At 71.2% G+C, this 57,671-nt stretch carries 42 protein-coding genes, 1 tRNA gene and 3 pseudogenes (1 of these 46 running past the window's edge); 19 read left to right on the forward strand and 27 right to left on the reverse strand.

The features are described from left to right. Positions 1–832 (reverse strand): annotated as a pseudogene (locus G448_RS0105890) (hypothetical protein); the annotation flags it as partial. Positions 833–1,051: 219 nt separating this feature from the next. Here G448_RS0105890 and G448_RS18040 point away from each other — a divergent pair. Then, a complete protein-coding gene (locus tag G448_RS18040; protein ID WP_156910937.1) occupies positions 1,052–1,213 on the forward strand; it encodes a hypothetical protein in 162 nt (53 codons plus the stop codon). A 946-nt stretch (positions 1,214–2,159) separates the two neighbouring features. Here the strand turns inward: G448_RS18040 and G448_RS15280 are convergent. The 3 genes from G448_RS15280 to G448_RS0105910 form a co-directional block, all read right to left on the reverse strand. Continuing rightward, on the reverse strand, positions 2,160–2,645 hold the full coding sequence (locus G448_RS15280) for a hypothetical protein (RefSeq protein ID WP_245572219.1): 486 nt from the start codon (positions 2,643–2,645) through the stop codon (positions 2,160–2,162). Positions 2,646–2,741: 96 nt separating this feature from the next. Beyond that, positions 2,742–3,266: a hypothetical protein gene (locus tag G448_RS18515; RefSeq protein WP_211227969.1), complete on the reverse strand. Its 525-nt coding sequence runs from the start codon at positions 3,264–3,266 to the stop codon at positions 2,742–2,744. A 42-nt stretch (positions 3,267–3,308) separates the two neighbouring features. After that, a complete protein-coding gene (locus G448_RS0105910; protein ID WP_026407249.1) occupies positions 3,309–4,529 on the reverse strand; it encodes a hypothetical protein in 1,221 nt (406 codons plus the stop codon). A gap of 138 nt (positions 4,530–4,667) precedes the next feature. On the opposite strand from G448_RS0105910, the gene G448_RS0105915 reads away from it, so the two are divergent. The 8 genes from G448_RS0105915 to G448_RS0105950 all read left to right on the forward strand — a co-directional run bounded on the left by G448_RS0105915 (position 4,668) and on the right by G448_RS0105950 (position 13,517). Next, a complete protein-coding gene (locus tag G448_RS0105915) occupies positions 4,668–5,033 on the forward strand; it encodes a hypothetical protein (RefSeq protein ID WP_156910938.1) in 366 nt (121 codons plus the stop codon). Between the two features lie 527 nt (positions 5,034–5,560). After that, on the forward strand, positions 5,561–6,922 hold the full coding sequence (locus G448_RS0105920) for a hypothetical protein (RefSeq protein ID WP_026407251.1): 1,362 nt from the start codon (positions 5,561–5,563) through the stop codon (positions 6,920–6,922). A gap of 258 nt (positions 6,923–7,180) precedes the next feature. Then, entirely contained in the window at positions 7,181–8,032 is an 852-nt protein-coding gene (locus tag G448_RS15290) for a PspA/IM30 family protein (protein ID WP_084436383.1), read from the forward strand. A gap of 177 nt (positions 8,033–8,209) precedes the next feature. Further along, positions 8,210–8,809: an NYN domain-containing protein gene (locus tag G448_RS0105930; protein ID WP_026407252.1), complete on the forward strand. Its 600-nt coding sequence runs from the start codon at positions 8,210–8,212 to the stop codon at positions 8,807–8,809. A gap of 148 nt (positions 8,810–8,957) precedes the next feature. Next, positions 8,958–9,701, forward strand: coding sequence for a response regulator transcription factor (locus tag G448_RS0105935; protein WP_026407253.1), 744 nt, complete (start codon positions 8,958–8,960; stop codon positions 9,699–9,701). 174 nt (positions 9,702–9,875) lie between these two features. Next, entirely contained in the window at positions 9,876–11,465 is a 1,590-nt protein-coding gene (locus G448_RS15295; RefSeq protein ID WP_034494556.1) for a sensor histidine kinase, read from the forward strand. A gap of 186 nt (positions 11,466–11,651) precedes the next feature. Beyond that, the gene (locus tag G448_RS0105945; protein WP_026407254.1) at positions 11,652–12,938 is read left to right on the forward strand and encodes a hypothetical protein; all 1,287 of its coding nucleotides are present in this window, start codon (positions 11,652–11,654) and stop codon (positions 12,936–12,938) included. A gap of 273 nt (positions 12,939–13,211) precedes the next feature. After that, on the forward strand, positions 13,212–13,517 hold the full coding sequence (locus tag G448_RS0105950) for a WXG100 family type VII secretion target (RefSeq protein ID WP_026407255.1): 306 nt from the start codon (positions 13,212–13,214) through the stop codon (positions 13,515–13,517). A 230-nt stretch (positions 13,518–13,747) separates the two neighbouring features. On the opposite strand, the gene groL is transcribed toward G448_RS0105950, so the two are convergent. The 3 genes from groL to G448_RS0105965 form a co-directional block, all read right to left on the reverse strand. Then, positions 13,748–15,370 (reverse strand): chaperonin GroEL, encoded by a 1,623-nt coding sequence (gene groL / locus G448_RS0105955; RefSeq protein ID WP_026407256.1) that lies wholly within the window; start codon positions 15,368–15,370, stop codon positions 13,748–13,750. 253 nt (positions 15,371–15,623) lie between these two features. Beyond that, positions 15,624–16,988 carry a hypothetical protein gene (locus tag G448_RS0105960; protein ID WP_026407257.1) on the reverse strand — a complete coding sequence of 455 codons (1,365 nt, stop codon included), beginning with the start codon at positions 16,986–16,988 and terminating at the stop codon, positions 15,624–15,626. Continuing rightward, a complete protein-coding gene (locus tag G448_RS0105965; protein ID WP_026407258.1) occupies positions 16,985–17,593 on the reverse strand; it encodes a LytR C-terminal domain-containing protein in 609 nt (202 codons plus the stop codon). Before G448_RS0105965 ends, G448_RS0105960 begins: the two co-directional genes overlap by 4 nt. A 134-nt stretch (positions 17,594–17,727) precedes the next feature. Here G448_RS0105965 and G448_RS0105970 point away from each other — a divergent pair, with 134 nt between their 5' ends. Then, positions 17,728–18,405, forward strand: coding sequence for a uracil-DNA glycosylase (locus G448_RS0105970; protein ID WP_026407259.1), 678 nt, complete (start codon positions 17,728–17,730; stop codon positions 18,403–18,405). A gap of 29 nt (positions 18,406–18,434) precedes the next feature. On the opposite strand, the gene G448_RS0105975 is transcribed toward G448_RS0105970, so the two are convergent. Further along, positions 18,435–19,205 carry a Rossmann-like domain-containing protein gene (locus G448_RS0105975; protein WP_026407260.1) on the reverse strand — a complete coding sequence of 257 codons (771 nt, stop codon included), beginning with the start codon at positions 19,203–19,205 and terminating at the stop codon, positions 18,435–18,437. Positions 19,206–20,342: 1,137 nt separating this feature from the next. Here G448_RS0105975 and G448_RS17415 point away from each other — a divergent pair. Beyond that, positions 20,343–20,969, forward strand: a complete 627-nt coding sequence (locus tag G448_RS17415) for an IS110 family transposase (protein ID WP_084436387.1) — start codon at positions 20,343–20,345, stop codon at positions 20,967–20,969. A 103-nt stretch (positions 20,970–21,072) separates the two neighbouring features. Here G448_RS17415 and G448_RS0105985 read toward each other — a convergent pair. The 3 genes from G448_RS0105985 to G448_RS0105995 form a co-directional block, all read right to left on the reverse strand. Next, positions 21,073–21,148: transfer RNA gene (locus G448_RS0105985), tRNA-Thr, on the reverse strand. Positions 21,149–21,287: 139 nt separating this feature from the next. Then, a complete protein-coding gene (locus G448_RS0105990; RefSeq protein WP_026407261.1) occupies positions 21,288–22,112 on the reverse strand; it encodes a DsbA family protein in 825 nt (274 codons plus the stop codon). A gap of 213 nt (positions 22,113–22,325) precedes the next feature. After that, a complete protein-coding gene (locus tag G448_RS0105995) occupies positions 22,326–24,488 on the reverse strand; it encodes a serine/threonine-protein kinase (protein ID WP_026407262.1) in 2,163 nt (720 codons plus the stop codon). Between the two features lie 228 nt (positions 24,489–24,716). On the opposite strand from G448_RS0105995, the gene G448_RS0106000 reads away from it, so the two are divergent. Both G448_RS0106000 and G448_RS0106005 read left to right on the forward strand, forming a co-directional pair. After that, positions 24,717–25,844, forward strand: a complete 1,128-nt coding sequence (locus tag G448_RS0106000; protein WP_026407263.1) for an ABC transporter ATP-binding protein — start codon at positions 24,717–24,719, stop codon at positions 25,842–25,844. Between the two features lie 371 nt (positions 25,845–26,215). Continuing rightward, the gene (locus G448_RS0106005) at positions 26,216–27,595 is read left to right on the forward strand and encodes a DUF4032 domain-containing protein (protein WP_026407264.1); all 1,380 of its coding nucleotides are present in this window, start codon (positions 26,216–26,218) and stop codon (positions 27,593–27,595) included. Positions 27,596–27,682: 87 nt separating this feature from the next. On the opposite strand, the gene G448_RS0106010 is transcribed toward G448_RS0106005, so the two are convergent. The 4 genes from G448_RS0106010 to ispF form a co-directional block, all read right to left on the reverse strand. Then, entirely contained in the window at positions 27,683–28,924 is a 1,242-nt protein-coding gene (locus tag G448_RS0106010) for a hypothetical protein (RefSeq protein ID WP_026407265.1), read from the reverse strand. A 165-nt stretch (positions 28,925–29,089) separates the two neighbouring features. Further along, positions 29,090–30,130 carry a 23S rRNA (guanosine(2251)-2'-O)-methyltransferase RlmB gene (rlmB, locus tag G448_RS0106015; RefSeq protein WP_026407266.1) on the reverse strand — a complete coding sequence of 347 codons (1,041 nt, stop codon included), beginning with the start codon at positions 30,128–30,130 and terminating at the stop codon, positions 29,090–29,092. Positions 30,131–30,151: 21 nt separating this feature from the next. Next, positions 30,152–31,699: a cysteine--tRNA ligase gene (cysS, locus tag G448_RS0106020; protein ID WP_026407267.1), complete on the reverse strand. Its 1,548-nt coding sequence runs from the start codon at positions 31,697–31,699 to the stop codon at positions 30,152–30,154. Between the two features lie 847 nt (positions 31,700–32,546). Continuing rightward, positions 32,547–33,077, reverse strand: coding sequence for a 2-C-methyl-D-erythritol 2,4-cyclodiphosphate synthase (gene ispF / locus G448_RS0106025; RefSeq protein WP_026407268.1), 531 nt, complete (start codon positions 33,075–33,077; stop codon positions 32,547–32,549). 746 nt (positions 33,078–33,823) lie between these two features. On the opposite strand from ispF, the gene G448_RS15305 reads away from it, so the two are divergent. Next, on the forward strand, positions 33,824–35,293 hold the full coding sequence (locus G448_RS15305; protein ID WP_211227970.1) for a methyltransferase domain-containing protein: 1,470 nt from the start codon (positions 33,824–33,826) through the stop codon (positions 35,291–35,293). Here G448_RS15305 and G448_RS0106040 read toward each other — a convergent pair. From G448_RS0106040 to G448_RS0106050, 3 genes and pseudogenes are all read right to left on the reverse strand, one after another. Further along, positions 35,227–36,570: a PAS domain-containing protein gene (locus G448_RS0106040; RefSeq protein ID WP_026407322.1), complete on the reverse strand. Its 1,344-nt coding sequence runs from the start codon at positions 36,568–36,570 to the stop codon at positions 35,227–35,229. The genes G448_RS15305 and G448_RS0106040 overlap by 67 nt on opposite strands. Positions 36,571–36,741: 171 nt before the next feature. Beyond that, positions 36,742–37,410 (reverse strand): annotated as a pseudogene (locus G448_RS15310) (HAD family hydrolase); the annotation flags it as partial. After that, on the reverse strand, positions 37,407–38,216 hold the full coding sequence (locus tag G448_RS0106050; RefSeq protein ID WP_026407270.1) for an HAD-IIB family hydrolase: 810 nt from the start codon (positions 38,214–38,216) through the stop codon (positions 37,407–37,409). The gene G448_RS0106050 and the pseudogene G448_RS15310, both read right to left, overlap by 4 nt. Positions 38,217–38,367: 151 nt before the next feature. Between G448_RS0106050 and G448_RS0106055 the strand changes: the two genes are divergently transcribed. After that, positions 38,368–39,819: a serpin family protein gene (locus G448_RS0106055; RefSeq protein WP_026407271.1), complete on the forward strand. Its 1,452-nt coding sequence runs from the start codon at positions 38,368–38,370 to the stop codon at positions 39,817–39,819. 284 nt (positions 39,820–40,103) lie between these two features. Here G448_RS0106055 and G448_RS0106060 read toward each other — a convergent pair whose 3' ends face one another. The 5 genes from G448_RS0106060 to G448_RS0106080 form a co-directional block, all read right to left on the reverse strand. Continuing rightward, positions 40,104–40,553 (reverse strand): GNAT family N-acetyltransferase, encoded by a 450-nt coding sequence (locus G448_RS0106060; RefSeq protein ID WP_026407272.1) that lies wholly within the window; start codon positions 40,551–40,553, stop codon positions 40,104–40,106. 220 nt (positions 40,554–40,773) lie between these two features. Beyond that, positions 40,774–41,568, reverse strand: a complete 795-nt coding sequence (locus G448_RS0106065) for an HAD family hydrolase (protein WP_026407273.1) — start codon at positions 41,566–41,568, stop codon at positions 40,774–40,776. 126 nt (positions 41,569–41,694) lie between these two features. Further along, a complete protein-coding gene (locus tag G448_RS0106070; protein ID WP_026407274.1) occupies positions 41,695–43,905 on the reverse strand; it encodes an NAD(+) synthase in 2,211 nt (736 codons plus the stop codon). Between the two features lie 550 nt (positions 43,906–44,455). Continuing rightward, positions 44,456–45,166: a TetR/AcrR family transcriptional regulator gene (locus G448_RS0106075; RefSeq protein WP_034494558.1), complete on the reverse strand. Its 711-nt coding sequence runs from the start codon at positions 45,164–45,166 to the stop codon at positions 44,456–44,458. Between the two features lie 586 nt (positions 45,167–45,752). Next, a complete protein-coding gene (locus G448_RS0106080; RefSeq protein WP_026407276.1) occupies positions 45,753–48,476 on the reverse strand; it encodes an ATP-dependent Clp protease ATP-binding subunit in 2,724 nt (907 codons plus the stop codon). A gap of 1,155 nt (positions 48,477–49,631) precedes the next feature. Between G448_RS0106080 and G448_RS0106085 the strand changes: the two genes are divergently transcribed. From G448_RS0106085 to G448_RS19175, 4 genes and pseudogenes are all read left to right on the forward strand, one after another. Continuing rightward, the gene (locus G448_RS0106085; protein ID WP_026407277.1) at positions 49,632–50,345 is read left to right on the forward strand and encodes a hypothetical protein; all 714 of its coding nucleotides are present in this window, start codon (positions 49,632–49,634) and stop codon (positions 50,343–50,345) included. Positions 50,346–50,522: 177 nt separating this feature from the next. Then, the gene (locus G448_RS0106090) at positions 50,523–50,705 is read left to right on the forward strand and encodes an Rv0909 family putative TA system antitoxin (protein ID WP_026407278.1); all 183 of its coding nucleotides are present in this window, start codon (positions 50,523–50,525) and stop codon (positions 50,703–50,705) included. Positions 50,706–51,055: 350 nt separating this feature from the next. Continuing rightward, a complete protein-coding gene (locus G448_RS15315; RefSeq protein ID WP_034494560.1) occupies positions 51,056–53,515 on the forward strand; it encodes a prolyl oligopeptidase family serine peptidase in 2,460 nt (819 codons plus the stop codon). Positions 53,516–53,578: 63 nt separating this feature from the next. Then, positions 53,579–54,049, forward strand: a pseudogene (locus tag G448_RS19175) (DUF2992 family protein); the annotation flags it as partial. A gap of 122 nt (positions 54,050–54,171) precedes the next feature. On the opposite strand, the gene G448_RS0106100 reads toward G448_RS19175, so the two are convergent. The 4 genes in view from G448_RS0106100 to G448_RS0106115 are tightly spaced (each overlapping or abutting the next) and all read right to left on the reverse strand, a layout consistent with a single transcriptional unit that may run on beyond the window. Continuing rightward, the gene (locus G448_RS0106100) at positions 54,172–55,377 is read right to left on the reverse strand and encodes an ABC transporter permease (protein ID WP_034494562.1); all 1,206 of its coding nucleotides are present in this window, start codon (positions 55,375–55,377) and stop codon (positions 54,172–54,174) included. After that, positions 55,374–56,132 (reverse strand): ABC transporter ATP-binding protein, encoded by a 759-nt coding sequence (locus G448_RS15320; RefSeq protein WP_084436391.1) that lies wholly within the window; start codon positions 56,130–56,132, stop codon positions 55,374–55,376. The genes G448_RS0106100 and G448_RS15320 overlap by 4 nt, the downstream gene beginning before the upstream one ends. Further along, the gene (locus tag G448_RS0106110) at positions 56,129–57,313 is read right to left on the reverse strand and encodes an efflux RND transporter periplasmic adaptor subunit (RefSeq protein WP_390882901.1); all 1,185 of its coding nucleotides are present in this window, start codon (positions 57,311–57,313) and stop codon (positions 56,129–56,131) included. Before G448_RS0106110 ends, G448_RS15320 begins: the two co-directional genes overlap by 4 nt. Beyond that, positions 57,310–57,671, reverse strand: the 3' portion of a protein-coding gene (locus G448_RS0106115) for a hypothetical protein (protein ID WP_026407281.1). 124 nt of this gene lie beyond the right edge of the window; the window shows 362 of its 486 coding nt (coding positions 125–486); the start codon falls outside the window, past its right edge; its stop codon occupies positions 57,310–57,312. The genes G448_RS0106110 and G448_RS0106115 overlap by 4 nt, the downstream gene beginning before the upstream one ends.

Here is a 57,671-nt window from a genome sequence, read left to right on the forward strand (position 1 = left end):
GCCTCCACTGTTGCGTCCCCTTGCCCCCGGCCTCCGTCACCACATCCGTCGTCTTGGTGATCCCGCGCAGAGCATGCCTCCCGGCATTCGCCGAGTGGTTGGTGACGTACTTGGTGTACTTGAACGTCCGGGTGACATCCGCGGAGGACGCCCTCAAACCGGCAGCCTCCACCACCGTCGCAATATTCTTGGCGCGACCGATACCCCACTTGGTGACCTTCGCCGCCGCGACCCAGCCACCGCCCTTGGTATCGGGAACGAAGTACCCGCCCACAGTACTCGACACGGTGCTGGTGACGGGGTTGGACCCGATCTTCGCGCAGGCGTCCGAGAAGGCCTGACGCGCCTCGGTCTCCCGAGTACGAATATCGCTCGTCTGCGTCTCCAGGTTCTTGTACAGGGCGGTTCTCGCCGCAGCGCCGCTGTCGCTCTCGCCGCCGGCGCCGCCACTGCCGCTTCCACCGTCGGCGGAGGCCGCCTTGACGGTCGCCGGATCGTGCACGGTCTCCCCGGCGACTATCAGTCCCCCGGCCGTCGCCTGGTCGCGGATCCCCTGCAGATCCGTCTTGATACTGCTCAGAGCGCTCGCCAGGTTGTCCAGAGCCGTCTTGTAGCTCCCCAGGTCCGTCACCAGGTTCTCGCAGTCGGTCACCGACGTGGAGATCGACCCCGAGGCGGCTATGGCCGACGATCCCTCCAGCTCGCACACGCTCTTGCGCGCGCTGATCAGATCATCCTCCGCGCTGTCGACATGCGACTTGACGTTACCGATCGCCGTCGCCGACGCCGTGATATCCGATGGCGTCGCATCCAGATGAGTATCAATCGGCATAACCACTGCCCCCCAGTCCTGCATCAATGTCCATTAATATCCACTTGCTTCTACTTACCGCTCCCAAGAGGATCGGACCCCGTCCGCGGATACGACGGAACCCCCGAACCCGCGTGAGACGTGGAAGAACCCGACTGCGGAATCGAGAACTGCGGCTTCACACCTCCGGAGGCCGGATTCGACGAGGAATTCCCGGAACCAGGAGGAGTGCACGTCCCGATGAGCGGCCCCGAGCTCGTCATCAACGACGGGGGCACCGACGACGAGGACGGAACGCTGCTGGCGACGTGCCCGTCAACCGTCGTCATATTCGTATCGGCGGTCGACAAACTGCTCGACGTCGCCGGAATACGCGACTGCAGACGCGATAACGCCGACTGAAGGTTCGACACCACGGTCGACGCCGCCGACGCCGACCATCCGCAACCCGACGGGGATGTCACCGAATCGCCACTGACATGACTGCTCGCCGAATTCAAACTCGATATGGCCGACGACGCCTGATTATGATCCCACTTCAACTGACCCGGCATCTGACAGCCTCCCACCTAACTGTCGCGCCACCTCTTCGCCGCGACTGGAACGGGCAGACCCTACCACCGGATCTCAAAGCGGTCACGGGGATCCGCTCTCGCCGACGAGGTGGATCGAGGGTCGAAGGCGCCGATGGACGAAGCCGGGCATGAGGACACCACGAGTCGACGCGACCCCGGAGCGCGAGCGACCCCGAATGGAACCCCGTCGCCGACGCGGCACGACCCGGTGCGAACCCGGAGCACGAACGAGATTCTCGACACACCCACGCTCGTCGCGCGCCGCTCAATCTCTCCTGTCGCACCGGTCTCATCGATCACGTGAGACTCATGCTCCGCCTCCGTCCAGGTCGGCCCACACGCCCCGGTCGTCCCGGACTACGGGGGCCGACTGCGCGACCAGGACCCCGAGCTCCGACCCGCGCAGGCCGACGTTCCGACGGACACGATGTCGTGGGCATGGCAGGCGTTCCGCGCTCCGCGCGCGGTCGTACCCGGGCCCGCGCGGTCGTACTTTCTTCCACGTGGTCGTGCCTTAGGGCCTCGCTAAGGTACGACCTGGAGCAGGAGGGTACGACCACGCGGTTCCATGTACGACCGCGAACCGCAAGGTACGACCGTGCGAGGCCCGGGATTCATGGAAGCAGTCGACCTGCTACCGAAGGGCGCGAATAGTCGCATAGCCGCCGCGGCAGTCGGGCTCGCAGTCGCAATCATGAGGAACTGGACGAGAGAGAGAAGAGTGGATCGATCGTCTTGATGAATAGGTTTACCCGAGCGAGGGCGCGTGGGCTTCACGACCATGGCAGCCATCGGCGCTTGCGCTTGTGCCGCCCTGAATAACGACGGGGCGTCTGGTACGGCGAGACCTCCTCCTCGAAACCCTCGGGGACGTCCGGGTCCCCCGTCGGATAGCCCGCGCGCCGCCATACCTCCTCAGCTGCCCCGGCACCCGACCGCGCGTCCCGCCGACGACGCTTCTCCAACTGCCACTCCGGATACATCGGCGCCGGCAAAGGAAACGGAATCAAACCCAACGCCGCCACCAACAAAGACAGCAAAGAAACCGCACCGAAAAACGACATCAAAACACCACCGGTCCCAAAACCAGCCACCCCAACCAACAACAACCCCCCACCGAACAACATAAAACCGCCCACCGCGGGCTCAATGACCGCCACCGTATTACGACCCAGACTGAAACCCCCCCACAACATAGAACGACACCCCTTCCCATAACCACTGTCCGAGAACATCGCGAACCACCAATTCACGAACATCATCCCACCCAAGAACAGGCACCCAACGCCGTTCAACACATCCTTAACCACACCTCACCACCCCAACCCGTACGACAGGCGCGAGGGTGCGCGGGCTCACGACCACGGCAGCCACCGGCGCTTGCGCTTGTGCCGCCCTGAATAACGACGGGGCGTCTGGTACGGCGAGACCTCCTCCTCGAAACCCTCGGGGACGTCCGGGTCCCCCGTCGGATAGCCCGCGCGCCGCCATACCTCCTCAGCTGCCCCGGCACCCGACCGCGCGTCCCGCCGACGACGCTTCTCCAACTGCCACTCCGGATACATCGGCGCCGGCAAAGGAAACGGAATCAAACCCAACGCCGCCACCAACAAGGATAGTAACGCAGCCGGAGCGAAAAACGACATCAAAACACTATCGTTCCCGAAGCCAGCGACCCCAACCAGCATTGCCGCTCCACCGAATAACATAAAACCGCCCACCGCGGGCTCGATGACCGCCACCGTATTACGACCCAGACTGAAATCCCCCCACAACATGGACCGACACCCCTTCCCATAACCACTGTCCGAGAACATCGCGAACCACCAATTCACGAACATCATCCCACCCAAGAACAGGCCGACAACACCGTAGAACACGTCCCTAACCACACCTCACCACCCCAACACAACAATCATCAATCAATGGAACCAACCAAGAGCCTTATCAGCGAGCGCCTTCCCGGCACCAGACCCGACGACCCCGCCGACGATCCCACCGACCGCGGCCCCCACCGGTCCGCCCACGCACGCACCGATCGCCGCACCGGCCTGAGCTCCTGCCCAGCCGCCGGCGGCTGAACCGGCGCCCTTCGTCGCCGCACGCGCCACCTTCTCTCCCTGACCGATGGACGGGTCCTTGGAGTCCTTCTGCCACTGCTCGTAGGCATCGACGCCGAAGCTCACCGCCGTGCCCGCACGACCGGCCCACTTCAGGGGTTTACCGGCCTTGCGCACCGTATCGACGACCTTCGCCCCCGTGGAGCCCTCCGCGGCCTTGGTCGGGCTCCAGTTCGAGAGCTTGCGGTCGCTCAGCGCATGCCTCCACTGTTGCGTCCCCTTGCCCCCGGCCTCCGTCACCACATCCGTCGTCTTGGTGATCCCGCGCAGAGCATGCCTCCCGGCATTCGCCGAGCGGTTGGTGACGTACTTGGTGTACTTGAGCGTCCGGGTGACATCCGCGGAGGACGCCCTCAAACCGGCGGCCTCCACCAGCGATGCGATATCCCTGGTGCGACTGATGCCCCAGGTGCCGGCACGCGCCGCACCCACCCAGCCCCCGGCCCTGGTATCGGGAATGAAGTATCCCTTCACGGCATTCGACGCAGCATGGGCGATGGGGTTGGTCCCGATCTTCGCGCAGGCGTCCGAGAAGGCCTGACGCGCCTCCTTCTCCCGAGTACGGATATCGCTCGTCTGCGTCTCCAGGTTCTTGTACAGGGATATCCTGTCCTGCTCCACACTGTTCTCATAAACCTCCACGGAGTTGTCGGGATTCGCTCCGAGAGGGTAGGAGCTCTTCGGCTCGACCACGGTCTCCCCGTTGAGCGTCAGTCCACCGGCCGTCGCCTGATCACGGATCCCCTGCAGATCCGTGTCGATACTGCTCAGGGCGCTCGCCAGATTATCCAGGGCCGTCTTGTAGTCCCCCAGGTCCGTCACCAGATCCTCGCAACCGTCGACCGCGGTGCTGAGCGAGCTCAGGGCGGCCACGGCCGACGACCCCTCCAGCTCGCACGCGCTCTTGCGCGCGCTGATCAGATCATCCTCCGCGCTATCGACATTCGTCTTGATAGTACCGATCGCCGTCGCCGACGCCGTGATATCCGACGGGGTCGCATCCAGATGAGTATCAATCGCCACAACCACTGCCCTCCAGTTCTACAATCACATCACCCATGTCAACCAAGTCAGTCCACTAGCCGCCTCGCCTACTTGCCACTCCCAAGAGGATCCGACCCCGTCCGCGGATACGACGGAACCCCCGAACCCGCGTGAGACGTGGAAGAGCCCGACTGCGCAGCCGAGAACTGGGGCTTCACACCCCCGGAGGCAGGTCCCGAACTCGACGATGAGCGCCCGGAACTCCCGGGGCTCCCGGATCCGCCGGGCGCGCACGTCCCGATGAGCGGCCCCGAGCTCGTCATCAGTGACGGGGACACCGACGACGAGGACGGAACACTACTGGCGCTCTGCGTATCAGCGGTCGTCATATTCGCATCGGCGATCGATAGGTTATTCGATATCGACGGGATGAGCGACTGCAGACCCGATAACGCCGACTGCAGCCTCGACACCGCTCCCGACGCCGCCGACGCCGACGTCCCGCAGCCCGACGGGGAGCTCACCGAATCGCCGCTGATATGATCGCTCGCCGAGTTGGAACTCGACATGGCCGACGACGCCTGACTATGATCCCATTTCAACTGACCCGACATCTGAAAACCTTCCACGACGTGCCGTCATCATCATCGTTCGTTGCGGACTGGGACGGCGTTGACTCTACTACCGGATCACGGCTGGCCACAGGGGTTTCGGAGATCGATCGTCGCGGAATATTTGTTCCAGCGTGTCACTTTATGACCGTCGTCCAGGGCGGGCACGGCGCGCAGCACGTCCGGGGCGGCCACCGGCCCGGGCGCTCCAGGGCGAAGGCGTGGCGGCGACGAGGGTGGAGCCCGAGCCCGCCACCGGCCCGGGCGCTCCGGGGCGAAGGAGCGGTCCTACACGCCGTGGGCGGCACGGGGGAGGGCCCGCCCGGCGCCCCGGGGCGAAGCCGCCCGTCGGCTCGCCCGGCTCCGGCCCTGCTCTGGCGCTCCGGGCGAAACGGCTTGCCCGACGGCCCGCCCACCAGGGACGATGAGCCCTCCGCACGCATCTTCGAGGAGCCCGACGTGTTCTGGAAACGCAAGCGCGACACCCCCGCCCCGCCGCAGGTAGTCACGGTCGAGGACCTCCGGGTCCGCGCGGGCAGAGCGCTCGTGACCGCCGACGACGCCGTGCGCTCCGCCTCCGAGGAGCTCTCCTACGCCCAGGCCCAGTTCGGGCTGTCGGCCACGGACGCCTTCACCGGAGCGCTGAACACCGCTCGCGGCCACCTCGCCCGCTCCTTCGAGCTGCGCAAGCTCCTCGACGACGACATCCCGGAGACCGAGCCGGTCCAGCGCCAGATGTACGGCGAGATCCTCCAACGGTGCACCGACGCCATCAACGTCATCAGGGAGCAGGAGTCCGCCTTCAACGCCCGGCGCGGCCTGGAGGCGAATCTGCCGACCTCCGTGGCCGAGACCGAGCAGAGGGCCGACGAGACCGAGCAGGCGATCGCCATGGCCAACACCCTGCTGGTCACCCTCCACGCCACCTACCCGGCCGGCTCGCTGACCTCCGTCTCGCAGGCCCCCGAGCGCGCGGAGAGGCTGCTGGCCGCCGGGCGCACGGCCCTGGACCAGGCGCGCGCCTCCATCGAGGCGGATCAGCAGGCCACCGCCGTCGAGCAGGTGCGCATCGCCCAGGGCACGATCGTCCAGGCGGGCGAGCTGGCCGCCCAGGTCACCGGGGCGCGGGAGCGTCTCGAGCGCGCCGCGGCCGACCTGACCGCGGCCGTCGCCTCGATCTCCTCCGACCTCGTCGATGCCGAGCGCCTGGCCTCCCAGGTGCCGGCGGCGTCGCTGAACCCGCTGGTGGCCGACGCCGAGGCCGCCGTCGCCGAGGGGCGGGCCGCCTCCGGCCCCGGGGCGAGCGGGGACCCGCTGGCGGCCCTGGACCACCTGGCCCGGGCGGAGGCCGCGCTCGACGAGGCCCTGGCCCCGGCTCGCGCCCGGGAGGAGAACGACTCCCGGGCACGGGCCTCGCTCGGCTCGCGCCTGGCGCGCCTCAACTCCCAGATCGCGGCGGTCACCTCCTACATCACCACGCACCGCGGAGCCGTGGGCCCCTCGGCGAGGACGGCGCTGTCGGAGGCCTCCAGGCACGCGGCGGCCGCCACCTCGATGCAGGGCGCGGACCCGTCGGCGGCCCTGGCGGAGGTCGCCCAGGGCGAGCCGCTGGTGGCGCAGGCCCAGGCGCTGGCCGAGACGGACGTGCACCGGTCGGGGTCGTGGGACGGCCCGCGGGGCGGGCGGGGCTCGGGCGGCGGGCTCGACGTCGGCTCCCTGGTGCTGGGCGGCCTGCTCCTGGGCGGCCTGACCGGCGGCCACCACGACTACGGCGGCTGGGGAGGCCCGGACATCGATCTGGACTTCGATTTCTTCGACTGACAGCAGCCGCACCGCCCTGGAGGCACCGGGCCTCCCGGAGGAGCCGTCTCATCGGGCTCCCGCCGGGGCCCGTCGACCGGCCCCGCGGGGCTCGCGCCCGATGACGCCCTCCTCGAACGCACTGGGCCGGGCACGGGTTTTCTGGAACGATGTCCCGGACCCCCGCTGACAACACGACAGCACTGACAACAGAGCCGACCACGGACCTGCTCGCGCGTCGCATCCGGCAGCCGGGCACGAAGAAAGGGAATATCGCATATGGCTGAGAAGCAGTCGATCCTGGGGCGCATCGCCCAGCTGACCCGGGCCAACGTCAATGCCCTCCTCGATCGCGCCGAGGACCCGGAGAAGATGCTCAACCAGCTGGTGCGCGACTACACCGCCTCCATCTCGGAGGCGCGCGACGCCGTCGCCCAGACGATCGGCAACCTGCGGCTGGCCGAGAAGGACCACGCCGCGGATCTGGCCGAGGCCAGGGACTGGGGCAACAAGGCCCTGGCGGCCTCCCGGAAGGCCGACCAGATGCGCGCCGGCGGGGACGCGGCCGGCGCCGACAAGTGGGACTCGCTGGCCAAGATCGCCATCACCAAGCAGATCACGGCGGAGAACGAGGCGAAGGCCGCCGAGCCGATGATCGCCTCCCAGCAGCAGGTCGTCGAGCAGCTCAAGACGGGGCTCCAGCAGATGGAGGCCAAGCTCGGCGATCTGCACTCCAAGCGGGACCAGCTCATCGCCCGCAGGAAGACCGCCGAGGCGCAGGTCAAGGTCCAGGGCGCGATCCGCTCGATCAACGTCATGGACCCCACCAGCGAGCTCTCCCGCTACGAGGACCAGGTCCGCCGCGTCGAGGCGCAGGCCGCGGGCCAGATGGAGCTGGCCGGGTCCTCGTTGGAGTCGCAGTTCGCCGAGCTGGAGGCCTCCGGCGCCGAGATGGAGGCCGAGGCGCGCCTGGCGGCCCTGAAGTCGGGCGGCAACAGCGCGCTGCCCGCCGCCCAGTCACCGGCGCAGATCACGGACGGGGACGACGTCGACGCCGCCTTCGCCGCGCTCAAGGCCGAGAGCGCCCGGCCGACCGGCCAGCCGGCGGACCCCGAGGCGTCCTCCTACTGACGCCCACCTGCCGCCTCACGGACCGCCGACCGCCGACGACGGGTCCAGCCGGCCCGGCCACCGGCTCCGCCGGACCGGCTGAGCCGACGTCATCAGCGGTCGGACCCCGCCGACTCGCCGGCCACCGTACATCGATTCCAGCCAGCCGCACGCCCCCGAGGCCGTTAGCATGGCGTCATGAGCATCCCCACCTACCTCCTCGTCGACGGGGAGAACATCGACGCCACACTGGGCATGAGCGTCCTGGGACGCCGGCCCGAGCCGGAGGAGCGTCCGCGTTGGGACCGTGTGCTCTCCTTCTGCGACGAGCTCTCCGACGCCAGCGCCGGAGGGCAGGGAGCCGATACCACTGCGCTCTTCTTCCTCAACGCCACCTCGGGCCATATGCCGATGGGCTTCGTCCAGGCCCTCATGGCGATGGAGTACCGCCCTCTGCCGCTGGCCGGGTCGGGCCATGCCGAGGAGAAGGTCGTCGACGTCGGCATCCAGCGCACGCTGGACGCCCTCGCATCGCGCGTCGAGTCCGGCCAGAGCGCCCAGGTCCTGCTCGGCTCGCACGACGGCGACTACATTCCGCAGGTCGAGCGCCTCCTGGGAGCCGGCGCCTACGTCGGCGTGCTGTGCTTCCGCGAGTTCCTCAACGCGCAACTGGCGGGCCTGGTGGAGTACGGCCTGGTGATCCACGATCTCGAGGAGGACGTGGACGCCTTCACCAGTCCGCTGCCGCGCGTACGGATCATCCCGCTCGACGAATTCGACCCGCTCAAGTTCATCTGACCCGGGCTCGGAGACGACGAATCGGCGCTCCGCCCCCGAGATCGCGCGGTCCAGGGGGCGGATCCGACGTGCGCCTCCCGGCGCATCAGGACTAACACCACATCCGATACTCAGGAACCTTTCAGTGTTCCCGGGCACAGTTGCGTGCATGGACCGCATCCAGGACTCCCACACGACTCACGAGGCTCACCTGCTCGTCGTCGACGACGAGCCCAATATCCGTGATCTGCTCGCCTCCTCGCTGCGGTTCGCCGGTTTCGAAGTGACGACGGCGGCCGACGGCAATGGAGCGCTCCACGGGGTCGATGAGGCCGAACCGGACCTCATCGTGCTCGACGTCATGCTGCCGGACATGGACGGCTTCACCGTGGCACGACGTCTGCGCGAGCGCGATATCACCACCCCCATCCTCTTCCTGACCGCCCGCGATGACATGGCCGACAAGGTTCAGGGCCTGACGGTCGGGGGCGACGACTACGTCACGAAACCCTTCGGCCTGGAGGAGGTGGTCGCCCGTATCCGCGCCATCCTGCGCCGAACGCACAGCGCCGCGGAGGACGACGACGGCGTCGTGCGAGTGGCCGACCTCGTGCTGGACGAGGACGCCCACGAGGTGCACCGCGCCGGGGTGGATGTCGACCTGTCCCCCACCGAGTTCAAGCTCCTCCGCTACCTCATGCTCAACTCCGGCCGGGTGGTGTCCAAGGCCCAGATCCTGGATCACGTCTGGGAGTACGACTGGAACGGGGACGCGGCCATCGTCGAGTCCTACATCTCCTATCTGCGGCGCAAGGTCGACCAGATCGAGGACCGGGACGGGCAGAGCGTCGCGCCCCTCATTCAAACCCGTCGAGGAGTGGGCTACATGCTGCGCGAGCCCAAAGGCGAGTGAGCGGTGCGCACCGCCAGGCGGACCGCTCGCACCGGTCCCTCCGGGGCCCGCCCCGCCCGCCGCCGCAGCACCGCGAAGAACACCTCCCGCCGGGCGCGCACGACCAGTAACCGCCAGCACCGGCCGATCAAGAAGGGCCGTTGGCACCCGTTGACGACGTTGCGGCGCTCCTGGATGGCCCAGCCGCTGCGCAGTCGCCTGGCCCTGATCACCACGGGCCTGCTCACCACGGGCCTGCTCATCGCCACCATGTCGGTCACCTCGCTGCTCAGCACTCACTTGATCCGCCAGATCGACGACCAGCTGCGGGTGACGGCCGAGACCATCGGTCGTCAGGGCCTGAGCCAGATCCGCACCGGCGAGGGGCCCGGCATGCCCTCGACCTACTACGTCGAGGCCCAGTACCTCGACGGCACGTCGGGCAGGATGATCTCCGACGACACGGCGGCCGAGTACGGCACTCCCGTCCTGGGCAAGCTCTCCCTGGAGGAGGCCATCAAGCAGGAGTTCTTCACGGCCGACTCCAACCTCGAGGGGCAGCAGTGGCGCGTCCTCGCCCTGCCGATCAAGTCGGAGGGCGAGTACACCGGGGTGGTCGCGATCGCCCTTCCGCTCAGGGACGCCACGCAGACCGTCGAGAGGACTCGCCTCGTCGTGGCCTCCACCGACATATCGGTGATCATCCTGGGCGCGGTCGCCGCGACCTACCTCGTCCGGCGCTCCTTCCGCCCGCTGCGCCAGATCGAGCGGGTGGCCGGCCGGATCGCCTCGGGAGACCTGTCGGCGCGCGTTCCCAACACCGAGCCGTCCACCACCGAGGTCGGCTCCCTCCAACGAGCGCTGAACACCATGCTCCAGCGCAACGAGCAGGCCTTCGACGTCCAGGTGGTGGCCCAGGAGCGCATGACCCGCTTCGTCTCCGACGCCTCGCACGAGCTGCGCACCCCGCTCGCCGCGATCCGCGGCTACGGAGAGCTCTACCGCATGGGAGGGGTGCCGCCCGAGCGGACGGACGAGGTCATGGGGCGCATCGAGTCCGAGGCCTCGCGCATGGGGCGTCTCGTCGACGACCTGCTTCAGCTCGCCCGCATGGACGAGGGCCGGGAGATGACCATGGAGCAGGTCGATCTGACGGCCATCGCCGCGGGCGCCCTGACCGACATGATGGTCCTCTCCCCCCAGCGCGACTGCGAGCTGATCCCGTTCGACGACGACGCCGCGGCGTCCGGGAAGGAGGCCCCCTCGGTCACTGTCATCGGCGACAAGGACCGGCTCTCCCAGGTCATGACGAACCTGCTGGGCAACGTCGTGCGGCACACCCCCGAGAACTCCTCGGTGGAGGTCGCCGTCGGACTGGGCCCCGAGTCGACGGTGGCGCGCACGCAGCTCGCGGACCGGGCCGTCGGGGGCGGGAGCGCCGCGAGTCGGCGAGCCGGACGCCGGGACGCCCCTGCGGGCTCCGGCGGCTCGACGTCGGCGGCCCCCACCGCGCAGTCCCCCCGAACCGTCGCCATCGTCGAGGTGCGGGACCACGGCCCGGGGGTGTCCGACCAGGACGTGGAGAAGGTGTTCCGACGGTTCTACCGGGCGGACACCTCCCGCAACCGGCAGACGGGCGGATCAGGCCTGGGGCTGGCGATCGTCCTGGCGATCATCGAGCGGCACGGCGGCACGGTGCGCATGGGCCGAACCCCGGGCGGCGGCGCGACGGTCCACATCGAGATACCCGCTCTGCTTCCCGGCATCGCGCCCGCGAACGCCTGATCAATGCACGTGATGCACGTGATATAAGAGGCGCAAGAGACACCTGCGCCCCCGCATCGCTTATGGGTCGCGGCACATTCGAAGGGCGGACGGAAAGGTGGTAGGCCGAACACACCTGTACCTTCACAAATCTCCGCGACCAGCAATACGATGTTTCGTGTCCTGCACCCTATCTCGGAGGCTCGTATGGGCGTCATCGACGCGCCACAGTGGCTCCTTCCCGCCTATGTCCGCAGCGTCAGGGCACTGGGGGCATCCGCCTCCGCTGAGACCATCGGCCAGTCGGGAAAGACCCTCATCGACATGTGGTCGAGCCCGGACCGCCATTTCCACAATCTCAAGCACGCAATTAATATGCTAGCCCGCGTCGACGAGTTGGCGGACGAGTCCCACGATCCCGACGTCATGCGTTTGGCCGCCTGGTATCACGGTTGCGTCTTCTCCTCCGCCTCCGAGCAGACGTACAAGCGCAACGGCGGCGAGGACGAGGTCGCCTCGGCGGCCTACGCGGCGCGCGACCTGCATCGACTCGGCCTGCCCGACGCAACGGTGGATCGCATCTGCGCCCTCATCCTCAACCTCAAGCACCGCAGCCTGCCCCGCAACGACATAGACGCCCTGGCGCTCAACGACGCCGACCTGGGCACGCTGGCGGTCGAGCCCCAGCAGTACAAGCGCTACCGCCAGATGGTGCGCGAGGAGTACGCCCATATCCCGGTCGAGGACTACCTGCGCGCCCGCCTGACGATCATCACCCGTCTCCTGGACCGCGAGATGCTGTTCTCCTCCCCGCTCGGGCAGCGCTGGGAACGGCCCGCCCGTCAGAACCTCCAGGCGGAGAAGCAGCGACTGACCGACGAGCTCGCCCGAATGCGCCCCGTGGATGCGGACGCCGAGGTCGATGCCGGCACCGGGGGCGACGCCCCACCGACGTCCCGCGACGCGGCGCCACCTGTGCAACGCCCGAGCGCAGCGGGACGCAGCGGCCCCGTCGACGCGGGCGACTCGACCACCCCGGGCGGTCGGAGCGGTCAGGAGTCCCGTGGTCGTTCCGCCTCCGGCTCCCCGATCCCATTCCCGGCCTCCGCCCTGCCCAAGAGATCTCCGGCATCGGCCTCCTCACCGCGCACGCCCGCCAACGGCGTCGAGGTCGCCGCCGCCCCGCCCTCCTTCCCGCCTCGGCGCAGGCCCCCCCGACCGGACTCCCGCCGAGGCGATGGCGAGGAGCTGGGCCACACGACGATGGAGACCTGCGTGGCCGACCTGGACCGGCTTCTGTCGAGCCCCCGTCCGCTGACCGGTGATGACGGCCGGGCGGCGGACCGGGCCGCCCTGGTCGAGGCCGAGCGAGCCAAGCTGGCCGAGCGGCTGCGATTGCGGACCGAGGCCGCCAAGGCCCTGCGAGAGACACGGACTGGCGAGATCGCCCCGGTCACCGCGCCCCTCGCCGAGGACGGCGCGGGGGACCTCTGAGCGCCGCGATCGGTGGACGGCCCTCGAATCGAGGAGGGCGAGGCGAGCAGGGGCGAGTCCGACCCGGCTGAGCGCCAGGTCGTCCACGTCGTCCACGGTGCACGGAGCGCACGGGGCTCCACCGGCCAGTCCGTGCGGATGCCGTCCACAGGGGTCGGAGACTCCGCGTGCAGGGGACGCGCGCGCCGCCCTACGGTGGTCCCGCGCCTCGACGTCGAGGCGCACACCATGCATCGCGCAGCGCTCTCCGGCGCCCTCATGAAAGGCCTCGTCATGCCCGTCTTCTCCGTCGATACCCAGGCCGTCGCCGACACGGCCTCCCGCACCCGCACCCGCATCGCCACCATCCAGACCGAGACCGACGGCCTCAAGGGCGACATCTCCCTGCTGCAGTCCTCGTGGACGGGCGGCGCCTCGGACTCCATGGCCACCTGCGCCGCCGACTGGCACGTGACGGCCATCCAGGTCCAGTCGAGTCTGGATCTCATCAGCCAGGCCCTCGACCAGGCGGCCGTGTCCTACGACGACGCCGAGGTCACCAACAAGGGCCGCTTCGGCTGCAACCGCGGCCCGGTGTGAGCTCGGCCCGGACCCGAGCCCGCCCGATTCGAGAGCGCCCGGCCCGAGGGCGCACCGGCCTCGACCTCCCGAGCACGCGACGACGGCGGGTCGCCCGCCCATCGCGCTGGGGGACGACCCGCCGTCGTCGGAGGTCACTCGGAAGCCACGCAGAGGTCGCTGAGACGACTGAGGCAACCAGTGGCGAATCGATCGTCCTGCCCGGGCCGGGCAGGACGATCATGAGGCGATCAGTACATGCCGCCCATCTCGTCGCCACCACCGGCGGCCGGCGGGGCCGGGGGCTCCGGCTTGTCGGCGACGACGGCCTCGGTGGTCAGGAACAGGCCCGCGATGGAAGCGGCGTTCTGGAGAGCGGAACGGGTGACCTTCACCGGGTCGGCAATGCCGGCGGCCAGGAGGTTGACGTACTCGCCGGTGGCGGCGTTCAGGCCCTCGCCGGTGGGCAGGTTGCGGACGCGGTCGACCACGACACCGCCCTCGAAGCCGGCGTTGACGGCGATCTGCTTGAGCGGGGACTCCAGGGCGACCTTGACGATCGCGGCACCGGTGGCCTCGTCGTCGGCGAGCTTCAGGCCGGCCAGGGCCTCGGCGGCCTGGAGAAGGGACGCACCTCCACCGGCGACGATGCCCTCCTCGACGGCGGCCTTGGCATTGCGCACGGCGTCCTCGATGCGGTGCTTGCGCTCCTTGAGCTCCACCTCGGTGGCGGCACCGGACTTCAGGACGGCGACGCCGCCGGCGAGCTTGGCGAGGCGCTCGGAGAGCTTCTCGCGGTCGTACTCGGAGTCGGAGTTCTCGATCTCGCCGCGGATCTGGGACACGCGGGCGTCGATCGCGTCCTTGGAGCCGGCGCCCTCGACGATGGTGGTCTCATCCTTGGTGACGACGACCTTGCGGGCCTGCCCCAGGTCCTCCAGGGTGGCGTTCTCCAGCTTGAGGCCGACGGTCTCGGAGATGACGGTGCCGCCGGTGAGGATGGCCATGTCCTGCAGCATCGCCTTGCGGCGGTCGCCGAAGCCGGGGGCCTTGACGGCCACGGACTTGAAGGTGCCGCGGATGCGGTTGACGACGAGGGTGGCCAGCGCCTCGGCCTCGACGTCCTCGGCGATGATCGCCAGCGGCTTGCCGGACTGCATGACCTTCTCCAGAAGGGGCAGCAGGTCCTTGACGTTGGAGATCTTGGACTCGACCAGCAGGACGTAGGCGTCCTCCAGGACGGCCTCCTGACGGTCGGCGTCGGTGACGAAGTAGGGGGAGATGAAGCCCTTGTCGAAGCGCATGCCCTCGGTGACCTCGAGCTCGAGGCCGAAGGTGTTGGACTCCTCGACGGTGATGACGCCGTCGTGGCCGACCTTCTCGAGGGCCTCGGCGATGAACTCGCCGATCTGCTCGTCGGCGGCGGAGATCGAGGCGGTCGCCGCGATCTCGTCCTGGGTCTCGACGTCCTTGGCGTCGGCCAGGAGGCGCTCGACGACGGCCGCCACGGCCTTGTCGATACCGCGGCGCACGGCGATCGGGTTGGCGCCGGCGGCGACGTTGCGCAGACCCTCGCGCACGAGCGCCTGGGCGAGCACGGTGGCGGTGGTGGTGCCGTCGCCCGCGACGTCGTCGGTCTTCTTGGCGACCTCCTTGACGAGCTCGGCGCCGATTTTCTCGTAGGGGTCCTCGAGCTCGATCTCCTTGGCGATGGTGACGCCGTCGTTGGTGATCGAGGGGGCGCCCCACTTCTTGTCGAGCACGACGTTGCGGCCCTTGGGGCCGAGGGTGACCTTGACGGTGTCGGCGAGGGCGTCCAGGCCCCGCTCCATACCGCGACGGGCCTCCTCGTCGAAGGCGATGATCTTGGGCATTACTGCTCCTTACGTGACAGGTGGCCGTGCGGTGCCCGCGACGGACGAGCCGGTCCCCGGCGTTCACGTCACGCCCGGTCCCGACCCTCACCTAGCGGCCTGGGTCGTTCACACGCGGCCATCGGGCGGTTATCACTCGACGACCCCGAGTGCTAGCCGCAATGCTGGCACTCTCCACCTTCGAGTGCAAGGCGCACGGGTTCGCCCTCGGCAGGATCGACACGCGGCGCCCGCGCCGCGGCCGACCACCGCCTCATGACGGTCGGTCCGCCCCCGGCCCCTCCTCCAGGACGGCGAGGACGACCAGCGCGCAGGTCCAGGCCAGGGGCGCGGGTCCGGCCGGGGCCCCGTCGGCGGAGACCTTCTCCGGCAGCGCCCCCAGCGCCGTGCGGTGGGAGTCGAGCCACTCCAGAAGCCGCCCGGCCTCCCGCGGACGTCCCTGCGCGACCGCGGACCACGCCAGCAGCGCCGTCTCAGGCGTCCACGAGACGCCGTCGTCGCGCCAGGACGCGCCCGGCGCCACGCCCCCGCTCCTTCGGCGCATCCGCGGGACGGCGTCGGCCCGCGCCTCTCGCGCGCCCGACAGCTCCCGTGTGAAGGGCGGGCCGACCAGGGCGATCGCGGCGTCGATGTCGTCGTCGCGCATGTGTCGGCCCCACGCGGGGGCGAAGGCCCGCTCCACGGCGACGCGCACCACCGCGGCCCGCTCGGCCGCCAGTCCCCCCGGGATACCGATATCGAGCCCCGCCTCCTCCAGGGCCGCCGCGGCCTCCAGGCCGAGGAGCGCCGGCGCCGCGATGCCCAGGGTGAGGGCTCGCTCGGCGACCTCCCAGTAGTCGGGCGAGGCGGCGGGCAGGTGCGACGGCGTGTCGGTCAGGGCCACCAGGTTCTCGGCGGCGCGCGCCAGCGCCGCCCCGCAGACGGCCCCGAGCTCGTCGGCCCCGGCCCCGTCGGCCAGGACGCCGCCCGCCGCCCACAGCATCCAGCCTGCGCCGTCCGACTGGGCGGGCCGGTCATCGGGCGTGCCGCCGTCGGCGCCGTAGCGCGCCTCGAAGCCGCCGCCGGGCAGCTGCAGCGCGGCCAGTCGGGCCAGGACGCCGAGCGCCTCACCGCGCAGGCCGACGCCGGAGAAGGCGGCCGCCGCGAAGGACGCGTCGCGCGGCCAGGTGTAGCGCCAGGGGCTCACCGGCCCGGCGACGACGGATCCGGCGGGGAACGCGGTCGGTCCCCGCCCCCCGCCCTCGGCCAGGGTCGGGCCGGTCAGGACGAGCAGGTCGGTCAGCGCCGCATCGGCCAGGGCTCCCCACCTGCCGCCCGGAAGGCGGGCGCCGTCGCGCCGTCGCCTCGCGGAGGCCCGAACGGAGGCCGACGCAGGCCCCATCGCCGAGGAGCTCACGCGAGTCCCCGGCGCGTAGACGGCGGTACCGCCGGGCGGCACCGGGCGCACCGCGCCGTCGGCCCCGACGACCACCCCCTCCGACAGGAGCGGGACCGACCGTCGCGCCCAGGGACGCGCGCCGAGGGCGGCGCTTCCCACGACGGCCGCGCCCGTCGCGGGGAGCAGCACGGCGGCGCGCAGGAGATCGCGGCGGACGGGCGGGCGGAGGACCCGGCTCACTCCTGGTAGTCGTCGCGCAGGACGACGACGATCGGGTTGGACGAGGCCTCCTCGGCGGACTCCACGACGTTGGTGACGCCCAGGGAGTCGGCCACGGCCCGGGCGGTCGAGGCGTTCTCCGGAGCGGCGTAGAAGACCGTGGTGGTAGCCGGGTCGGTGGCGCCGTAGACACCGTCGGCGACGTTGACCGAGGTGAAGCCGTCGTTCCCGAGCTTGCTGCGAGTGCGGCCGGCCAGTCCGCTGACGGCGGTGCCGTTGTGCACGGTGATGCCGGTGGTCAGGTCGGCGTTGTCGGAGGACTGCTGCCCGGGGGTGCCGCTCGCGTCGGGCGCGGGGGCGTCGCCGGTATCGGCGGGACGGGTGGAGGCCGCGGGGGCGTCGGGCGCCGCCCCGCTCTCGGAGGACGTGGCGGTCGAGGAGGGAGCGCCTCCGTGCCTCAGCAGGGCGACCGCGCCCCAGGCCACGAGCGGCACGATGATGAGCACCGCCAGCAGCGGGATCCAACTGCGCCATGCGGGCACTTGAGCCCGATGCACACCGACGGGAACCGGTCCGTCGGCGTCGGCTGCGTCGAACTCGTCGTCGGGGTACTGGTAGTTGCTCATCTTGTGAGAATAGCGGGAGACCGCTCCCGCGCACGGGAGACCCGCGGAATCGGTCGGAGGCACTCATGAGAGCCCATGGGAACGCAAAAGACCTCGAGGGGCCCGGACGCACGGGCTGCGGATAGGGTTGCAGGATGAGCAGTCCCAGGCCATTGTCCGAGATCGTCCATCCCTCATGGGTCGAGCCCCTGGCGCCCGTCGAGCAGACCATCCACGAGATCGGCGCCCGCCTGCGCCAGGAGGTCTCGGCCGGACACGGGTACCTGCCGGCCGGCACCGATGTGCTGCGCGCCTTCACCTACCCGATGCAGGAGGTCAAGGTCCTCGTCGTGGGGCAGGACCCCTACCCCACTCCCGGGCACCCGATGGGGCTGAGCTTCTCGGTGCAGCCCGGGGTCAAGCCCCCACGCAGCCTGGAGAACATCTTCGCCGAGCTGGTCGACGACCTGGGCGTGGATCGGCCGACGTCGGGGGACCTCACACCGTGGTCCCGCCAGGGGGTCATGCTTCTCAATCGGGTCCTGACGGTGCGCCCCGGCGCACCCGCCTCCCATCGCGGCTGGGGCTGGGAGGCGGTGACCCAGCGGGCGATCGAGGCGCTGGTCGAGCGCCCGGAGCCCCTCGTCGCGATCCTGTGGGGCCGGCCGGCGCAGTCGCTGACCCCGATGCTCGGCACCACGCCGATCATCGCCTCGCCGCACCCCTCGCCGTTGAGCGCCTCGCGCGGCTTCTTCGGGTCCAGACCCTTCAGCCGGGCCAATGACGAGCTGTCCCGAATGGGCGCGGAGCCCGTGGACTGGCGCCTGCCCTGAGGTCGACGCGCTCGCGCCCGGGAGGGGCGTCATGCCGCGCTGTGCTGATGCATGCGGGTGCCCGGGCCGATCCGACCGGTGGGGGACAGGGACTCGATGACGTCGGCCCTCCCGACCTCCGGGTCGGGAACGTACCCGGTGACGGTGTCCACTCCCAGGTCGAGCAGGAGCGGGTGCATGGGCGTGGAGGGGCCCACGAGCACAGTGTGCGCCCCGCCGCCGATCGCCAGGTCGAGGAGTCGGGGAGTCGTCTTGTTGACGAAGCTCGACGAGGAGATGAAGACGTAGTCGGCATCGGGCAGCAGGTACTCGCAGGCGGTGTCCGGGTAGTCGCCCGGCTCGGGGAAGCGCTCGAGGATCTGGAGGTCGGCGGCCTTCCACAGCACGCCGCGCGCGAAGGGGAAGTGCCCGATGATCGCGACGACCTTGCCCTCCACAGAATCGGCGTAGGGATCGAAGACCTCGCGCCAGGTCAGTCCCGCACCGGTGGGCACGAATCCGTTCCGGGCGGCGACCTCGGCCAGGGAGTACCACGAGTTGATCGCCGCCAGCCCGACGCTCGCCTCGGCGAGGTTCCAGCTCCTCACCAGGGCCGCGACATCACGAATGGCGCGGCCCTCGTCCGGGAGGTCGGCGGAGAGCGCCGGGCGGCTCGCGACTCGCATCGACCAGGCCGAACCTATGCCATTGGCGGAATTGACGACCCGGGTCCACCGGGTGCCGCGATCAGAGACGGTGACGGTCACATCCTCCGGCAGGTCGTCGATGAGGGCGTCGTAGATGTCCCAGCGACTGGTCACGGGCGAACTCCTTGCAGCAGATGATCCTGATATCTATAAGGTGCACCTTACCCTCCATCCCTCTGCCCCGGACACCACCGACGACGCGGGCGGGTGGCGCTCCAGGACGTCGGTCACCTCCCTCCGCCTCGGGCGCGAGGAGCCGACGCCGGTGCCCCTGGCACGGGGGATGGCCCGCCGCCCTCCGCCCCGGGAGCGAGGAGCCGACCTTGGCAGGTGCTGCGGGGAGGCCGGCCTCGACCCCTCCTGCCCTGGGCACGACCGACGACGCGATCACGAGCACGGGGCGACGCGGTGGAGCCGCCCATAGGGCTGGAGCTGTCGGTGGGCTGGAACCGCTGGACTCGCGGCGGGAGGCCACGGCGGGCCGGGCCGTCCAACGCCGGATCGTCGCGAAAGCCCCGCGTGGTCGTACCCGGGGACGCGCGGTCGTACCCGAAGGCGCGCGGTCGTACCCGGGAGCGCGCGGTCGTACCCGGGAGCGCGCGGTCGCACCCGGGGACGCGCGGTCGCACCCGGGAGCGCGCGGTCGCACCCGGGAGCGCGCGGTCGCACCCGGGGACGCGCGGTCGCACCCGGGGACGCGCGGTCGCACCCGGGGACGCGCGGTCGCACCTTAGAGGGGTTCTAAGGTACGACCACGGGGAGTTGCGTACGACCGGGAGCGCCGGGGGTACGACCGCGCCGGATTACGTACGACCGCGCGGCTTTACGTACGACCGCGCAGGGCCGATGGCGCACGGCGACGAAGCGGCGTGCCCGTTACCTTGTTGGTGGTTCCCGGTGGTAGGTGCCGGGGGCCGGGCCGACTGCCATGGGCACGGAAGTCTTGCCCCTGTCCGTAGATGATCCGGGAGGCGAAAGTCACCCGTGGCAGCCGGTCGCTGGTGACAGGACGAGTGAGGTTCGGGCCAGCGCCACGCTGAGAGGCGAAAGTCACCCGTGGCAGCCGGTCGCTGGTGACCGCTGATAAGGGGAACGACCCGCTACAAAACGGCAGAGGTCTTTCACGCGGGTGCGGGGCTGGCAGCGGCGCGCGGACGTGAAGCCGCTCGAGAGGTCTTTCGCAGACGCGGGTGCGGGACCGCTCCGTCCGCCGGCTGGCCCTCACCCACTTGAGCGAGAGGCGGCACAAGGATGGATATCGAGGGCATCGACGTCTTCATCGCTCCGGCGTCGGCAAGGAGCGAGCACCGGGCCACGGCCCCGACCCGGGCCGGTAGGAAGGCCCTCGACAAGGCCCTGCCCGACGACGAGGCGCGTCCGCGCGCCCTTTACGACAAGCCGGCCGATACGACAAGCCGGCCGACCACGGGAGCCCGCTGGTGGTGGTCGATCAGCCCGCCATCACCAGGGGCACTGGCTCTGGCGGTGGCCCAGGACATGGGCATCACCATGGGCTACCCGCCCGAACTGTCGATGCGCCGCACCGCCGACCCGGCACCGGACAGCGCCAAGACCGATGCGAAGGACGCAGCCGTCATCGCCGGCGCCGCCCGCACCATGCCCCCCACCCTGCGCGCCATCAGCACCTCGGAGGAGGACACCGCGGCGCTGAGCATGCTCTCACTGGTTTCGACCCGGACCCGGCCCGCCAGGTCAACCAGAGCGAGGGCCGCATCCGGGGCCAGTCGTCAAGCCCTCCCCACGACCCGCAACGAGGCGCTGCGGCGGGTGAGCGAGGGCCGCATCCGGGCGTCAAGCCCTCCCCACGACCCGCAACCAACGACGGAACTATCCGCAGCCGCTCGACACACCGCATAGGCCCCCGGAGACGCATACCATCCCACGCGCCATTCTCAATGCGCCCGGAGAACCGACCAGCACCGGGGGACTCGCACGACTGGTCGCGATTCCGCCGTCTTCCTGGAGCCGCGTATCGGACTCGAACCGATGACCTGCTGTTTACAAGACAGCTGCTCTACCAACTGAGCTAACACGGCATGCACGCCCGAGCCTACAGGGTCGACCGGCTGGCCGACGAGCTCGGACGGCCCTCACCCGATCCCGGACCGTCCTGAGCGCGCACCGGCCCGAAGGCCCGAAACCGGCCGGGCCCGATCGCCGACGCGGCTCGGCGCGCTACCCGATGAGCTTCGTCAGCCCGTCGGCCGTGTTCGTCTGATTGAGGTCGAGCGTCTCGCCCCTGAGCATCACGGTCGGGGTCCCCGTCAGGCCACGGCTCTGGAAGGTTTCGTTCCCGAGCGAGACCCACGGGTCGTACACCCTGCCGACGATCGTGTCCTTGAGCCGCGCGGTCACGTCCTCGCTCACCCCCGCCTTCTCGGCGATGGAGACGACGGTCTCGACCGTCAGCCGCGAGGCGTCACCGCTCTGGGCGATCGAGAGGTACTCTGCGAAAGCCTCATTGTGGAAGGCCAGCGCTCGATCCGGAGCCTCGTCGATGACCAGGCCCAGGGCGTTCATCACCAGATCCGTCCAGTCCTGCCTGAGGATCTTGCAGGGGTGCAGAACGAGAGTGATCTTGCCGCCGTCGAGAAGCGTGGATATCTCGTCGGCGTGAAGACTGTCGAATTCCGCGCAGTGGGGGCAGGCGTAGTCGAAGAAGACATCGAGCACAGCGGCATCATCATTGATGGTGTCGATGGTCGAATCCCTGCCGTAGGTCCAGGCGCCGTCGGACAGCACGAGGCCGGGGACTCCCTCACGGTTCGCCTTGCCCTGGGCGATCGTGCCGTTGGACTGCCGCTTCCCCCGCATACGGCTGGCGATCACGAGCCCGGCGCCGCCCCCGACGACGACCACCGCACCCGCCCCGAGCAGAGCGCGACGCGTGACCTTCGCACGGCGTTCGCGCCGCTCCTGCTCCTCGCGGAGCGCCTGCGCCTTGGCACGGGCGGCCTCGCGACGCTCGGCCTTGGTCGGACGGGGGGTGTTCGAGGCCACGGAGAACTCCTCAGATCGGCACAGGACCGCCATGCTCGGAGAGGCTCAACAGCCCACCGACAACGGGTCCTCAGACATGACACGGTCATTCTGCCTGGCGACCCGACGATAAGCACCGTGCGATCGCTGCGGCCTGCCTCACGCCCTCGGCCGAGACGATGGAGATGAGGGGGTGGAGGATGCCGCCAGCGGGTGGGGGAACGGCGGGAGAGCCTACAAACCGTAGACGGGGAGGGCTCCCATCGTGTGGAGGATGAACAGACCGAGGGCGAGCGCGAGCAGGAAGGCCGTACCGAAGACGAGCCCGGACCCGTCGCCCAGGGCGGCCCCGATCATTCGCGCGGCGCCGCGCCGCGTCGGCGTTCCCCACGGGACGAACCAGGCGACGAGCAGCAGCACCACCGCCATGGCGTACAGGAGCAGCCCCAGGCGGTGGTAGTCCGACCAGCTCGTCAGGACAGTCACGTCCTGCGAGTCCGTCCCGGTCAACGGCCTGCCCGCCAGGAAGACGATGGCGGTCACCAGAAGGGCCGGGATGGCCGTGAACACGTTGGCCACGAGCGAACGCAGCAGGTACCAGGGCATCCCGGCCCACATGCGCGCGGTGTCCCCCGCGGAGGCGTGGCCGGCCTCCAGCCGGCGCCATCGTCGAGCGTCATCGGCGCGCCCCACGGTTCCCGCCACGAGCAGGGCGATGGCGAAGACGATCGCCACCCAGACGGGAATGCACGCGGACAGCGCCACCAGGAGTGCGAACAGGGAGAAGACCACGATCGGGTGGCGACGCGGCTCGCTCGCCCACTGCGGCAACGATGCGCTCGGCGCCGCGGAGACGGCGGGCTGGACGCCGGTGGGCCGGGCGGGCTGCGACGCCTGCGGCGCGGGAGTCGGCGCCAGCGCCGGTGACGGAGACGGCGCGGCCTTCGTCGCCGGGAGGGCGGGACTGTGCATCCGAGGGGTGGGGCGCGCCGGGCCGGACGGCGTCGGTGCGGATTGAGCCGGACCGGACTGGGGCGGGCCGAACCGGACCTGCTGCGGACCCGTACCGGAGCCCGGCGCGTAGGCGGCCGGCGCACCGGCCATCCGCATCCCGGCCTGCGGCGTCGCCGGGCCCGGACGACCGTCATTCGGCGGGAAGCGGGGCGGCGCGCCAACGGCACCGGCAGCGCCCGACGTCGGTGGCACCGACGGCACCGAGGGAGCTGACGGCATTGACGACGACGCCGATCCCGGGGCGCCGCTCGCGGAGGCGCCGAGGTATCCGTATGCGCCGGGCCTCCCCGTACCGACGGGGGCCGGGCCGCCCCCGTACCCGCCGGAGGGGATGCCGGGCCTCGGGCCCGTTCCCGCGGAGGAGGCACTGGGCCCGCTGCCGTACCCGGAGGGCTGCTGCACGGCCATGACTCCGTAGCCGGGCGCATAGGTGCCGGTGGCCGTGTCGGCCTCGGAGGGCTCGTCCTCCCCGAGGATCTCCTCGATCACCTCCTCCCCCGTTCCGCCATCGGCGATATCGTCGAGGACCCGCAGCAGGTCGTCGATGCCGAGCCGGTCGGCGGCCTCCGGAGCGAGCGCGGCCGTAAAGGCGCGTCCGAGCGCGGGGCAGTCGTCCTCAAGCGTGCCGAGCTCCGGAGTGCCGGCGTAGACGCGCCGGAAGACCGCCTGCCAGGGCCCTGAGCCGAAGGGCGCGCGACCGGTGACCGCGAAGAGGAGCACACCGGCGCAGGCGTACCAGTCGACACCGGGGCTGGGCTCGTCGCCGTCGAGCATCTCCGGCGGGATGAAACCGGGGGTGCCGGTCACCTGACCGGTCTGGGTCAGGCGGACGTCGTCGGCGACCTGGGCGATGCCGAAGTCGATGAGGACCGGGCCCTGCGCCCCGAGCATCACGTTGGACGGTTTGAGGTCTCGATGGATCACGCCCGCGGCGTGGACGGCGGACAGCGAGTCGACCAGCCCGTGGGCCAGATCGGAGAGGTCGCGCGCGTCGGTGGACAGGTCGTAGGCGCCCTCGTGATCGACCTCGTGCTGAAGAGTGGGCCCGTCGACGAGCTCGGTGATGACGAAGGTGACGCCGCTGCCGTCGGCGCCGTCGCCGGTCTCGATGTCGAGGATGCGGGCGACGCGGGAGTCCTTGACGCGCGCCAGGACCGAGGCCTCGCGATCCAGCCGACGCCGCGCCATGGGGTCCGCGGCGATCTGGGGGTGGAGGATCTTCATGGCGACGTGGTTGCCCTCGCCGTCGGCGACCTCCCAGACCACGCCCATGCCGCCGGCTCCCAGCCGCCGGAGCAGTCGATAGCCTCCGACGTCCGTGCCGGCACGGAGTCCCGCCAAGGAGATCGGGGTGCCTGCCCCCGCATCCGGGTTCTGCGTCATGACGACACAGTACCGGTACCCTCCATCCCAGCACGGCATGTGAGGGGCTTCACCGCCCCGGAAGCGACTCCGATCGCCGCAAACCTACCTGATCGGCTTGATCATGTGACAGCATGAGTTCCGCCCCTGGTCGCCCGACCGGGCGCATGTGTCAGTGCGGACACGCATCGGCACCTTTCACTACGGATCGTCCGGCACGTACCTGCCGGTGAAGGGATACCCAAGCTCATGGCAACAGTGACTTTCGATCACGCCACCCGCATCTACCCGGGCAATGACCGCCCGAGCGTGGATGCCCTCGATCTTGAGATCGCCGACGGCGAGTTCCTCGTCCTCGTCGGCCCCTCCGGCTGCGGCAAATCGACCTCCTTGCGCATGCTCGCCGGCCTTGAGGACGTCAATTCCGGCCGCATTCTCATCGGAGACAAGGACGTCACCGATGTCCAGCCCAAGGACCGCGACATCGCCATGGTCTTCCAGAACTACGCCCTCTACCCGCACATGAGCGTGCACGACAATATGGGCTTCGCTCTCAAGATCGCAGGCACTCCCAAGGCCGAGATCGACAAGCGAGTCAAGGAGGCCGCCAAGATCCTCGGCCTGACCGAGTACCTGGACCGCAAGCCGAAGGCCCTCTCCGGCGGGCAGCGCCAGCGCGTCGCCATGGGGCGCGCGATCGTGCGCAAGCCCAAGGTCTTCCTCATGGACGAGCCGCTGTCGAACCTCGACGCCAAGCTGCGCGTCCAGACCCGCACGCAGATCGCCTCCCTCCAGCGCTCGCTGGGCGTCACGACGGTCTACGTCACCCACGACCAGACCGAGGCCCTGACCATGGGCGACCGCATCGCGGTCCTCAAGGACGGCATCCTCCAGCAGGTCGGCACCCCGCGCGAGATGTACGACAAGCCCGCCAACGACTTCGTCGCCGGCTTCATCGGTTCGCCCGCCATGAACCTGGGCCGCTTCGCGGTCGAGGGCGACGTCGCCACCCTCGGCGCCGCCAAGATCCAGCTGTCCAGCGCCACCGTCGACGCCATCAAGCCCGAGGACGGCGGCAAGGTCACCATCGGGTTCCGCCCCGAGTCCCTCGAGGTCGTCTCCGCCGAGGACGAGCACTCCATCCCGGTGCGCCTGTCCTTCGTGGAGGAGCTGGGGAGCGACGCCTACATCTACGGCGAGCTCGTCGGCGCCGAGGACTCGGAGGAGAAGCTGGGCTCCGGCGAGGACTCCAGCCAGATCATCGTCCGCGTCCCCCCGCGCACCGCGCCCGAGCCCGGCGAGACGGTCTACGTGCGCATCAAGCCCGGCGAGGAGCACATCTTCTCGGCCTCGACGGGCGAGCGCCTGCCCGTCTGAGAATCGGTTGCCCGGGCATCCGAGTATCCGGTAGGGGCCCGGTCCGGCGGAGAGCCTGACCACTCGACCGTACGATGTCCGGCCGAGGGCCCGACCGCCCGGCGTTCGGATCGCCCGAGGCCCCGCGGGCCGCCCCGGTGCGCACCGGGGCGGCCCGCGCTCGTCGGCCCACGCGGATGAACCTGCGTCGTCCGAGTCGCCCGAACCGCGCGGGCGCCCCCGCCGCTCGCGTGCGGGAACCCGCGCTCGTCGGCCCGCCTCTCCTCTCGGTTCGGTCCCCTCGCTCGCATGCGAGGCCCCGCCGGTCCCCGCTCCACCGCCGCTCCGGCGGTCACCGCGCCGTCGAGGCCGTTTCCTGAGAGAATCGCCCCATGCCCCAGTCCATGCAGATCACCGCGGCCACGATCGACCCCGCGCTACTCGACCTGCCCTGGGAGATCCCGCTGGAGACGTGGCCGCCCGAGGTCCTCGCGGCCCTGCCCCGCGGCCTGTCCCGGCACATCGTTCGCTTCGTCAACCTCTCCGAGCGAGTCATCGCCGTCAAGGAGATCGGCGAGTCGGTCGCCTACCGCGAGTACGAGTTGCTCCGCAACCTCGTGCGCCTGGGAGCGCCCTGCGTCACGCCCACCGCCGTCATCACGGAGCGGGCGGACCTGTCCGGGAGCGCCCTGAACTCCGTCCTCGTCACCGAGCACCTGTCCTACTCCCTGCCCTACCGCGCCCTGTTCAGCCAGTACATGCGCCCCGAGACGGCGACGCGCCTGATCGACGCCCTGGCCGTCCTGCTCGTGCGCCTGCATCTGCTCGGCTTCTACTGGGGGGACGTCTCGCTGTCCAACACGCTCTTCCGACGCGACGCGGGCGCTTTCGCCGCCTACCTGGTCGACGCCGAGACCGGAGAGCTCCACACGGAGGGCCTGACGGAGGGCAAGCGCCTGTACGACATCGACATCGCCCGTACGAACATCATCGGCGAGCTCATGGACCTCCAGGCCGGCGCACTGCTGGAGCCCAGTGTCGACACCATCGAGGTCGGGGATCGCATTGTGACGCGATACACCGACTTGTGGGAGGTGCTCACGGGCAAGGAGACCTTCGACATGGGCGAGCGGTGGCGCGTGCGCCAGCGCATCGAGCGCCTCAACAAACTGGGGTTCGACGTCGGCGAGCTCATGATGAAGACGCAGGCCGACGGCTCGGGCACACGCATGGTCATCCAGCCCAAGGTCGTCGATGCCGGCCACTACCACCGCCAGGTCATGCGCCTCACCGGATTGGACGTCCAGGAGCGGCAGGGGCAGCGCATGCTCAACGACCTGGAGGCCTACCGAGCCTACACCGGCCGCCAGGACGAGCCCATCGAGCAGGTGGCCCACGCCTGGCTCACGAACGTCTTCGAGCCGACGATCGCGGCCGTGCCGATGGAGCTGCGCCGCAAGCTCGAGCCGGCGGAGATCTTCCACGAGGTGCTCGAGCACCGCTGGTACATGTCCGAGGCCCAGCAGCGCGACGTCACCACCGAGGAGGTACTCGCCGACTACATCGACAACGTCCTGCCCCAGCACTGGGACGAGGAGTCCTATCTCTCGCTCGGCGACACCCAGGAGATGGCCGCGATCTTCGACGGGGAGGAGGACGAGCCCGTCGTCAACGACGACGAGGAGTTCGCCGCCCGCGACGAGGAGATGGCCATGGCCTACGAGCTCAATCCCATGGGCTTCACCGCCGGCATGAAGTTCAAGGGGGAGTGAGCGAAGGCCGCCCGCGGAGCCGCGGCCGCCCGTCACGAACGCCCGGTTCCCGCCGCTCGGCGGCCGCGGACGCCCTGCGAGCCCGCCTCAGGCGCCGAGCTCCTCGGCGACCAGCGCCATCTCCTCGTCGGCGCGGCGTCGCAACTCGCGGTGGCGCGTCCAGGAGGCCAGCGAGGTCTCGGCGATCGCGTCCGCCATGAGCACGATGCCCACGCCCAGCAGGCCGCCGGGCAGACGGCCGTTCCTGTGGTGACGGCGCACCGCGACGCCCACCAGCGCCCCGCCCAGTCCCGCCTCGAGGATCGCCGCGCCGCGCACGGCCCAGGGCATGTCGGTGACAGTGCGGACGTAGGACTGCCAGAAGGCGGAGCCCGGGGTGGAGGGGTCCCGCAGAAGCATGCCGACGCTGCGCCCCACCGCGTTGGACAGGCCGCGGGGCTCGTGAACGACGGCGCCGGGCACCTCCGCGGGCGCGAGACGCCGGGCCAGGACGGACTCCACCCAGTCGGGCAGGCCCAGGGCGCGAGTCAGGGAGATCATGCCGTCCAGGCCCGGCGTCTCGAAGGCGGCCGCAGCGGCCTCGACGTCGGCGCCCGGCACGGTCGAGGCGATGACGGAGGCGTCGGTCGAGTCGCTGAGGAGCTCATCGACCAGCGCTCGCAGCGCCGGACCCGGTTCATCGACCCCGCCCCACACGTAGCGCGAGGTCATGCTCCAGGAGAAGACGGCGTCGTCCTCGCTCTCCCCGGTGGGAATGGCACGAGCGGTGACGTCGCGCTCGTCGACAGTCAGAACGAGGACGGGCAGGGACTCCTCGTCCCAGCCGAAGGTCCCCAGCCCCGCGCCGTCGCCGGTGTACATGACGATCCGGCGGTCCAGGCCGGGCAGGGAGGCCACGACGAGCGGGCGCTCCAGCAGCGTGGCCTGCAGGGGCACCGTGTAGGCGCTCAGCGGGGAGACCACGAGCGTGCAGGTGGTCGCCCCGGGGCCGCCCGGGACCTCGGGAAGGACGACGTCGTCCGGCAGCGCGTTGAAGGCGGCGGGGCCGATGGTCACGTCCGCCCCGAACTCGCGGGCCAGGGACTCGGCGAGTTCGCTGACGCCGAGTCCGGCGACGACTCCCCCGCGCGCGGGCGGGGTGACGGCGACACGGCCGTCCGCGTCGGCCATGAGCGTCATCGACAGCAGATGGGGGCTGGAGGGGTACCACTCGAGACGGGCGACGACCCGATCCGCGGAGAGGCGGCCGGCGACCGCCTCCGGCTGGGTGCCCGGAGCGATGAGCACGCCTTCGGTGCGGTTCCAGCGCTGTGCGGTGTCCTGAGCCATGGCGGCCTCCTAGCCGGCTGGGGCCGGCCGCGCCGCGGTCGGCCCGGTGATGGGAGTACGGGTCCGACGCCCATTGTGTCAGCAACGGGCACGCTGGTCAGCCCTGGGCGCTCGACCGGCGTCGAGCCGGTGCGCCCCGGTGGCCCTGACGCTCTGATCACGGCCTCACGCCTCTGCGGCGGCCCGCCCCGACGCCCGCTGCGCCTCCTCGGACATGGCCCGGGCGGCGCGGCGCAGGCGGCCGATCTCGTAGAGGCCGACGCCGGTGGCCACCGCGGCGTTGAGCGACTCGACGGCGCGGGAGATCGGAATGGAGGCGATGACGTCGCAGGTCTCGCGCACGAGGCGGGTCAGGCCCGCGCCCTCGGCCCCGGTGACCACGACGAGCGGGGCGTCGGCGAGCGTGAGGTCCTCGAGCACCGTGTCCCCGCCGCTATCGAGTCCGACGACGAAGCAGCCCCTCTTCTTCAGGGTCGTCAGGGTGCGCACGAGATTCGTCTCGCGGGCCACCGGAACCCGGGCCGCCGCCCCGGCCGAGACCTTCCACACGGTGACGTTGACCCCGGCCGACCGCCGCTCGGGAATGAGGACGCCGTCGGCCCCGAAGGCCCCTGCGCTGCGCAGGACCGCCCCGAGATTGTGCGGGTCGGTGACGTGGTCCAGCGCGACCAGCAGCGGCGTGCGGCCGGTGCCGCGGGCGCGGTCCAGCAGGTCGAGGGCATCGGCGTACTCGTAGGCGGGCACCTCGATGGCCACGCCCTGGTGGGCGGCGTCGGTGAGGGCCTCCAGATCGAGCTTGGTGACCTCCACCACTGGAGCGCCCAGGAGGGTCGCACGCCGGACGACGGCGCCGAGGCGCTCGTCGGCGCCGGAGGAGGCCGCGGAGGCGATCATGAACACCCGCGTGATCGGGACGCCCGCGCGGGCGGCCTCGGCGACCGCGTTGCGACCGCACACGATCTCATGGTCCGCGGGCACGCCGATGCGGGCCCTGGCCTGCTCCAACCGCTTGGCATGCGTGGGCTGGGCGGCGCGAGCCTCGGCGCGCGCCTTCGCCCGCGCCCTGGGGTGGCCGACGCGGTCCTCCGCCTTGGGCGTGGGGCCGCGCCCCTCCAGCCCCCGACGGCGCTTGCCGCCGGAGCCCCTGGTGGGGCCCTTCTTGGAGGTACGGCGCCTGGCTCCGGGGTACTGCTCGTTTCCGGGCATGGGTGGTCCTTTCAGCTGCGCTCAGGCGAGGTGCCAGCGGGCGCCGGCGGGAGAGTCCTCGACGACGACGCCGGCCGCGGTCAGCTCGTCGCGCAGGGCGTCGGCACGGGGCCAGTCCCTGGCGGCGCGGGCCTCGGCCCGCTGGTCGAGCAGGGCGGCGACGAGGTGGTCGAGCGCGTCCATGGCGGAGTCGCTCCCGACGCCCGAGCCGCCGAGGACCCGGGAGCGCCAGGGCTCGGCGAGGGGGTCCAGGCCCAGGACGTCGAGCTGGGAGCGCAGGTCCAGCGCGGCATCGGCGACGGCGCCGCGCTCCGGGGAGGGAGCAGCGAGCGCGGTGTTGAGCCGCTTCAGGGTGGCGTGGACGACAGCCATGGCCCCGGCCAGGCCCAGGTCATCATCCATGGCGGCCGCGTACTCGGCCGGCAGGGCCCGGGCGCGGACCTCCTCGGCGGAGGCGTCCACCGCGACGGCTGCGGCGTCGGAGGCGCCGGAGGCATCAGCACGACCGGGATCATCGACCACCTCCCGGGCGCGCAGGACGGCGCCGCTCAGGCGCTCCCACAGGGCGGCGGCCTCGGCGAGGGTCTCGTCGGAGAACTCCACGGTGGAGCGGTGGTGGATGGTGCCCAGGGCCAGGCGCAGGACGGCGGGGTCGTACGTCTTGAGCAGCTCGGCCACGGTCAGGGAGTTGCCCAGCGACTTGCTCATCTTCTCGCCCTTGATGGTGACCCAGGCGTTGTGGACCCAGTGGCGGGCGAAGCCCCAGCCCGCGCCGTGGGACTGGGCCTGCTCGTTCTCGTGGTGGGGGAAGCGCAGGTCGATGCCGCCTCCGTGGATGTCGAACGCCTCCCCCAGGTACCGCCGGGACATGGCAGAGCACTCCAGGTGCCAGCCGGGCCGGCCCCGGCCCCAGGGGGCGTCCCAGGCGGCGTCGTCCGGCTCGGCGGGCTTGGCGGTCTTCCACAGGGCGAAGTCGCGCGGATCGCGCTTGTCGGCCTCGACGTCGTCGTCCAGCTGGGACTCGTCCTCGGTGGTGGCCAGGTCCTCGACGCGCTGGTTGGTCAGCGAGCCGTAGTCGGGCAGGGAGCGCACGTCGTAGTAGACGTTGCCGCGCTCCCCGACGTAGGCGTGCCCGGAGTCCAGCAGGCGGCCGACCAGATCGATCATCTCCGGGATGTGGCCGGTGGCGCGCGGCTCGTACGTGGGCGGAGCCACGCCCAGTGCCCGGTAGGCTGCGTCGAACTCGCGCTCATGGCGCTGGGCCCATGCCCACCAGGGCACGGGGGGCTCGGCGGCGGCGGACTTGGCGAGGATCTTGTCATCGATGTCGGTGACGTTGCGGATGAGGAGGACCCTCTGGCCGCACCGTTCGAGCCAGCGCCGCAGCACGTCGAAGACGATGGCCGAGCGCATGTGCCCGATGTGGGGCGCGCCCTGGACGGTGGCGCCGCACAGGTAGATCGTGACCGTCCCGGGGACGACTGTGGGCGCCAGGGGGACGACGGCGCGGGCGGCGGAGTCGTACAGGCGCAGGTTCAATGCAGGGCGCTCGGCGCGATCGGTACTCACCGGCTCAGCGTATCGGGTCCTCCCGGGCGGGGGCGGCAGCACTCGACGACGAGCATCGGCTTGCCGTTGGACGTCGGGCTCTCCCGGGCGGGGCGCCAGTCCGCGTCCTCATGCTGAGCAACGCGATCTCCAATCGGGTCCTCCCGGGCGGAGGCGCCAAGCGTCGAATCCGGCATCTCGGTGCGAGTCGGACGGCGGACGCTCACCGCATACTCCGTATCCCGTTGCGCGCCCCTCCACGAGACGGGCTTTTCTGCGCGAGTCGGACGGCGTCGTCGTCCGACTCGTCCCACAACGTCAGCCTCGTCGGGCACGTGCGCACGCCCCCGTTCAGATCGTGGACCCCCGTTCAGATCGCAGAGGAAGGCGCCCCGCGCAGGACCGGGCTTCGCGCGGGCCCCGCCGCGCGCGACCCCGCGCGGTCGTACATGAACTCGCGAAGTCGTACATGAAGCCGCGCGGTCGTACATGGGCCCGCGCGGTCGTATGTTAGAGAGGCCTTAAGGTACGACCGCGCGGACAAGGGTACGACCTCATGGGTCCGGGTACGACCGCGCGCAACAAAGTCCGATCGCGTGGACGCGCTCCGAGCCCGGAGCAGAAGGCGCGACGGCCTCCCCGGCACCCATCGGGCGTCCCCTGCTGATCCGGTCGATACGATCGGATCAGCAGCCGCAGCAGCCTCATGGCGCCCGTCGGATGCCCCACGATTCCGGCAGGAGCGGGCTCGGAGCGCCAGGATCGAGTTTCCCGCGGAGGCGGAGCAGGCTGGACGGCGTCGTTCTGGCGCGCGACCCGGACACCGAGTCCCGCGGAGGCGGAGCAGACGCTCGCCACGCGGGTGGGCTCAGAGCGCCGGGACCGAGTAGACCAGGGCGGTGGCGATCGCCAGCAGCCCCTCCTCGCGCCCCAGGAATCCCAGGTGATCGGTGGTGGTGGCGGAGAAGGCGACGTCGGCCCCGACGGCGGCCGACAGGGCGGCGGAGGCCTCGCCGACCCGGCCCGCGACACGGGGACGCGCCCCGACGAGTTGGACGGCGATATTGCCGATCTCGTATCCGGCCGCACGCACCCGCCTCGCCGCCTCGGTCAGGAGCACACCACCGGCCGCTCCCCTCCACCGCGGCTCGGCAGTCCCGAAGTTGGAGCCGAGGTCCCCCAGTCCCGCGGCGGAGAAGAGGGCGTCGCAGCAGGCGTGGGCGACGACGTCGCCATCGGAGTGCCCCTCCAGACCGCGCTCGCCGGGCCAGGTCAGACAGGCCAGGTGCAGGGGCTCGGTCGAGTCCGGGTCGGTGAAGGCGTGAACGTCGGTGCCGATGCCGGTGCGCGGCAGGATAGGCGCCCTCATGGGCGGCGAGTCGAGGACGGGGTCGGTCATGGGGCAAGTGTGCCCGAGAGAGCCGGGGAGTCGAACGCCCCACCGACCGTAGTCGGCGGCGTCCTCGGAGCACGCTTCGAGGATCCGGATGATCGGAGGCCCTCCCACTCACGCACTCCGCCACCGTGACTCACCGCCCCTCTTCCGGCGAGCCCGAGGCCCCGCTCGACCGCCACGCCCTGTGCCGGGCGCCCACGCGCCGGCGGAGCGTCACTGCGCCGGACTCCGACGGGACAGTGCAGCATGTGAGAGCCCATGCAGTGGCGGGCGTCGTCGAATCTGCGCCGGGGCCCGTCCTCCTCATCAGTGCCACCGTCACGACGATCCTGCGGGCCCTGACGCGCTGAACGTGGCGTTACGCAGACGTTTCACATTTCCTAGGTTTCTTTCAGGCGCCTTAGTGGTGTTCGTCCAGGTTCATCCGGTTATATATGAGTCACCGCCGGACGGGAGCGGTCGTGAGGGTTGGGGAACCCGATGACCGGGCGCTTTCCGAGGCGACCGAGGGTCTAAGGGAGCCCGAGGCGCCGCTTCGGCGAAGGAGGAGCGCTCCTCCCGGAATTGGGAACCCGGGAGTCGAGCCCCTCGGTGACGAAGGCCCGTGGGGCCGGGAAACGCGTCCCGGCCCCACGGGTCAGGTCATATCAACTCAGCCCCGCGTCTCTCCCGCGTCCGCTCGTCTCTCCTCCATGGCGGCACCGCGCCCGCGTCACGCCCACTGCCGGGGAGGGCCCACAATTGTCCCCATGCGCGCCGGCACCCATCATCCACCGACGTCGGCCGCCTTCTGCCCACTGCACAGCAGCGGGACCTGCCGGTCCTGCCCGCATCAGGACGTGCCGCTGGATCTCCAGCTCCACCGCAAGCAGCAGCGCGTTGCGGCGCTCCTCGCCTCCGCCGCCCGCCCCGTGCCCGACGGGGCCTGGCTGGCCCCCGTGGCGAGTGCCCCGAACCGATTCCGCAACAAGGCGAAGATGGTCGTCTCGGGCCGGGCGGCCTCCCCGATCCTCGGCGTTCTCGGCCCCGACGGCGGCATCGACCTGCGCGAATGCCCCCTGCACGTGTCCGAGATCGAGGCGGCTCTGCCCGCCCTCGCCCGGACCGTGAGCCGGCTGGGCCTCGGGCCCTACGACGTCCGAGCCCGGCGCGGCGAGCTCAAGCATATCCTCGTCACCGCCTCCCCCGACGGCGACCTCATGGTGCGCTGGGTCCTGCGGTCGCACCGGCACGTCGAGCGCCTGCGCAGCGCCCTGCCGGGGCTGAGAGAGGCGCTGCCGACCCTCGCCGTCATGAGCGTCAACATTCAACCGGTTCACCAGGCGATCATCGAGGGAGAGGAGGAGCTCATCCTCACCGAGGACATCCCCTGGGGAGATCGCCTGCTCATGCGCCTGCGGCTGCCGGAGCCGGACGGAGGCGCCGCCGCCGGGGCCCGGGCCAGCGCCGAGGCCCGGGCCAGCGACACCGCCGGCATCGGGGCCCGGAGCGGCGAGGCCGCGGTGGGCGCGGCCGCCGGATCCGCATCGGGCCGAGGGGCTGCCGGAGTCCTCGTCAGCCCCGGGACCACGCGTTCCCCGGGAATCGAGCTGCCCCTCCTCCTCCCCACCCGTTCCTTCTTCCAGACCAACACAGGTGTGGCCGAGGCTCTCTACGCGACCGCGACGCACTGGGCACGCGACCTGAGCGGCGGCGCCGAGGTGTGGGACCTGTTCTGCGGCGTCGGGGGCTTCGCGCTGGCGCTGGCCGGCCCGGGTCGTCGCGTGCTGGGCGTGGAGGTGTCGGCGCCCGCGATCCGCGGGGCGCGGGAGTCCGCGGAGCTCATGGGACTTCCGTCCGGGGAGGTCCGCTTCGAGGTCGGCGACGCACGAGTCCTGGACCCCGGCGGCAGCGCCGTGCCGGACCTGCTGGTGGTCAATCCACCGCGACGCGGGATCGGGACCGGGCTGGCGAGACGGATCGAGAACTCCAGTGCGGCCCGAGTGCTGTACTCCTCGTGCAATCCGGTGAGTCTGGCAGCCGACCTGGAGGCGATGCCCTCACTGCGGGCCCGTCGGGCCCGGCTGTTCGACATGTTCCCCCACACCGACCACGCCGAGGTCCTGGTCGAGCTGGTTCGCCGCCCGCCCTCCCGCACCGCCTCTTCGCCGACTCAGACGAGCTCGGCCAGGGCCGCCTCGACCAGCACAAGACGGGCCTCGACATCCGCGGCCGCGTAGGGCACGTCGAGGTCGCGCACGGCACCGGCGAGATCGGCCAGGTCCCGGGCCTCCGGGAAGCCGTCGCGAACCAGCGGACGAGCGGCGCGCACGGAGGCCCCGGCAACGGTCCCCGCCTCGGAGGCCGCATCCAGCAGGTCGAGCAGTGGACGCCGGATGGCGGTCAGGGCCCCGGCGACGTCGTCGAGCTCGCCGCCGACCAGTTCGGCACGGGCGTGGTACAGGGACAGGCGCTCGGTGAGACGCTCGGCGCCATCGCGCAGGGCCCCGGCCAGCTCATCGAGGGAGCCGACGGCGTCGTTGGCCTCCAGCTCGTCCTCGCCGTCGATGATCTGCAGGGCGAAGAAGCCCGAGGCCAGATTGTGCAACCGCAGCAGGGCGATGCCGAAGCGCACCGAGTCCACGTCGCCGCGCAGCTCGGCGACCTGACCCGCCAGGGGGTGGAGTTGCTCGACGCATTCCAGGATGAGGGCATCGACCTCCCGGTAACGCTCGGAGACGTCGTTCTCCCGGCCCGATCCGAGACTCCCGACGTCGGCCGCCACCTCGCGCAGGCAGTCGCGCAGCCGCCCCAGGCGGGCGGACAGGGCGTCGATGTCGGCGGAGCGTCTGCCCAGCAGCGCGACCAGGCGGCCGCACTCGTCCAGCAGGGCGACCAGGTCGGCGGTGGCGACCTCGACGCCGTTCATCTCGGCGAGGACGCGGGCGAGCGGGCCGCCGACATCCCGCTCGGGGATGGCGACGCCGGCGGCCACGAGGGCCGCGACCTCGTCGGGAAGAGTCCTGCGAGTGAAGTCGGTCGAATCGCGGTAGCCGAGTGCCCGCAGCTCCTCGACCAGGGCGGCCTGACCAGCGGCGGCCGCCTCACGACGGGAGGAGCCGCCGGCCGCGGAGGCGGCCTCGACCATCCGCACACGGGCGTAGACGGCCTCGATGGTGTCGCGCAGACCGGTTCTCATGGGCAGCGTGCGCACGGACAGGAAGCCGTCGCCCGAGGGGACGATCGTGGCGAAGACGCGGTAGCGGCCGCCATCGGACGAGCGGTTGGTGATGTAGGCGCTGGCGGCGCCGCCGGCGCTGATGTCCTCCCATATCGAGCGGAACAGGCCCGCCGGCATGTCGGGGTGGCGCACGACGTTGTGGGCGCGTCCCACCAGGGCGCCGCGCGGGTATCCGGACAAGCGCATGAAGATCGAATTAGCCCGGCGGATCCTGCCCGAGGCGTCGGTCGTGGAGAAGAAGAGCTCATCCGCGGCATAGGTGCGCTCACCACTCACGACGTCGGCCGCACCGGCAGCGCCAGTCGCGTCAGCAGCGCCGGTGGCACCGACCGCATCAGCCGCACCGGCAGCACCGACCGCACCGGCCGGCCCGGAGTCGGAGGCTGAGGCGTCCGCGGAGGCGCGCCCGGAGCCGGCCGCGGAGAGCCGCACGGAGGGGAGCACTGAGTCGTCCCACAGCAGCAGGTGCGGCGTGATGGAGGCCAGATCCCTCACCACGATCAGGCCCGGATCCCCGGGGAAGTGCTTGGCGCCGCCGCCCACCTGCACGACCAGCAGATCATTGGAGCGCGCCGAGGCCGCCCCCGTGGCGGAGTCCTCGACCACGACGCACTGCTCGGGCCTAAGGCCGAGGAGCTCGACCGCCGCCGCGTAGGGCGCGGGCGCGGGCTTGCCGGACAGGCCGTCGTCGCCGGTGACGAGGGCGACGAACACGTCGCCGAGCGCGCGGGCGACCGATTCGACGATGCGCCGCGGGGACTGCGTGACGATGACCTGCGCCAACCCGACCTCGCTGAGCATCGAGGTGATCCTCCGGGCGCCGGGCAGGATCGGGGGATCGGCGCGGACCGCCGCCTCGACCTCCGCGGTCATCCGGGAGAAGATCTCGGCGGCAGCCGGGTCCTCGGGCGAGGGCGCGGCGCCGGTCGCGGCGATGAGCCCGCGGGTGCGCTCGATGGACGCCCCCGCGATGCCCGCGACATGCTCCTCGGTGACGGTCCCTCCCCGCTCCCGGCAGCAGCGGCGGAAGGCCTCGTCCCATAGCGGCTGGGAGTCCATGAGCGTGCCGTCCATGTCCCACAGGACGGCTTTGACGTAACGACCGGCGGTCATCATTCCTCCTGGGTGTCGCCGGAAGCGCCGAGAACGCGATCGACGAGCTCGGCCACGGATCCCACCGTGCACTCGCACACGGCCGCGACCTCGGCGGGGGACCACGGCAGGGCGACGGCGTGGTCGGCGGCCTCGTGCATGGAGATGTCGTTCCACGAGTCGCCGATGCTCCAGGTCTCGATGCGCTCGCCCCGGCAGGGGCCGTCGTCGGCGACGAGGAGCCCGACCAGGGAGGTCAGACCCGCGCCCTTGGACGACCCGGCCGGCACGACATCGAGGAACTCCTGATTGCGCACCACCTCGATCCTCTCGCCCCAGCGCTCGCTGAGGCGCAGGACGAGTCGCTCACGCACATCGTCGTCGCGCACCCGCATGGGCACTCCGATGAAGCGGTGCCCGGCCATATCCCCGGGCGGCATGGGGACGAACACCTGGAGTATCGGGGAGACCTCGTGGTACGTGTCCGTCACGATGTGATCGGTCTCCAGCGTGGTGGCGAAGACCGTGAGACCGTCGACCCCCTGCAGGTCCATGACGATCTCGTGCGCCAACCCCTCGGGGAGGAAGCGGGAGGACAGCACGCGGTAGCCGCCGTCGACGAGCACAGCGCCGGTGAAGGCGACCGCGTAGTCGAAGACGACGCCGAGCGGCTCGAGGGTGTCGCGGGTGGCGAAGACGGACTTGCCGGTATCCACCACGAGCAGGTTCCCGGCCGCCCTCCACCGCCTCATGGCATCGAGGTCGGCGGGCGAGACCTTCCGGTCGAACAGGATCGTGCCGTCGAGGTCGGTGGCGATGAGCTGACGCATGCGGGTACTCCTCGCGTTCCGGGCGCTCGCGCGGGCGGCTCCACGACGAGGACGCGGAGAGGACGGAGCCGCCGAGGAACGAGCGTGTCCAGGATAACGCTCCCCACCCGTCGGGCTGACAGCGCACCCGGCCCCGCTGGAGACTGTCCCCATGAAGTCCATGAGCCCGTCGTCTCCGAGCGGCCGCGTCGCGCGCCGTCCGCCGCTTTTCGTCCCGCGCCGCACCGCCCTCCGGTCCTTCTCGGCACTCGCGGCCCTGGCATCCGCGGGGGCGCTCACCGGTTGCGGCTCGGCCCCGTCCGACAAGAAGCGCGACGACGCCCTGGCCAAGATCGAGTGGCTGCCCTCGGAGGTGGACACCGAGTCCGTCAGCCTGGACGAGGCGCGATCGGCCGCCGCGACGGCCTCCTGCAGCACCGTGGGCGCCACCATGATCTCCACACGGCTCGACGAGGAGGGCGACCGCAACGCCCTGTCCTGCCCCATCGGGATCGCCCTCATCCTGGCCCTCCTGCACGCCGGGGCGGACGCCGTCGGCGAGGGGCTCAATCCCGCCCTGGGGCTCGACGCCGCCGCCGACGCCCGGACCCGCGACTCCACCTGGAGCGCCGTTCAGCAGGCCCTCCAGCGCTTCGACGTCGAGGACGTCCAGCGGCTGCGCGACTTCGACCCCGACGCCATCCCGGAGACGCCCCTGCTCCACGTCGCCAACAACATCCTGCTCGTCAAGGAGGACACCGTGGTCAGTCAGCGGTACCTCGACGACGCCAGGCGCTGGTACGCCGCCGAGGTCGGCCGCGCGCCCAACGACGATGCCAAGGCCGCCCTCGACGCCTGGGCCTCCCTGCACACCGGCGGGCTCATCAAGAAGTCCGGCATCGACGTCACGCCCGGCATGCGCCTCGTACTGCAGAACGCGCTGCTCTTCGCCGCTCGCTGGGCCGCCCCCTTCACGGCCGAGCACACCGCCAAGGGCTCGCCCTTCACGCTGTCCGACGGCTCGGCCTCCACCGCCGATCTCATGACCGGGACGGGCACCTACGCGCTGGCCCAGGGGCAGGGGTGGCGCGCCCTGCGCCTGCCCTACACGGCCGGGGCGACGACGCCGGGCGCACCCGTCCCCTCCCCATCGGGATCGGGCACGACGGATTCCGGCGAGCTGGTCATGGACGTGATCCTGCCCGACGACGTCGTCTCCCCCGCCGATATGCCGCCGAGCACCTGGGGCGAGGCGACGGCGGCCCTCACGTCGGCGAGGGCTCGGCAGGAGGTCGCCCTCAAGCTGCCGAAGCTCGACCTGGCGTCCGGAGTCATGGACATCAAGCCCGTCCTGCAGTCGCTGGGCGTGAAGACGCTGATGCTGGATCACATCTCCCCGGGCCTCGACATCGACCAGGCCGTGCAGCAGGTGCGCCTGATCGTGGCCGGTGAGGGCACCGTCGCCGCCGCCCTCACCGAGGTCGGGGGCGACGGAGCGCCGGCCGACGACGCGAGCAGACCCGTCGAGTTCGTCGTCGACCACCCCTACGTCCTGCGCATCGTGGACCTGGCCTCGGGGGCGGTCGTGATCGAGGCGGCCATTCTCAATCCCACTGAGGGCTGAGCCCCTCGGCTGCGGGCGCGGAGTCGTGCCCCCGTGCCGTCGCGAGGCCCCGCCGGAGGATCCGCGGGAGTGCGCCGCCCGCGCCACCCCGGCCAGCGCGCTCCCGGTCTCGTGGAGCCGGCCCGGTGCTCTCCGCGGAGCCGAGTGGGCGCACTCCCGATGCCCTCCATGGAGCCGGCTCGGCGCTCTCCGTCGGATCGGCCCACGGGGGCGCCCCCGGGCGAACGGCCCCTAGGGGCACCCGAGTCGAGAGCAGGGGCAACCCGCGGAGAGCACCCGGCTCATCACTTGCCGGTGTAGCGGTACACGTTCGTCTCCCGCAGCTCGAAGCCGCAGCGGCGATACAGACGGTTCGCGGCCTCGCGTGACGGGCGGGAGGTCAGGTCGACCGTGCGGGCGCCAATCCTGCCGGCATGGGCGACAGCCGCCTCCACGAGCGCCTGCCCGGCCCCCTGACCGCGGGTGGCGGAATCGACGACGACGTCCTCCACCCAGGCGCGCAGACCCGTGGGGATCGAGAAGGTCGCCAGGGTCAGCATGCCCAGGATCGGGCGGGCGCCGTCCGTATCCGGAGCGTCGGGGCGGAAAACGAACAGGTGGACGCCCTCCTGCCCCACGAACGCCTCGCACTGCTCGGCGGTCAGCGCCGGAGCGGAGCGGGAGAGCTGGGGGATGAGGCGCTCCATCGCCTCGACGAGCTCGGGGTTGGATTCGGTGACGATCTCAACAGTCATGGACTCTCCTCAGTACTCTGTTCTGCGTTGTTCCGCATTGTTCCGCGTTCCACCGGGCTCCGCCCGGCACTCTACCGGCTCCACCGGGTCCGCCGACCCCCACCGGGCTCTGCTGGCCACTGCCCGGAGCCCGCGGCGGCGGGCGACCGCGGCCCGCGTGGAGCCTACCCGGTCCCGATCGGAGCATGAGCGAAACCGTGCCGTTCCACTCGGACGCGGCTCAGTCGGAAGCGGTGAGTATCGAGTCGATGAGGGAGGCGACCGACGGCGTCGTGCCCTCGCAGACGGCCAGGACCTCGGGCGGCGAGTCGTTCATGGCGACGGCGTGGTCGGCGGCCTCGTGCATGGAGATGTCGTTCCACGAGTCGCCGATGCTCCAGGTCTCGATGCGCTCGCCCCGGCAGGGGCCGTCGTCGGCGACGAGGAGCCCGACCAGGGAGGCCAGGCCCGCGCCCTTGGACGACCCGGCCGGCACGACATCGAGGAAGTCCTGATTGCGGAAGGCGACCGCGGCGTCCCCCCAGCGGTGCCCGATCTCCGCCTGCACGCGTGCGAGGAGTACGGGGTCGGCGATGCGCAGCGGGACGCCGACGACGGTTCGCCCCGCCAGGTCGGCGCGGGACGCCCGGGAGAACAGGGTGAGCAGGGCCGTGTCGGAACCGATCGAGTCGTAGAGCTGGAGGTCGCCGTCGAGCGTGGTGACGAAGACCGTGACGCCGGCCTCGCCGTCGAGCAGGTCGAGCACCTCCTCCGCCAAGCCGTCGGGCAGGGTCCTGGCCTTCAGGACGTCGTAGTCGCGGCCGGTCAGGACTGCGCCGGTGTAGAGCACGGAGTAGTCGAAGACCAGACCGGAGCCGCGCAGGGCGTTGCGCAGAGCGGATACCGAGCGCCCGGTGTTGGGGACGAGAATGTGGCCGGCATCGCGCCAGCGCTCCATGGCGTCCAGATCGGTCCGGGACACGGTCGCATTGAAGATGATGGTGCCGTCGAGGTCGGTGGAGAGGAGCTTGCGCATCGTCTCAGCCTACGAGTCGGAGCGCGGCGACGTCGGCCCGATCTCGGTGCGGAACCGGACCGATCTCGGTGCGGAACCGGACCGATCTCGGTGCGGAACTCGACCGATCTCGGCGAGAATGCGCTCTCAGGACGGCGGGACGTTGCGTTCGAGCTCGGCGATCCACGCGCTGCCGCCGGCGTCCGAGGGCATGCGCCAGTCCCCGCGCGGGGAGAGCGACCCGCCCGCCACGACCTTCGGCCCGTTGGGCAGAGTGGACCGCTTGAACTGGTTGGAGAAGAACCGGCGGAGGAACAGCAGCTCCCACGTCCTGATGGCGACCAGGTCGTAGGAGACCCTCTCCTCCTCCGGCAGGCCGGCCGGCCACCGGCCCGCGCCCGCGTCCGCCCACGCCTTCTCCGCCAGGAAGGCGATCCGGCTCGGCCGGGAACCGCGGCGCAGCACGTGCCACAGGGTGAAATCCTGCAGGGCGTAGGGCCCGATCATCGCCTGAGTGGACTGGATCGTCCCGCCGGCCTCGGCCGGGACCAGCTCGGGACTGATCTCGGTGCCGAGGATGGCCAGGAGAGTGCGCCCGACGGCGTCGTCGAACAGGCGCTCGGCCACGACCCAGCGGATGAGGTGCTGGATGAGGGTCTTGGGGATGCCGGCGTTGACGCCGTAGTGGGCCATCTGGTCGCCCACCCCGAAGGTGCACCAGCCCAGCGCCAGCTCGGACAGGTCGCCGGTGCCCAGCACGATGCCGCCACGATGGTTGGCGATGCGGAAGAGGAAGTCGGTGCGCAGTCCGGCCTGGACGTTCTCGAAGGTGACGTCGTACGCCTCGCGCCCGCGCTCGCCGCGCCCGTAGGGGTGGCCCATGGCGGCGAGCATTCGCTCGGCGGCGGGGCGGATATCGAGCTCCTCGGTGCGGCAGCCGAGCGCCTCCGCCAGGGCGAGCGCGTTCCGCTTCGTCTCGGCGCTCGTGGCGAATCCGGGCATGGTGATGGCGTGGATGTGCTCGCGTCCCAGGCCGAGGCGGTCCACGGCGCGGGCGGCCACGATGAGCGCATGGGTGGAGTCGAGCCCGCCGCTCACCCCGATGACGATCCTGGGCAGCCCGATGGCCCGCAGGCGCTGGACGAGCGCCGCCACCTGGATGGTGTAGGCCTCGTAGCAGTCCTGGGCGAGTCGGGCCGGGTCGTCGGGGACGAAGGGGAAGCGGTCGACGACGCGGCGCAGCCCGATGTCGGAGCGCGGGACCCGCAGCGCCCGGCGGCCGATGCGGACGGTGAGGAAGCGGTTCGGGGCGGAGGCCGCGCGCCCGGGCAGGTCATCCGGTTCGAGCGGATCATCCGCTCGGCGGACGGCGAGGGCCTCCCGGTTGTCGTCGAAGGAGCCCTGGCGCAGGCGCTCGGCGAGCAGCCCCTCGACATCGACGTCGACGACCGTGGCGCGCGGCCCGTCGGGGAAGCGCTCGGTCTCCCCCAGCAGCACCCCGTTCTCGTAGACGAAGGTCTGACCGTCCCAGGCCAGGTCCGTCGACGACTCCCCCTGCCCGGCGGCCGCGAAGACGTAGGCGGCCAGGCCCCGTGAGCTGGAGGCGCGGGCCAGCAGCTTGCGGTCCTCGGCCCTGCCCACGGTGATGGGCGAGCCGGACAGGTTGACCAGGACCGTGGCGCCCGCGAGCGCCGCCAGGGAGGACGGCGGGACGGGCACCCACATGTCCTCGCAGACCTCGACGTGGAAGGTCAGGCCGGGCACGTCGGCGACCTCGAAGAGCAGGTTCGGTCCGAAGGGGACACGGGCGACGGTCTCGTCCCGACCATCGCGGACCCCGGGCAGGGCGATCCACCGCCGACCGGCCGCACCGCCCCGGCCCTCTCCATCGACTCCAGCGGCGAAGTGCCGCTTCTCGTAGAACTCGCGGTAGTCGGGCAGGTAGGACTTGGGGGCGACGCCGAGCACGACACCGCCCTGGATGACGACGGCGCAGTTGCAGAGGCGGCTTCCGCATCGCAGGGGGGCGCCGACGACGATCGCCGGCAGGAGCTCGGCGGAGGCCGCGCGGATGGTCTCGATGGCGGCCAGCACCTCGGCGAGCAGCACATCGCTCAGCAGCAGGTCGTCGATGGAGTAGCCGGTCAGGCCGAGCTCGGGGAAGACCGCCAGGCACGCGCCGTCGTCGGACAGGACGCGGGTCTGCTCGATGGTCGCGGCGGCGTTGGCGGCGGGGTCCGCCAGCACGACGGGCAGGGTGACGGCGGCGACGCGCGCGAAGCCCTGGTCGTAGGCGGAGCGGAACTCGATGGTCGGCCTCCCGGCGGCGGCCGTCGGCGATGGTGGGTCCTGAAGCATGTGGCGATCATCCCACGGCGCTCGGGAGGGAGGACGACGGAGCGGCGGGTCGGCCGCGGTCGGGCTCGGTCGGGCTCGGGGCGGCCGTTGAGGCCCTCTCAGGGCCCTCGGAACCCCCGCGAACAGCCGATGTTACCGTTTCGTTACCTACAGAACAGAATCGAGATCGTTTCGTTATCATGGACCACCGGAATCCCGCGGAATTCCGGTGAGCCTCGAATGGATTTCTGGGCGCGGACCCCCTATAGTTTTCCTCGTCGGAACGCAGACGGCACGAGGGGATCAGGGACCCCGATGACTGCCGATGCGTTCGGGGATGTCGCGATTCAGGGACCGCGCCCCCGAGCCCGGCGAGAGGCCCCGCACCGTAAGGTGTCGGGGCCTCCCTCTGTTCTCCGGCATGGTTCTCCGGCAGGTCCATGATCGCAACACCTGCCGGAGAGCCGTCGGAGCGCGAGGCGCTCCGCGGGCCACCGGCGTCGCCCCAACGCTCAGCTCCGGGGCGACGCGCTCCGCAGCCTACGCGAGTGCCGCACCGCCCGTGTCGAACTCACGCACGCGCATCGGGATCGATCCGCCACCGCCCTTTCAGCCCGTCCACGAGAAGACGGACCTCGGGAGCCATCGTGGTCGACAGGCGCCGATCCGCGGCGCTGCCCGGCGTCGTCGAGCACAACCACTGGATCTGCAGCCCGTCGCTGAGGGCCACGACCGATCGGGCGATCAGCCGCGACGGAGCCTCCGGGCGCACCGTGCCCGCCCTCTTCCCGCGCTCCAGGGCCTCCTCGATCATCGTCACCGACTCCGCCAGATGGGCGGCGAACCACCGGTGCGCCGGATGCCCGGCGTCGAGGGCGGACATGGTCGTCGCCGCGTAGATCGCCACGAGGTCTCGACGAGCCGCATTGTGCTCGACGAGTGCGACGAAGGCGTCGAGCAGCTCCCACGGGTCCTCGATCGAGCCTCCTCCCATGACGCGGGCGCGGTCGGCACGATCGCGCCGCTCCAGCACCTGGGCGAAGAGCTCATCCTTGGAGGTGAAGTGGTGCAGCAGCCCGGCTTTCGAGATGTCCGACGCAGTCGCGATGTCCGACAGGGAGGTGCCGGCGTAGCCGTGCGCTCCGAACAGCGCGATGGCCTCGTTGAGGATCCGCTCGCGCTTGTCCTCGCTGCCCGCTCTGGGGCGACCGGGCCTGCGCCGCGAGTCCTCCCCGGGTGCGGAAGCGCGATCGCCCGAGGCGGCGCCGTCGAAACTGCTCATGCTCGCATTGTGGCACCGGTCGTGCCATCGGCCCGCGAGCGCCGCATCCCCCTTTCGTCGAGATCGGTCCGGTTCCGCGCCGAGATCGGTTCAGTTCCGTGCCGAGATCGGTCCGGTTCCGCATCGAGATCGGTCCGACGGCGCCGTGCCCGGCCACCGGGGCCACGAGTCGGACATTCCTGCACGAGTCCGACGACGCCGTCGTCCGACTCGTGCAGGAATGCCAGCCTCGACAAGGCTGGCGGGCGACCCGGGTCCAGCGCCCAGCAGGACTCCGGATCGCAATCGCAGGAGCCCCGCGCGGCGACACCTCTCCCTCACGCGGTCGTACCCTCCCGCGTGAGGTCGTACCTTGGAGCCCATCCAAGGTACGACCCGGCGCAAGAAGATACGACCGCGCGAGGCCACGTACGACCGCGCGAGGCCACGTACGACCGCGCGACCATGAGCACGACCGCGCGGGCCACGGACATGCCCCTCGTACCGCCGAGCAGTCCCGGACGGGACCCGCGAGCCCCCGAGAGCGCATGAAGAAGGCGGGGCCGCCCGGTCCACGATGGACTCGGACGGTCCCCGCCCCGATGCCTCAGGCGGCGCTGGTGGCGCTGGGGGCCCAGGCCTCGCCGCGCGCGGTCAGCGACAGCCCGGCGAGCACGCCGTCGGGACTGACGTCGACAACGACCTCCTGCCCATCGAGGACGTCGCCGGCCAGGATCATGCGGGCCAGCTCGTCGCCGATCTCGCGCTGGACCAGGCGACGCAGCGGGCGAGCGCCGTAGGCGGGGTCGTAGCCCTCGTCGGCGAGCCAGGTGCGGGCCTCGTCGGTGACCGTCAGCGTGAGCCGGTGGCTCGTCAGGCGGTCCTGCATCTTGGCCAGCTGGATGTCCACGATCCGGCCGAGCTCCTCCTTGGTCAGCGGGTCGAAGATGAGCGTGTCGTCGAGCCGGTTGAGGAACTCGGGCTTGAAGGAGGCGCGGACCTGCGCCATGACCTCCTTGCGCTTCTCCTCCGGGCTCAGCAGCGGGTCGATGAGGAACTGGCTGCCCAGGTTGGAGGTGAGCACGAGGATGACGTTGCGGAAGTCCACCGTGCGCCCCTGGCCGTCGGTGAGGCGGCCGTCGTCGAGCACCTGCAGGAGGATGTCGAAGACCTCGGGGTGGGCCTTCTCCACCTCGTCGAGCAGCACCACCGAGTAGGGACGGCGCCGCACGGCCTCGGTGAGCTGGCCGCCCTCCTCGTAGCCGACGTAGCCGGGAGGGGCGCCCACGAGTCGGGCCACCGAGTGCTTCTCGGAGTACTCGGACATGTCGATGCGCACGATGGCGCGCTCGTCGTCGAAGAGGAAGTCCGCCAGCGCCTTGGCCAGCTCGGTCTTGCCCACGCCGGTGGGCCCCAGGAACAGGAAGGAGCCGGTGGGGCGGTCCGGGTCGGACACTCCGGCGCGAGAGCGGCGCACGGCATCGGCCACGGCCCCGACAGCGGCCTTCTGCCCGATGAGACGCTCGCCGATGACGGACTCCATCTCCAGGAGCTTCTTCTGCTCACCGGTCATGAGCTTGCCCACGGGGATACCGGTCCAGGAGGAGATGACCTCCGCGATCTCGGTCGGACCGACCTTCTCGGCGATCATGGGAGGCAGAGCCTCGGAGTCCTTCGGGCGCTCGACGCCGTCGGGTCCGACGACGGCCTCCCCGGCCGCCTGGGCGGCCTCCATGTCGCGGATCTGAGCCTCCAGGGCCGGCATCTCGCCGTAGCGCAGGCGCCCGGCCTCTTCGAAGTCGCCCTCGCGCTCGGCCAGGTCGGCCCTGGTGCGCAGCTCGTCGAGAGCGGCTCGCAGCTCGCCGACCTTGTTGTGTCCGGCCTTCTCGGCCTCCCACCGGGCGTTGAGCGCGGTCAGTCGCTCGGAGGCGTCGGCCAGCTCGGCGCGCAGGCGCTCGAGGCGCTCGACGGCGGCCGGGTCGGAATCGGCTCCCCCGTTCCGCTCGTCGGCGAGGGAGTCGGCGAGATAGGACTCCTCCATGCGCATGCGGTCGACGCGGCGCTGGAGCTCGTCGATCTCGACGGGGCTGGAGTCCAGCTCCATGCGCAGGCGGGACGCCGCCTCGTCGATGAGGTCGATGGCCTTGTCGGGCAGCTGACGACCGGTGATGTAGCGGTCGGACAGGGAGGCGGCGGCCACGAGGGCGCCGTCGGAGACGGTGACCTGGTGATGGGCCTCGTACTTCGGGGCGATGCCGCGCAGGATGGCGACGGTGTCCTCGACGCTGGGCTCACCGACGAAGACCTGCTGGAAGCGGCGTTCCAGGGCGGGGTCCTTCTCGATGTTCTCGCGGTACTCGTCCAGCGTGGTGGCGCCGACCATGCGCAGCTCGCCGCGGGCCAGCATGGGCTTGAGCATGTTGCCGGCGTCCATGGCGCCCTCGGAGCCGCCGCCCGCGCCGACGACGGTGTGCAGCTCGTCGATGAAGGTGATGACCTCGCCGTCGGAGTCCTTGATCTCCTTGAGGACGGCCTTGAGGCGCTCCTCGAACTCACCGCGGTACTTGGCGCCGGCGACCATGCCCGCCAGGTCCAGGGCGATCAGGCGCTTGCCGCGCAGCGACTCGGGCACGTCGCCCGCGACGATGCGCTGGGCCAGCCCCTCGACGACGGCGGTCTTGCCGACGCCGGGCTCGCCGATGAGGACCGGGTTGTTCTTAGTACGCCGGCTCAGAACCTGGACGACGCGGCGGATCTCGGCGTCGCGGCCGATGACCGGGTCGAGGCGACCGGCGCGGGCGTCCTCCGTCAGGTCGGTGCCGTACTTCTCCAGGGACTTGTAGGTGCCCTCCGGATCGGGCGAGGTGACGCGGGCGCCGCCGCGGACCTTGGGCAGGGCGTCGCGCAGCGCGGAGGCGGTGGCGCCGTTGTCGGACAGAATGCGCGCGGCCGCGTCGCTGTCGGGGTTGCCCGCGGCGATGCCGATGAGCAGGTGCTCGGTGGAGATGTACTCGTCGCCGAGGCTCTTGGCCTCGTTGGAGGCGGCCTCGAGGGCCGCGAGCAGGCCGCGGGAGAGCTGGGGCCGGCTCACCGAGCTGCCTGAAGACGCCGGAAGCTGAGTCAGGGCACGGCGGGTGGCCGCCCCGACGGTCTGGCGGGCGCCGGCGTCGGGGTTGACAGCGGCGAGAAGGCCGACGGCGACGCCGTCCTCCTGCCCGAGAAGCTCGACGAGCAGGTGAAGCGCGTCGACCTGGGGGTTGCCGGCCGCGGCGGCGGCCTGCATGGCTCCGGAGATGGCCTCCTGGGAGCGGGTGGTGTAGTTCGTGTCCATATGGGGACCTCCTTGACAGTCGTTCAGACGGCGCAGGTCCTGGCGGGCGGAAGCGACCGGGGGTCCGCTCCTCCGGCCGTCGAGGACGACTGCCGAAGGCGGTGAGGCCCCGATCCGCGAACGCGCGGGGGTCCTGGCGTCTCCGAGCAGTGCAACCCCATTGAGGTTGAGTCTATTCCGCTCAACTTTTCTTCGACCGGTGTCACTCATTGTGATCCGCCTCATGCGCGCCGCGCGGCGCGAGGACCGGACGGCGCGCCGGTACAGCGGGTACGGCGAGTACGCCCCGCGCCCGCGCCGGCCCCGGAGGGACCCTCGCCGGCGGGTCCGCGGTGAGCTTGAGAAGACCGTGCCAGTCCCTGCCGACCGCTCAGCGCCGTCCGGAATCGAGGTTCTTCGTGTTCGAGGGTGCGGTCGGGATGGGCAGCGGCGGTGAGTGGGCGGCGGCGGGCGGGTGCTGGTGGTTCGGTGCGTCCGGGTCCTGCGCGGTCGTACGTCGGGGCGCCGGGTCGTACGTCGGGGCGCGCGGTCGTACCTTTTTGCGCGGTGTCGTACCTTGTGACGCGGGGTCGTACGTTAGAAGGGCTCCAGGGTACGACCGCGCGCTTTCGGGTACGACGTCGTGAGAAGAGGTACGACCGCGCGCTCCCGGGTACGACCGCGCGGGTGGCTCTTGCGACGGCACGGCGCCGTACGAACAATCCGATGCCTTCTCGTCCGGCCCGGGCCGCGCGAGGATCGGCCGATCCCGATCGTTTCGGTAAGGCCCCTCGCGCGCTCCAGCAGGCTCCGGGCCCTCGCAACAGATCCGGACACCCGGGCACCGGGACGGCCCGCGCCGGGAGGACGGCGCGCCCCTGGGCGAGCCCGGGAGACCACCGGCGGGCGCGAGCGCTCGCCCCGGAACCGCCAGCCGTCATCCCGACGACCGACCTCGGCGAGAAGGGCCCGCTCAATCGCATACGCCCCGCCCACCACATCTGGAAGCACGAAGAACCGGAATCGGGCACCGCGCACGGTCCCCCGCCCCGCGCATGGCCCCGACGGACGCGTCCCACCGGCGCACTCCTCCGGGCACTTCTCCCCATTGCCCCGATCGGCATCTCTGGGGCGCATACTATACGAACTGTTCCTCTGCAACTTCAGGAGACGACCATGACGACCTTCCACCGCGCGACCGCAATCGTCGCTGCTGTGCTCCTGTCCGCTTCCCTGACAGCATGCTCACTGATCGGCGGTTCCAGGAACAATTCCTCGGATCGGGAGAGCGCCTCGGCGCAGTCGACTGACTCGCAGGGCGCGGGCTCGCAGGCCACCGGGCCGACGGACGAGTCCTCCCAGCAGGCGTCCGACGGCCACCAGACGGTCACGACCTCCACGACCATGATCTCCTTCGACATCCCGGAGAACTGGGCGGTCATGACCGGCGCCGACATGCAGGACGACCAGAAGATCGCGCTGTTCGCCAGAGCGTTCAATATGGACCCCGACCAGGCGCGCGAGGTGGTCTCGCAGATCGACATGCAGGCCCTCTCCCCGACGCCCGATGCCAACGGCTTCATCGAGAACGCGAACGTCGCGCCCATGACGGGGATCCGCTCCCTGCCGACCGAGGACGCGATGTACCAGCAGATACAGGCGCAGGGCGGCGAGCCCACGGGGTACTCCACCTCCCAGACCATGCTCGGGGAGGCCGCCGTCCTGACCTACACCATGACCCAGCCCCAGAGCGCGCAGATTCTCCAGGGCATCCAGATCGCCGCCCCGAGCAAGAGCGAGAGCGGGGACTGGGCGACGATCACGGTCACGACGACGGACGCCGCCCGCACCCAGGAGCTGGCCGACACCGTCCTGTCCACGCTGTCCTGAGCGGCCTCCCCGTCCTCAGCCGTCCGGAGCCCGCGGGCCCCGATGCGGCACCGCCGGGAACCGTGCCGCCTCGCCAGGCGCCGCGCCCGCGGTGCTCGCAGCGCCCGCGACGACGTGCCATCCTGTCTCCAGGCCGGTGCCATCCGGTACCGCGCCCCCCGACGAGAGGAGGCTGCTATGGGATTCGATGATCTGACGAGCAGGGCCGGCGAGTTCCTCGGCTCCGACAAGGGCGAGGCCGTCAAGGACCAGGCCCTCGACAAGGCCGCCGAGACGGCCAAGAAGGCGATCGGCGGCAAGTTCGACCCCCAGGTCGACGCCGCCCGCGACGCCATCGACTCCAAGCTCGGCGGCGCCTGAGTCCGAGGGCGCGATCGCACGGCCCCGCGATCGCAGGAGAGTCCCGGCATCCCGCGGGATGCCGGGACTTCTATCATCCCGTTTCCGTCTCTCGCCGTTCCTCCGCTGTCCTATGAGCGAGCCTCCCCGCGCGCGGATGCCCCCTTTCGCTGTCGTGAGTTTCGGGTCCTCGGCACAGCGAGCCCCCCCCCGCGCGGCCGCCCCTACGAGCGCCGGCGTCGCAGCGGATCAGCGGCGACATCACGCGACGCGCGGCCATCCCTGCGGGGCCGGCGTGGACGATCCGGCGACGTGCGCAGGAGGAGGGGCGCCCGACCGTCCCTGCGGGGCCGGCGGGCACAATGGAGCCCATGACCGATTCCGCGACCGCCTTCCCACCCCCGTCCGACCTGCCGCCCGCGCCTGCCTGGCTCGACGACATCGAGGGGGATCGGGCCCTCGCCTGGGTCGCCGAGCGCAACGCCGCAGCCCTCGCCGCCGTCGAGGGGAGCGAGCGCTTCGAGGCTATTCGGACCGAGGTCGAGACGATCCTCGACTCGTCCGACCGCATCCCCACCGCTGCTCAGGCGGACGGCCTTCTCTACAACTTCTGGACCGACACCGACCACCCGCGCGGCCTGTGGCGCCGCACCACCTGGGAGTCCTACCGCGCGGGCGCGCCCGGTCGGACCGGCAGGATCGGCGGGGTCGGCCGGGCCGACGGGAACAACGCGCCCGGCACGCCCAGCGGGACCAGCAGGACCGGCGCGCCCAGCGGAACCGGCAACGGCAGCGATGAGCACGGCGACGACGGCCCCAGCAGCCACGGCGACGACGGCAACAACACCGGAACGCGGTGGGAGGTGCTGCTCGACCTCGACGCGCTCAGCGAGGCCGAGGGGGTCACCTGGGTGTGGCACGGCGCCCGGGTCCTGCGCACCGGCCCCCTGGCCGGCAAGCGGGCCCTCGTGAACCTGTCCGACGGCGGCTCGGACACCGATATCACTCGCGAGCTGGACCTCGGCACCGGGCGCTTCATCCCGCCCGCCGAGGGAGGCTTCCACCGCGAGGCCTCCAAGGGATCGCTGGTATGGGCCGACGACGACGGAGACTCGGTGCTGGCCGTCGCCGACCTGGGTCGGGGATCGCTGTCCCCCGCCGGATACCCGCGGCAGGTCAGGCGGATGCGGCGCGGGCAGCAGCCGACCGCGGGCGAGGTCCTGCTCACGGCCGCGGTCGACGACGACGGCGCCTGGGCCCACCGCGACCGCTGGGGCCGCACCTGGCTGCTCACGCACCCCGACTTCCACACCGAGGAACTGTGGCTGCTCCCCGACGGGGCCCGGACCCTCCCGCCGTCGTCGGGGCCGACGGCCCTGGCGGACACCGGCACGACCGTCGCCCCGGGTGCCGTGCACATCGACGTGCCCTCCTCCGCCCAGGCCACCGCCGCCTGGGAATGGCTTCTGGTGAGTCTGCGCGAGGACTGGGAGATCGCGGGCGCCGTTCATCGGGCCGGCTCGCTCCTGGCCGCGCCCCTGGATGCATTCCTGTCCGGCGAGCGCACGTTCGAGACCCTGTTCGCCCCGACGTCGTCGGCCTTCCTGACCGGCTTCACGATGACCGCCCACCACCTGGTGCTGACCCTGCTCGATGACTGCGTGCCCACCCTGGAGGTGCTGACGCCGCCGGGCGGGGCGGACGACGGCTCGGCCGGGTGGATGCGCCGCCCCCTGGATCTGAGCGCGCTCGACGGAGGGCCGTGCGAGCCGACGTCCGGCACCGGGAGCCCCGGGAGCACCACGGGTCCCGCCCCGGCGGCCGATCCCACCGCGCTACGCCCGGGCCGTCCCCTGATCGAGGTGAGCGCCACCGCCATCGACGGGCGGGAGGGCGACCGATTGTGGCTGACGACGTCGTCCTTCACCCGGCCGACCACCCTCATGGCGGGCGAGCTCGACATCGACGGCCGCCTGACCGGCGTCGAGGTGCTGCGCGCCGCGCCGGACCGCTTCGACGCGACCGGCATCGAGGTCGGTCAGCACGTGGCGGTCAGCTCGGACGGCACGCGCGTGCCCTACTTCCAGGTGGGGAGACCGGTCGTCGATGACGAGGGGCGCGCCGTGCCGGGGCCCACGATCCTGTACGGCTACGGCGGCTTCGAGGTGCCGCTGGGCGTCGGCTACATGCCGGTGATCGGCAAGGCCTGGCTGGAGCGCGGCGGCACCTACGTCATCGCGAACATCCGCGGGGGCGGGGAGTACGGGCCGGCCTGGCACCGGGCCGGTCTGAAGGAGCACCGGCACCGCGTCTACGAGGACTTCGCCGCCGTCGCCCGGGCGCTGAGCGAGAGGGGTGTCACCACGCCGGACCGGCTGGCCGTGCACGGGGGCTCCAACGGAGGCCTGCTCGTGGGCATGATGCTCACCCGGTACCCCGAGCTGGTCGGGGCGGTGCTGTGCGAGGTGCCGCTGCTGGACATGAGCCGCTACACCCACCTGCTGGCCGGCGCCTCCTGGGAGGCTGAGTACGGGGACCCGGACGACCCCGCGCAGTGGGAGTTCATCCGGGACTTCTCCCCCTTCCACTTGCTGAGACGGGGGCGCGACTACCCTCCGGTGCTGCTGATGACCTCGACCCGGGACGACCGGGTCCACCCGGCGCACGCGCGCACCATGGCCCACCGGCTGGAGTGCCTGGGGCAGACGGTGACCTACTTCGAGAACTCCGAGGGCGGGCACGGCCGGGCCTCGACCAATGCGCAGCGGGCGCTGATGAGCGCTCTGACGTACGACGTCGCCTGGCGGACCCTGACCCCGAGCGCGTCGTGACGGGGCCGGGAGCCGGGCGAGTCCGAGACGGGGAGCGCCGGGACCGGGAGGGAAGGCCGTGGCCGGGTCCGAGCCGCCGGAGTCGTCTTCGGCCGGGAGCCGGGCGACATGGAGGTCGAGGAATGGCTGCGCCGGCACGGTGGCGACCTCATCGACCGCGCGGCCGCGGCGAGGCCCGTCGTCGACGACGCCCGCTCAGCGGCGCGGGCCCGCAACCCGAAACGCGCTCAGCGCGAGGCGCCCGGGCGGCACGCAAACCGCGCAGCAGCACCGCGGCCCGGGAGGCCCTGGCGACGGACCTGGAGGCCCTGGCGGCGGACCGGGTGCAGGACCGCTCCATCCGACGTCGTCAGGAGCGCGCGGAGGTCCGGGCGAAACGACGCGCACGACCCCGGGCGCGCCACCGGGGTCGGTGAGTCCGCCCACCGCACGAACCGATCTCGAGCCGGAACCGGACCGATCTCGGTGCGGAACTCGACCGATCTCGGCGACGTGGGCGGAGAGGGCACGGGGCCGCCGGGCGCGCACCCCTGATACACGCCCCCGGCGGCCCACCGCGTTCCGGACCTCCTTCCACTCGATGGAGCTCCACGACCCGCATGCCTGGATGGGTCGTGGAGACTGGACAGCTCCCCCCGACTCGGCTCCTCGCGCCCCTACTGGGCATTGAGCGCCGCCGTCGGGGGCGTGCGCGCGGCGCGCACCGCCGGGTACAGCCCGGCCACCGCGCCGATGAGGACCGTGACCCCCAGGCCCGCCAGCACGATGAGCAGCGGCAGGGCGAAGGGCCAGCCCCTGGCGGCGGCCATCCCGGCCGTCACCCCGGTCCCCAGGACGCAGCCCAGCGCCCCTCCCAGCCCGGCCAGAAGCAGGGCCTCGGCGAGGAACTGTATGAGGATGTGGCTGCGCATGGCCCCCAGGGCGCGCCTCAGGCCGATCTCACGACGCCGCTCCAGCACGGAGATGATCATGGTGTTGGCCACCCCGATACCGCCCACGAGCAGGGCGATCGACCCCACCCCCGCCAGCAGACTGGTGAAGGCCTGGTCGGCGGCGTTCTTGGCGGCCAGCGCGTCCGAGGGGCGCGAGATCTTGACGGACCCCGGCATCTGGGGAGAAATCGTGGGACCGATCAGGCTCCTCACCCGCTCGACGGCGGAGTCCTCGCTGCGCTCGTAGATGGTCGTGGGATTGCCCTCGTGGCCGAACAGCCGCTCGGCCACCGGCGCCCCGATGAGCGCCCCGTTGTCGAGCTCGGGGGCCAGCACCGAGGGCTTGAGGATGCCGACCACGGTGAAGGAGGTGCCGCCGAGCCACACCTGAGTCCCCGGCTCCACCACGCCCAGCCGCTTGGCGGCGGTCGCTCCGAGCACGGTCGCCGGGTAGGTGGAGGTCGCCTCATTGAGCCAGGTGCCCTTGTCGACCTCGCCGGCGACGACGTCGAGCAGTCCCTGCTCGGCCACGAGGGTCGAGATGCCGCCGGTCGCGTCCTTGTCGCTCAGAGAGTTCCGGTAGACGGAGGCGTCCTTGACCAGCGAGGTCGAGCTCGCCTGCTGGATGCCCTCGATCTGCTTGACCCGTCCGACGGCGTCGGTGGGGAGCTTGACGTCCGTGCCGCTGAGGTCGGAGCCCGGGGTGACGGTGAGCATGTTGGTGCCCAGGGACTCGAGCTGGGCGGTGAGCTGGGCCCGGCTGGAGGTGGACACGCCGACGACCGCGATCATGGCGGCGATGCCGATGGCGATGCCCAGGGCGGACAGGAAGGCGCGCATCGGCCGGGCGCGCAGGCCCGTCCCGGCCAGGCGCAGGACGTCGGCCGAGCGCAGGTGCGGGCGCTCCAGGCGCGTCGTGGTCGAGGTCATCGTGTCTCCCTCGTCGTAGTCGTTGTGCCGGCCGGGGCGAGTGCCCCCGTGCCGGTGGCCGGCACGGCGGCCGCCTCGGGGTGGGCCGAGTCGGCGACGATCCGTCCGTCGCGGATGGCGACGCGCCGTGGCAGCCTGGACGCCAGCTCGTTGTCGTGGGTGATGACGACGACCGTCGTCCCCTGCTCGTGCAGCTCGTGGAGGAGCTCGACGATCGAGGCGCCCGAGACCGAGTCGAGGTTGCCGGTCGGCTCGTCCGCCAGGAGCAGAGGCGGGTCCCCGACGACGGCGCGGGCGATGGCCACGCGCTGCCGCTCGCCGCCGGACATCTGGTGGGGGCGGTGGTGCAGGCGGTGCCCGAGCCCCACCCGGTGCAGGGCGACCTCGGCGCGCTCGCGCCTCTCCGAGCGCGCCACCCCCAGGTAGAGCAGCCCGTCGGCGACGTTGTCGATCGCCGTCACGCCCTCCGACAGGTGGAACTGCTGGAAGACGAAGCCGATGCGGCGAGCGCGCACGGCGGACAGCTCCTGGTCCGACATGCCGGCGACGTCGAGGCCGTCGATCTCGACGGTTCCCGAGCTGGGCCGGTCGAGGGTGCCGATGAGGTTGAGGAGGGTCGATTTCCCCGAGCCGGAGGGACCGACGACGGCGACGAACTCGCCGCGGTCGACCTCCAGGCTGACCCCGGCGCAGGCGGCGACGGGTGGCTGGCCGTAGGTGCGGCGCACGTCGCGCAGGGACAGGATGCGGCTCATCTCTGCGGCACCACCACGCGCTGGCCCTCGGTCAGGCCATCGCCCGAGATCTCGACCCGGCCGCCGGCGAAGAGGCCGGTGGTCACCGGGACCCGCTTCGTCGTGCTGTCGTCCTGAACCACCTCGACGCCGAACTGCTCCGGGCTCAGGGCGACGAGCGCCCCCACGGGCACGGACAGGACGTTCTCCCGCTTCTCGCTGGGCAGGCCCACGGTGACCGAGACCTCCTGGAAGTTGGAGGTGACCGAGGGGTCGTCGGGGACGACGGTCACCGGGATGACGCGCTCCTTGGAGTCCTTGTTCTCGCCCGACCCGCTCTTCTCCGTAGGGGTGCCCACGGAGGTGATGGTGCCGGTGGTGTCAACGGCTCCGGGCAGGTGCAGGGTGACCTTGTTGCCGACGACGCCGAGCTGCTGGTCGGCGAGCTTGATGTTGACCTCGACCACCTGAGCGGTGGAGGTGACGTCGTAGAGCTCGCCGTCGGACGCGGCCCGGTCCCCCACGCGGGACTTGATGCTTCCCACGCGCAGGTCGTCCGTGGCGAAGACGATGCGCCCCAGGGGGAGCGTGCCGTTCTGCTCCAGGCCCACGTCCTTCTGCCAGGCCTTGATGGCCTTCGTGGTCCACCAGCCGAAGGTGCCGTCGGGTTCGAGGCTGAAGTAGCCCATGGCCTGGAGGGCGCTCTGGAGCTGCTGGACGTCGCTGCCCTTGCTCATGTCCGGCTCGAAGGCGCGCCAGGCGGGGATGGAGCCGCGCATGAGGTAGGCGGAGTCGTCGCCGATCTCGTAGAGCCGGTCGCCGGCGTGGATCACGGTGCCCGCGGCGGGCAGCCAGGTGACGACGCCCTCGAAACCGGAGCGCAGCGCATGGGAGTCGGAGAACCGCAGGGTGCCGGTGGCGCTCGTCTCCCCCTGGAGGTCGCCGCGGGTGATCTCGTCGGTCGCGCCGGTGAAGGTCGTGGGGTTGTCGTCGGCCTTCCTGCTCCGACCCGGCAGCACCCCGACCGCCGCCGCGGTTCCCACCCCCGCCCCGGCCAGGAGGAGGGCGGCCCCGGCACCGATGAGGATCCGACGACGGCTCAGACGCGGGGAGGACTCCGCCCTCCCCGGCAGGTCCGCCTCATCCGTGCCGGGGAGATCGGAGACGGTCACGGCGTCGCCGGTTCGGTGCCGCCACTTCACTTGTCGCCCTCAGTCGTGGCGGTGGCGCACTTCTGGAGCGCCGAGTCGGGAATCGTGCCCAGGTCGAGGGACAGGCCCTTGCCGGGCTCCGGGTCCTTGACGTCGTAACCGTCGGCCCGCAGGCACTCGGCCATCTTGACGCCCGCGTCGAGGGTCTCGGGGTCGTTGAGGTCATCGGAGCTGGCCCCGGGCGCCGGTCCGAGCTTCTTCTCGCACTCCTGGCTGGCCGCGTTGAAGGCGGCCGGGTCCCCGCCCGTGTCCTCGGAGCGGACGTCCTTGTTGGCGGAGGGGTCGGACACGTTGAAGCCCGCGTCGCGCAGGCACTGGGCGAACTTGAGGTTGTAGTCCTCAGCGGACT

The organism is Actinomyces gerencseriae DSM 6844 (assembly GCF_000429265.1).
Lineage (GTDB): Bacteria > Actinomycetota > Actinomycetes > Actinomycetales > Actinomycetaceae > Actinomyces > Actinomyces gerencseriae.

Excerpts from the sequence above, each read along its gene's own strand:
- G448_RS18040 (WP_156910937.1), top strand. The coding sequence starts at position 1,052 with ATGAGCGGCCCCGAGCTCGTCATCAACGACGGGGGCACCGACGACGAG.
- G448_RS15280 (WP_245572219.1), bottom strand. The coding sequence starts at position 2,645 with ATGTTCGTGAATTGGTGGTTCGCGATGTTCTCGGACAGTGGTTATGGG.
- G448_RS15290 (WP_084436383.1), top strand. The coding sequence starts at position 7,181 with ATGGCTGAGAAGCAGTCGATCCTGGGGCGCATCGCCCAGCTGACCCGG.
- G448_RS0105930 (WP_026407252.1), top strand. The coding sequence starts at position 8,210 with ATGAGCATCCCCACCTACCTCCTCGTCGACGGGGAGAACATCGACGCC.
- G448_RS0105935 (WP_026407253.1), top strand. The coding sequence starts at position 8,958 with ATGGACCGCATCCAGGACTCCCACACGACTCACGAGGCTCACCTGCTC.
- G448_RS15295 (WP_034494556.1), top strand. The coding sequence starts at position 9,876 with ATGGCCCAGCCGCTGCGCAGTCGCCTGGCCCTGATCACCACGGGCCTG.
- G448_RS0105945 (WP_026407254.1), top strand. The coding sequence starts at position 11,652 with ATGGGCGTCATCGACGCGCCACAGTGGCTCCTTCCCGCCTATGTCCGC.
- G448_RS0105950 (WP_026407255.1), top strand. The coding sequence starts at position 13,212 with ATGCCCGTCTTCTCCGTCGATACCCAGGCCGTCGCCGACACGGCCTCC.
- groL (WP_026407256.1), bottom strand. The coding sequence starts at position 15,370 with ATGCCCAAGATCATCGCCTTCGACGAGGAGGCCCGTCGCGGTATGGAG.
- G448_RS0105965 (WP_026407258.1), bottom strand. The coding sequence starts at position 17,593 with ATGAGCAACTACCAGTACCCCGACGACGAGTTCGACGCAGCCGACGCC.
- G448_RS0105970 (WP_026407259.1), top strand. The coding sequence starts at position 17,728 with ATGAGCAGTCCCAGGCCATTGTCCGAGATCGTCCATCCCTCATGGGTC.
- G448_RS17415 (WP_084436387.1), top strand. The coding sequence starts at position 20,343 with ATGGATATCGAGGGCATCGACGTCTTCATCGCTCCGGCGTCGGCAAGG.
- G448_RS0105995 (WP_026407262.1), bottom strand. The coding sequence starts at position 24,488 with ATGACGCAGAACCCGGATGCGGGGGCAGGCACCCCGATCTCCTTGGCG.
- G448_RS0106000 (WP_026407263.1), top strand. The coding sequence starts at position 24,717 with ATGGCAACAGTGACTTTCGATCACGCCACCCGCATCTACCCGGGCAAT.
- G448_RS0106005 (WP_026407264.1), top strand. The coding sequence starts at position 26,216 with ATGCCCCAGTCCATGCAGATCACCGCGGCCACGATCGACCCCGCGCTA.
- G448_RS0106010 (WP_026407265.1), bottom strand. The coding sequence starts at position 28,924 with ATGGCTCAGGACACCGCACAGCGCTGGAACCGCACCGAAGGCGTGCTC.
- rlmB (WP_026407266.1), bottom strand. The coding sequence starts at position 30,130 with ATGCCCGGAAACGAGCAGTACCCCGGAGCCAGGCGCCGTACCTCCAAG.
- ispF (WP_026407268.1), bottom strand. The coding sequence starts at position 33,077 with ATGACCGACCCCGTCCTCGACTCGCCGCCCATGAGGGCGCCTATCCTG.
- G448_RS15305 (WP_211227970.1), top strand. The coding sequence starts at position 33,824 with ATGCGCGCCGGCACCCATCATCCACCGACGTCGGCCGCCTTCTGCCCA.
- G448_RS0106050 (WP_026407270.1), bottom strand. The coding sequence starts at position 38,216 with ATGCGTCAGCTCATCGCCACCGACCTCGACGGCACGATCCTGTTCGAC.
- G448_RS0106055 (WP_026407271.1), top strand. The coding sequence starts at position 38,368 with ATGAAGTCCATGAGCCCGTCGTCTCCGAGCGGCCGCGTCGCGCGCCGT.
- G448_RS0106060 (WP_026407272.1), bottom strand. The coding sequence starts at position 40,553 with ATGACTGTTGAGATCGTCACCGAATCCAACCCCGAGCTCGTCGAGGCG.
- G448_RS0106065 (WP_026407273.1), bottom strand. The coding sequence starts at position 41,568 with ATGCGCAAGCTCCTCTCCACCGACCTCGACGGCACCATCATCTTCAAT.
- G448_RS0106070 (WP_026407274.1), bottom strand. The coding sequence starts at position 43,905 with ATGCTTCAGGACCCACCATCGCCGACGGCCGCCGCCGGGAGGCCGACC.
- G448_RS0106075 (WP_034494558.1), bottom strand. The coding sequence starts at position 45,166 with ATGAGCAGTTTCGACGGCGCCGCCTCGGGCGATCGCGCTTCCGCACCC.
- G448_RS0106080 (WP_026407276.1), bottom strand. The coding sequence starts at position 48,476 with ATGGACACGAACTACACCACCCGCTCCCAGGAGGCCATCTCCGGAGCC.
- G448_RS0106085 (WP_026407277.1), top strand. The coding sequence starts at position 49,632 with ATGACGACCTTCCACCGCGCGACCGCAATCGTCGCTGCTGTGCTCCTG.
- G448_RS0106090 (WP_026407278.1), top strand. The coding sequence starts at position 50,523 with ATGGGATTCGATGATCTGACGAGCAGGGCCGGCGAGTTCCTCGGCTCC.
- G448_RS15315 (WP_034494560.1), top strand. The coding sequence starts at position 51,056 with ATGACCGATTCCGCGACCGCCTTCCCACCCCCGTCCGACCTGCCGCCC.
- G448_RS0106100 (WP_034494562.1), bottom strand. The coding sequence starts at position 55,377 with ATGACCTCGACCACGACGCGCCTGGAGCGCCCGCACCTGCGCTCGGCC.
- G448_RS15320 (WP_084436391.1), bottom strand. The coding sequence starts at position 56,132 with ATGAGCCGCATCCTGTCCCTGCGCGACGTGCGCCGCACCTACGGCCAG.